Annotated in this window: 45 protein-coding genes and 1 riboswitch (2 of these 46 running past the window's edge); of the genes, 21 read left to right on the top strand and 24 right to left on the bottom strand. The window is 67.6% G+C overall.

Going from position 1 to position 57671, the window contains the following annotated elements:
* From AC30PD_RS20130 to AC30PD_RS20095, 8 genes are all read right to left on the bottom strand, one after another.
* Positions 1 to 1316: the 5' portion of an ATP-binding cassette domain-containing protein gene (locus AC30PD_RS20130; protein WP_489537466.1), read on the bottom strand. It extends 583 nt beyond the left edge of the window; only the first 1316 of its 1899 coding nucleotides appear in the window; its start codon is at positions 1314 to 1316; the stop codon falls past the left edge of the window.
* An 82-nt stretch (positions 1317 to 1398) separates the two neighbouring features.
* Positions 1399 to 2346: a glutathione synthase gene (gene gshB, locus AC30PD_RS20125; protein WP_489537465.1), complete on the bottom strand. Its 948-nt coding sequence runs from the start codon at positions 2344 to 2346 to the stop codon at positions 1399 to 1401.
* Between the two features lie 21 nt (positions 2347 to 2367).
* Complete coding sequence (locus tag AC30PD_RS20120; RefSeq protein ID WP_489537464.1) at positions 2368 to 3558, bottom strand: benzoate/H(+) symporter BenE family transporter; 1191 nt, start codon at positions 3556 to 3558, stop codon at positions 2368 to 2370.
* A gap of 40 nt (positions 3559 to 3598) precedes the next feature.
* Positions 3599 to 5479 carry a potassium transporter Kup gene (locus AC30PD_RS20115; protein ID WP_489537463.1) on the bottom strand — a complete coding sequence of 627 codons (1881 nt, stop codon included), beginning with the start codon at positions 5477 to 5479 and terminating at the stop codon, positions 3599 to 3601.
* A gap of 206 nt (positions 5480 to 5685) precedes the next feature.
* Positions 5686 to 6981 carry a glutamate--cysteine ligase gene (gene gshA, locus AC30PD_RS20110; protein WP_489537462.1) on the bottom strand — a complete coding sequence of 432 codons (1296 nt, stop codon included), beginning with the start codon at positions 6979 to 6981 and terminating at the stop codon, positions 5686 to 5688.
* Positions 6982 to 7170: 189 nt separating this feature from the next.
* On the bottom strand, positions 7171 to 8697 hold the full coding sequence (locus AC30PD_RS20105) for an ammonium transporter (RefSeq protein ID WP_489537461.1): 1527 nt from the start codon (positions 8695 to 8697) through the stop codon (positions 7171 to 7173).
* Positions 8698 to 8720: 23 nt separating this feature from the next.
* On the bottom strand, positions 8721 to 9059 hold the full coding sequence (locus tag AC30PD_RS20100) for a P-II family nitrogen regulator (RefSeq protein ID WP_489537460.1): 339 nt from the start codon (positions 9057 to 9059) through the stop codon (positions 8721 to 8723).
* Between the two features lie 22 nt (positions 9060 to 9081).
* Positions 9082 to 9822, bottom strand: coding sequence for a TorF family putative porin (locus AC30PD_RS20095; protein WP_489537459.1), 741 nt, complete (start codon positions 9820 to 9822; stop codon positions 9082 to 9084).
* A gap of 271 nt (positions 9823 to 10093) precedes the next feature.
* On the opposite strand from AC30PD_RS20095, the gene AC30PD_RS20090 reads away from it, so the two are divergent.
* Positions 10094 to 11620, top strand: a complete 1527-nt coding sequence (locus AC30PD_RS20090) for a YifB family Mg chelatase-like AAA ATPase (protein ID WP_489537458.1) — start codon at positions 10094 to 10096, stop codon at positions 11618 to 11620.
* Positions 11621 to 11637: 17 nt separating this feature from the next.
* Here AC30PD_RS20090 and AC30PD_RS20085 read toward each other — a convergent pair whose 3' ends face one another.
* The 3 genes from AC30PD_RS20085 to metH form a co-directional block, all read right to left on the bottom strand.
* Positions 11638 to 13188, bottom strand: a complete 1551-nt coding sequence (locus tag AC30PD_RS20085) for a DUF1501 domain-containing protein (protein ID WP_489537457.1) — start codon at positions 13186 to 13188, stop codon at positions 11638 to 11640.
* Between the two features lie 27 nt (positions 13189 to 13215).
* Positions 13216 to 15006: a DUF1800 domain-containing protein gene (locus AC30PD_RS20080; RefSeq protein ID WP_489537456.1), complete on the bottom strand. Its 1791-nt coding sequence runs from the start codon at positions 15004 to 15006 to the stop codon at positions 13216 to 13218.
* Between the two features lie 238 nt (positions 15007 to 15244).
* Positions 15245 to 17950, bottom strand: coding sequence for a methionine synthase (metH, locus tag AC30PD_RS20075; protein ID WP_489537455.1), 2706 nt, complete (start codon positions 17948 to 17950; stop codon positions 15245 to 15247).
* A 77-nt stretch (positions 17951 to 18027) separates the two neighbouring features.
* A riboswitch (S-adenosyl-L-homocysteine riboswitch) is annotated at positions 18028 to 18136 on the bottom strand.
* Positions 18137 to 18282: 146 nt separating this feature from the next.
* Between metH and AC30PD_RS20070 the strand changes: the two genes are divergently transcribed.
* A complete protein-coding gene (locus AC30PD_RS20070; RefSeq protein WP_489537454.1) occupies positions 18283 to 19491 on the top strand; it encodes an HD-GYP domain-containing protein in 1209 nt (402 codons plus the stop codon).
* 17 nt (positions 19492 to 19508) lie between these two features.
* On the opposite strand, the gene AC30PD_RS20065 is transcribed toward AC30PD_RS20070, so the two are convergent.
* From AC30PD_RS20065 to AC30PD_RS20045, 5 genes are all read right to left on the bottom strand, one after another.
* The gene (locus tag AC30PD_RS20065; protein WP_489537453.1) at positions 19509 to 20561 is read right to left on the bottom strand and encodes a homocysteine S-methyltransferase family protein; all 1053 of its coding nucleotides are present in this window, start codon (positions 20559 to 20561) and stop codon (positions 19509 to 19511) included.
* Positions 20562 to 20649: 88 nt separating this feature from the next.
* Positions 20650 to 22767 carry a putative bifunctional diguanylate cyclase/phosphodiesterase gene (locus AC30PD_RS20060; protein WP_489537452.1) on the bottom strand — a complete coding sequence of 706 codons (2118 nt, stop codon included), beginning with the start codon at positions 22765 to 22767 and terminating at the stop codon, positions 20650 to 20652.
* Between the two features lie 79 nt (positions 22768 to 22846).
* Entirely contained in the window at positions 22847 to 25144 is a 2298-nt protein-coding gene (locus AC30PD_RS20055) for an ATP-binding protein (RefSeq protein ID WP_489537451.1), read from the bottom strand.
* Positions 25145 to 25291: 147 nt separating this feature from the next.
* Complete coding sequence (locus AC30PD_RS20050) at positions 25292 to 25582, bottom strand: BTH_I0359 family protein (protein ID WP_489537450.1); 291 nt, start codon at positions 25580 to 25582, stop codon at positions 25292 to 25294.
* Between the two features lie 82 nt (positions 25583 to 25664).
* Entirely contained in the window at positions 25665 to 26729 is a 1065-nt protein-coding gene (locus AC30PD_RS20045) for a DUF3108 domain-containing protein (protein ID WP_489537449.1), read from the bottom strand.
* A gap of 43 nt (positions 26730 to 26772) precedes the next feature.
* On the opposite strand from AC30PD_RS20045, the gene AC30PD_RS20040 reads away from it, so the two are divergent.
* The 12 genes from AC30PD_RS20040 (at position 26773) to AC30PD_RS19985 (ending at position 39574) form a co-directional block, all read left to right on the top strand.
* Positions 26773 to 27759 (top strand): fumarylacetoacetate hydrolase family protein, encoded by a 987-nt coding sequence (locus AC30PD_RS20040; protein WP_489537448.1) that lies wholly within the window; start codon positions 26773 to 26775, stop codon positions 27757 to 27759.
* Positions 27756 to 28247, top strand: coding sequence for a retropepsin-like aspartic protease family protein (locus AC30PD_RS20035; protein WP_489537447.1), 492 nt, complete (start codon positions 27756 to 27758; stop codon positions 28245 to 28247). Before AC30PD_RS20040 ends, AC30PD_RS20035 begins: the two co-directional genes overlap by 4 nt.
* Positions 28248 to 28281: 34 nt before the next feature.
* Positions 28282 to 29265 carry a TraB/GumN family protein gene (locus tag AC30PD_RS20030; RefSeq protein ID WP_489537446.1) on the top strand — a complete coding sequence of 328 codons (984 nt, stop codon included), beginning with the start codon at positions 28282 to 28284 and terminating at the stop codon, positions 29263 to 29265.
* A 102-nt stretch (positions 29266 to 29367) separates the two neighbouring features.
* Complete coding sequence (locus tag AC30PD_RS20025; protein ID WP_489537445.1) at positions 29368 to 29982, top strand: PhaM family polyhydroxyalkanoate granule multifunctional regulatory protein; 615 nt, start codon at positions 29368 to 29370, stop codon at positions 29980 to 29982.
* Positions 29983 to 29986: 4 nt separating this feature from the next.
* Positions 29987 to 31249 carry an FIST signal transduction protein gene (locus AC30PD_RS20020; RefSeq protein ID WP_489537444.1) on the top strand — a complete coding sequence of 421 codons (1263 nt, stop codon included), beginning with the start codon at positions 29987 to 29989 and terminating at the stop codon, positions 31247 to 31249.
* Between the two features lie 65 nt (positions 31250 to 31314).
* Positions 31315 to 32829: an FAD-linked oxidase C-terminal domain-containing protein gene (locus AC30PD_RS20015; RefSeq protein ID WP_489537443.1), complete on the top strand. Its 1515-nt coding sequence runs from the start codon at positions 31315 to 31317 to the stop codon at positions 32827 to 32829.
* Positions 32830 to 32842: 13 nt separating this feature from the next.
* Positions 32843 to 33961: a glycolate oxidase subunit GlcE gene (glcE, locus tag AC30PD_RS20010; protein WP_489537442.1), complete on the top strand. Its 1119-nt coding sequence runs from the start codon at positions 32843 to 32845 to the stop codon at positions 33959 to 33961.
* A 12-nt stretch (positions 33962 to 33973) separates the two neighbouring features.
* Positions 33974 to 35212, top strand: coding sequence for a glycolate oxidase subunit GlcF (gene glcF / locus AC30PD_RS20005; protein ID WP_489537441.1), 1239 nt, complete (start codon positions 33974 to 33976; stop codon positions 35210 to 35212).
* A gap of 110 nt (positions 35213 to 35322) precedes the next feature.
* The gene (locus tag AC30PD_RS20000) at positions 35323 to 35811 is read left to right on the top strand and encodes a Cache 3/Cache 2 fusion domain-containing protein (RefSeq protein WP_489537440.1); all 489 of its coding nucleotides are present in this window, start codon (positions 35323 to 35325) and stop codon (positions 35809 to 35811) included.
* Between the two features lie 84 nt (positions 35812 to 35895).
* On the top strand, positions 35896 to 37665 hold the full coding sequence (locus AC30PD_RS19995) for a methyl-accepting chemotaxis protein (protein ID WP_489537439.1): 1770 nt from the start codon (positions 35896 to 35898) through the stop codon (positions 37663 to 37665).
* Positions 37666 to 37779: 114 nt separating this feature from the next.
* Positions 37780 to 38727 (top strand): ABC transporter permease, encoded by a 948-nt coding sequence (locus AC30PD_RS19990; protein WP_489537560.1) that lies wholly within the window; start codon positions 37780 to 37782, stop codon positions 38725 to 38727.
* Positions 38728 to 38740: 13 nt separating this feature from the next.
* A complete protein-coding gene (locus AC30PD_RS19985) occupies positions 38741 to 39574 on the top strand; it encodes an ABC transporter permease (RefSeq protein ID WP_489537438.1) in 834 nt (277 codons plus the stop codon).
* Positions 39575 to 39590: 16 nt separating this feature from the next.
* On the opposite strand, the gene AC30PD_RS19980 is transcribed toward AC30PD_RS19985, so the two are convergent.
* Entirely contained in the window at positions 39591 to 40868 is a 1278-nt protein-coding gene (locus tag AC30PD_RS19980) for a GGDEF domain-containing protein (protein ID WP_489537437.1), read from the bottom strand.
* A 65-nt stretch (positions 40869 to 40933) separates the two neighbouring features.
* On the opposite strand from AC30PD_RS19980, the gene AC30PD_RS19975 reads away from it, so the two are divergent.
* From AC30PD_RS19975 to AC30PD_RS19965, 3 genes are read left to right on the top strand one after another with little or no spacing between them, the layout of a single operon-like run.
* The gene (locus AC30PD_RS19975) at positions 40934 to 41953 is read left to right on the top strand and encodes an ABC transporter ATP-binding protein (RefSeq protein WP_489537436.1); all 1020 of its coding nucleotides are present in this window, start codon (positions 40934 to 40936) and stop codon (positions 41951 to 41953) included.
* Entirely contained in the window at positions 41950 to 42777 is an 828-nt protein-coding gene (locus AC30PD_RS19970) for an ATP-binding cassette domain-containing protein (RefSeq protein ID WP_489537435.1), read from the top strand. The genes AC30PD_RS19975 and AC30PD_RS19970 overlap by 4 nt, the downstream gene beginning before the upstream one ends.
* Positions 42778 to 42811: 34 nt before the next feature.
* Positions 42812 to 44317 (top strand): ABC transporter substrate-binding protein, encoded by a 1506-nt coding sequence (locus AC30PD_RS19965; RefSeq protein ID WP_489537434.1) that lies wholly within the window; start codon positions 42812 to 42814, stop codon positions 44315 to 44317.
* A 160-nt stretch (positions 44318 to 44477) separates the two neighbouring features.
* On the opposite strand, the gene AC30PD_RS19960 is transcribed toward AC30PD_RS19965, so the two are convergent.
* Positions 44478 to 45116, bottom strand: a complete 639-nt coding sequence (locus AC30PD_RS19960) for a DUF4304 domain-containing protein (protein ID WP_489537433.1) — start codon at positions 45114 to 45116, stop codon at positions 44478 to 44480.
* Positions 45113 to 49957, bottom strand: a complete 4845-nt coding sequence (locus tag AC30PD_RS19955; RefSeq protein WP_489537432.1) for an RHS repeat domain-containing protein — start codon at positions 49955 to 49957, stop codon at positions 45113 to 45115. The genes AC30PD_RS19960 and AC30PD_RS19955 overlap by 4 nt, the downstream gene beginning before the upstream one ends.
* A gap of 180 nt (positions 49958 to 50137) precedes the next feature.
* Between AC30PD_RS19955 and AC30PD_RS19950 the strand changes: the two genes are divergently transcribed.
* From AC30PD_RS19950 to AC30PD_RS19940, 3 genes are read left to right on the top strand one after another with little or no spacing between them, the layout of a single operon-like run.
* Positions 50138 to 51544, top strand: a complete 1407-nt coding sequence (locus AC30PD_RS19950; RefSeq protein WP_489537431.1) for an amidase — start codon at positions 50138 to 50140, stop codon at positions 51542 to 51544.
* Positions 51545 to 51568: 24 nt separating this feature from the next.
* Positions 51569 to 52876, top strand: a complete 1308-nt coding sequence (locus tag AC30PD_RS19945; protein WP_489537430.1) for a tetratricopeptide repeat protein — start codon at positions 51569 to 51571, stop codon at positions 52874 to 52876.
* A gap of 29 nt (positions 52877 to 52905) precedes the next feature.
* On the top strand, positions 52906 to 53238 hold the full coding sequence (locus AC30PD_RS19940; protein WP_489537429.1) for a DnaJ family domain-containing protein: 333 nt from the start codon (positions 52906 to 52908) through the stop codon (positions 53236 to 53238).
* 28 nt (positions 53239 to 53266) lie between these two features.
* Here the strand turns inward: AC30PD_RS19940 and AC30PD_RS19935 are convergent, their stop codons facing one another.
* The gene (locus AC30PD_RS19935; RefSeq protein ID WP_489537428.1) at positions 53267 to 53908 is read right to left on the bottom strand and encodes a glutathione S-transferase family protein; all 642 of its coding nucleotides are present in this window, start codon (positions 53906 to 53908) and stop codon (positions 53267 to 53269) included.
* Between the two features lie 208 nt (positions 53909 to 54116).
* On the opposite strand from AC30PD_RS19935, the gene AC30PD_RS19930 reads away from it, so the two are divergent.
* On the top strand, positions 54117 to 54686 hold the full coding sequence (locus AC30PD_RS19930) for a hypothetical protein (RefSeq protein WP_489537427.1): 570 nt from the start codon (positions 54117 to 54119) through the stop codon (positions 54684 to 54686).
* A gap of 160 nt (positions 54687 to 54846) precedes the next feature.
* Here AC30PD_RS19930 and AC30PD_RS19925 read toward each other — a convergent pair whose 3' ends face one another.
* The 4 genes from AC30PD_RS19925 to AC30PD_RS19910 form a co-directional block, all read right to left on the bottom strand.
* Positions 54847 to 55557 (bottom strand): helix-turn-helix transcriptional regulator, encoded by a 711-nt coding sequence (locus tag AC30PD_RS19925; RefSeq protein WP_489537426.1) that lies wholly within the window; start codon positions 55555 to 55557, stop codon positions 54847 to 54849.
* A 58-nt stretch (positions 55558 to 55615) separates the two neighbouring features.
* A complete protein-coding gene (locus AC30PD_RS19920; RefSeq protein WP_489537425.1) occupies positions 55616 to 55999 on the bottom strand; it encodes a VOC family protein in 384 nt (127 codons plus the stop codon).
* A gap of 85 nt (positions 56000 to 56084) precedes the next feature.
* A complete protein-coding gene (glpK, locus tag AC30PD_RS19915) occupies positions 56085 to 57590 on the bottom strand; it encodes a glycerol kinase GlpK (RefSeq protein WP_489537424.1) in 1506 nt (501 codons plus the stop codon).
* On the bottom strand, positions 57587 to 57671 hold the end of the coding sequence (locus AC30PD_RS19910) for a DeoR/GlpR family DNA-binding transcription regulator (RefSeq protein ID WP_489537423.1). The gene runs 695 nt beyond the window's last position; only the last 85 of its 780 coding nucleotides appear in the window; its start codon lies beyond the right edge, outside the window; its stop codon occupies positions 57587 to 57589. The genes glpK and AC30PD_RS19910 overlap by 4 nt, the downstream gene beginning before the upstream one ends.

Raw genomic sequence — 57671 nt, 5'->3', positions numbered from 1 at the left:
ACACGGTTGCGCTCGCCACCGCTGAGCGTGCGCACCGGCGAATTAGCACGCTCGGGCGAGAACAAGAAGTCGTTCAGGTAGCTCATCACGTGCTTGCGCTGGCCGGCAAACTCGACCCATTCGCTGCCCGGGCTGATGGTGTCGGCCAGCGTCGCGTCGAGGTTGAGCGTGCTGCGCATCTGGTCGAAGTAGGCGACCTCGATCTTGCTGCCCTGGCGCACCGCGCCGCGCGTGGGCTGCAGTTCACCGAGGATGAGCTTGAGCAGCGTCGTCTTGCCGGCCCCGTTCGGGCCGATCAGGCCGACCTTGTCGCCGCGCAGGATGGTCGCGCTGAAGTTCTTCACGATGACCTTCTCGCCGAAGTTCAACGACACCTCTTTCAGCTCGCCGACGATCTTGCCGCTGGGCGCACCCGAGTCGATCTCGAGCCGCACCTGGCCGAGCGAGTCGCGCCGCTTCTGGCGTTGGTCGCGCAGCACCTCGAGGCGCTGGATGCGCGCCACGCTGCGGGTGCGGCGCGCTTCCACGCCCTTGCGGATCCACACCTCTTCCTGCGCCAGCAGCTTGTCGGCCCGGGCGTTGGCGAGCGCGTCGGACGCGAGCTGCTCTTCTTTCATGCGCTCGTAGGCGCTGAAGTTGCCGGGGTAGCTGCGGATCGTGCCGCGGTCGAGCTCGATGATGCGGGTGGCCACACCGTCGAGAAAAGCGCGGTCGTGGGTGATCAGCATCACGCTGCCCTTGAAGCCGCGCAGCAGTTCTTCGAGCCAGGCGATCGAGTCGAGGTCGAGGTGGTTGGTGGGCTCGTCGAGCAACAGCACGTCGGGCACGGCCACCAGCGCCTGCGCCAGCGCCACGCGCTTCTTCATGCCACCCGAAAGCTGCCCGATGTCACGCGAGCCGTCGAGGTGCAGTTGCGCGAGCGTGGTCTCGACACGCTGCTCCCAGTTCCAGGCGTCGAGGGCTTCGATGCGCGTTTGCAGCGCGTCGAGGTCGACGCCGTCGGCGTGTTCTTCATAAGCTTGCCGCACCGCGCGCGCTTCGGCCACGCCTTCGCTCACCGCTTCGAACACGCTGTGGCCGGGCTCGAACACCGGCTCCTGCGGCACGTAGCAGATGCGCACGCCCTGCGTCATCTGCAGCAGGCCGTCGTCGAGTTTTTCGAGGCCGGCGATGATCTTCAGCATCGACGACTTGCCAGCGCCGTTGCGGCCGATCAGGCCGAGCCGCTCACCGGCTTCGAGCGAAAACGCCGCTTCGTCGAGCAGGGCCACGTGGCCGTAGGCCAGGTGGGCGTTGGAAAGGGAAAGGACAGCCATGGAGTCTCACGCGGCAGCCCGCGTCACGCGGGCTGCTTTCAGGGAAAACGCGGATTATCCCAGTGCGCGCGTCGGCGCGTGTTCAGCGCGCGACCGCTGCCTCCAGCGCATCGACGAACATCTTCGCCACGTCGAAGCCGCTTTGCTGCGTGATTTCCTGGAAGCCCGTCGGGCTGGTCACGTTGATCTCGGTCAGGCAGTCGCCGATCACGTCGAGCCCGACCAGCAGCAGCCCGCGCGCGGCGAGCACCGGGCCCAGGGTTTCGGCGATCTCGCGGTCACGGGTGCTCAGCGGCTGGGCCACGCCCTTGCCCCCGACCGCCAGGTTGCCGCGGATCTCGCTGCCTTGCGGAATGCGCGCGAGCGAATGCGGCACCGGCTTGCCGTCGATCACGAGGACGCGTTTGTCGCCCTTGGTGATCTCGGTCAGGTAACGCTGCACCATCACCGTCTCGGCGCCGCCCTTGTTCAGCGTCTCGACGATGCTGCCCAGGTTCAGCCCGTCGGGACCGACGCGGAAGATGCCCATGCCGCCCATGCCGTCGAGCGGCTTCAGGATGATGTCCTTGTGCTGGGTGTGAAAGCGCTTGATGTCGTCTTCGCTGCGGGTCACGAGCGTCGGCGAGATGAACTGCGGGAACTCGAGGATCGCGAGCTTCTCGGGGTGGTCGCGCAGGGCGCGCGGGCTGTTGAAGACCTTCGCCCCTTCGCGTTCGGCCTGGCCGAGCAGGTGCGTCGCGTAGAAAAATTCGCTGTCGAACGGCGGGTCCTTGCGCATCACCACGGCGTGCACGTCGGCGAGCGCGACCACGGCCTCGGGCTGCGCCTTGAACCAGACCTGGCTGTGGCCGGTGAGCGTGAAGCTGCGCATCGGCGCGCTGACACGCCCGCCCTGCTGCCACATCAGGTCCTTCGGTTCGCAGGCGTGCAGCGCGTGGCCGCGCGCCGAAGCCTCGCGCATCATCGCGAAGGTCGAGTCCTTGTAGGTCTTGAAACTTTCCAGCGGGTCGGCGACGAACAGCAGGTTCATGGTGGTGTGTCTTCTCGGGAATCAGGGGCGCGCGGTCGCGCCGGGCCGCCACTGTTGCACAAACAGCGCCAGCGCGCCGGCGACCACGCCCCAGAAGGCCGAGCCGATGCCGGCGAGGCTCACGCCGCTGAGGGTGACGAGAAAGGTGATCAAGGCCGCTTCGCGGTGCGCCTCTTCTTTCAGCGCGAGCGCGAGGCCGCCGCCGATGCTGCCGAGCAGCGCGAGGCCGGCGATCGCGACGACCAGCTCGCGCGGGAACGCCGTGAGCACGCCGGTGACCGCCGCGCCGAACAGGCCGACGATGCAGTAGATCAGGCCGCAGGCCGCGGCCGCCATGTAGCGCTTCTCGGGGTCGGGGTGGGCTTCGCGGCCCATGCAGATCGCGGCCGTGATGGCCGAGAGGTTGAGCGCAAAAGCACCGAAGGGTGCGAGCACGAGCGTCGCCAGCCCGGTCAGCGTGACGATCTTCGAGATCGGCATGTCGTAGTGCGCGGCGCGGATCGCGGCCACGCCGGGCAGGTTCTGCGACGCCATCGTCACGACGAAGAGCGGCAGCGCCAGGCTCACGGTGGCGCGCCAGCTGAAGTCAGGCGCGGTGAATACCGGAACCGTCAGGCCCCAGTGCACCCCTTCGAGATGCAGCTGGCCGTTGAAGGCTGCGAACGCGACGCCCGCCGCAAGCACACCCGGCACCGCGTAGCGCGGCCACAGGCGCCGGCCGACGAGGTAGGCCGCGAGCATCAGCAGCACCAGTGCAAAGGCCGACTTGAGCGCCACGAACGCGTCGAGCCCGAAGCGCGTGAGCACACCGGCGAGCAAGGCGCTGGCGATCGGCATCGGGATGCGCGAGAGCAGTTTCTCGAACCAGCCGGTCACGCCGAACAACATGATCAGCGCGGCGCAGACGATGAAAGCGCCGGTCGCCTCGGCCATGCCGAAGCCGCCCGCGATGCCGGCGGTCGCGAGCACGGCCGCGCCGGGCGTGCTCCAGGCCACCATCACCGGCTGGCGCAACCACAGCGACGGCAACAAGGTGCACAGGCCCATGCCCAGGCCGAGCGCCCACATCCACGAGCTGATCTGCGCCGGCGTGGCGCCGAGCGACGTGGCCGCCTGGAACACGATCGCCACCGAGCTGGTGAAACCGACCAATACGGCGACGAAGCCGGCGGTGGCGGCGGAGAGCGACAGGTCGGAGAGGCGGGCTCGCATGCAGCGAGGATAACGGCGGGGCATCGCCCGCTCGTCAGGCCTAGATTTCGAGCTTGGAGCCGAGTTCGACGACGCGGTTGGCCGGCAGGCTCAGGAAGTCTGCCGCCGCGGCCGCGTTGCGGTGCATGCCGACGAAGAGCTTCTCGCGCCAGTCGGCCATGCCACCGCCGGTGGTCGGGATCACGATGTCGCGCGACAGGAAGTAAGAAGTGTCCATGTCGTCGATGACGCAGCCGCGGTTCTGCAGCAAGGCCAGCGCTTCGGGCACGTCGGGTTCGTTCTTGAAGCCGAAATTAAGCGTGACCTGCCAGCAGTCGTGGCCGAGCGGCTCCATCTCGCAGCGTTTGTCGAAGCCGATCCACGGCACCTCGTGGTGCTTCACGGTGACGAACAGGTTGGTCTCGTGCAGCACCTTGTTGTGCTTCAGGTTGTGCAGCAGCGCGTTCGGCGTGAGGCCCTGGTCGCTGACGAGAAAGACCGCCGTGCCCTGCACGCGCGTGGGCGGGCTCACGAACACGGCTTCGAGAAAACTCTTCAGGTCGATGGCGTCTTCGCGCAGCCGGGCCGACATGAGCCGGCGGCCCTGCTTCCAGGTCATCATCAGCGTGAACATCACCGCGCCGATGGCAACCGGGAACCAGCCGCCGTCGAACACCTTGACCACGTTCGCACCGAAGTAGATGAAATCGACGACGAAGAAGAACACGGTGGCCGCGAAGCTGAGCGACCAGGGGTACTTCCAGCCGTAGCGGATCACGAAGAAGGTCATCGTGGTCGTGATCAGCATGTCGATCGTCACGGCGATGCCGTAGGCGGCCGCGAGCTTGGTGGTCGACTGGAAGATCACCACCGCGACCACGATGCAGATGTACAGGCTCCAGTTGATGAAGGGGATGTAGATCTGGCCGGTCTCTTTCACCGACGTGTGCAGTACCCGCAGGCGCGGCAGGTAACCGAGCTGCATCGCCTGCTTGGTGACCGAGAACGCCGCCGTGATCAGCGCCTGCGAGGCGATCACGGTGGCGCAGGTGGCCAGCCCGATCAGCGGGTACAGGGCCCAGGTTGGCGCCATCTCGAAGAACGGGTTCCCGACCTTGCTCGGGTGTTCGAGCAGCATCGCGCCCTGGCCGAAGTAGTTGAGCACCAGCGCCGGCATCGCCAGGCCGAACCAGGCCAGGCGGATCGGCTTCTTGCCGAAGTGCCCCATGTCGGCATAGAGCGCCTCGGCGCCGGTGACACACAGCACCACCGAGCCGAGCGCGATGAAGGCCACACCCGGGTTGCCGACCAGGAACACGAGCGCGTAGTGCGGGCTCAGCGCCCACAGGATGGTCGGGTTCTCGGCGATGTGTTGCAGCCCCAGCACCGCGAGCACGCAGAACCAGATCACCATCACCGGCCCGAACAAGCGCCCCACGCTGGCGGTGCCACGGCGTTGCATCATGAAGAGCGCGGTCAGCACCACCAGGGTCAGCGGCACCACGTAGCGGTGCAGCGCCGGCGCCGCGACCTCGAGGCCTTCGATCGCCGAGAGCACCGAGATCGCCGGCGTGATGACGCCGTCGCCAAAGAAGATCGCGGTGCCGAAGATGCCGAGCAACAGCAGGCGCTTGCGCAATACCGGCCGGTCTTTCACCGCCTGCGAGGCGAGCGCGAGCATCGCGATCAGGCCGCCTTCGCCGTTGTTGTCGGCGCGCAGGATCAGCACCACGTACTTGACCGACACCACGACGGTCAGCGTCCAGAACACCAGCGACAGAACGCCGTAGATGTTCTCGGCGGTGAGCCGCACGTGGCCGTGGGCGAACACTTCCTTCAGCGCGTACAGCGGGCTGGTGCCGATGTCGCCGTAGACGATGCCGATGGCACCGAGGGTGAGGCCGGCGAGGGCCGACTTGCTGGGCGTGGAAGTGGAGCTCACTCGGGGCGAACGCTGTTCAGGACCGGGGTCGGTTCAGGATTCATTGTGCACTCGGGCCACGCTGCAGAGACACCCGGAGTCGGGGCCCAACATCGGCACGGAGCGAGATTCTGCGCCCGGGCGCAGCGCGCGCCAGCCCCGGCTCGCCCCATGTTGCGGCGCAGCAACCGTGCGCCGCAGACGATTGCCAAGCCCGCAGCGACAGGCTATTCGTAGACTTCGGCGTCGGGGTCGGTGGCTTCGAGCTCGTAGCTTGCAGCCACCATGGCCAGGCGCGCGACCACGCCGTACATATAGAAGCGGTTGGGCGCGCTGGCGCCGGGTTTGGCGCCCGGCTTGGGCAGCTGGTTGTGCTCGGCGAAGGCCAGCGGCACGAAGCTGGCGCCGGGCGCGTTCAGGTTCTCGTCGATGCCACGCCCGGCGTTGACGCGGTAGAAACCGCCCACGACATAGCGGTCGATCATGTAGACGACCGGCTCGGCCACGGCATCGTTGACACGTTCGAAGGTCGGCACGCCTTCCTGCAGGATCACTTCGCTGCGCTCCTGGGCGCCCTCGGTTGCGCCCACCTTGCTGCGCGCCTGGCGGTACACCTCCGACAGTTCCTTCGGGTCGCGCACCGTCATGACGCCCATGCCGTGGGTGCCGGCGTCGGCCTTCACCACGATGAAGGGCTTTTCCTGGATGCCGTATTCCTTGTATTTGCGCCGCACCTTGCCGAGCAGGGTTTCGGCATTGCTCATCAGGCACTCTTCACCGCTGCCGTCGGCAAAGTTCACCTCGCCGCAGCGCGCGAACATCGGGTTGATGAGCCACGGGTCCATGCCCAGCAGCTTGGCAAACTTCTTCGCCACTTCTTCGTAGGCCGCGAAGTGTTTGGTCTTGCGCCGCAAGGCCCAGCCCGCGTGCAAGGGCGGCAGCAGGTACTGCTCGTGCAGGTTCTCGAGCACCTTCGGGATGCCGGCCGACAGGTCGTTGTTGAGCAGGATCGTGCAGGGGTCGAAACCCTTCAGCCCGAGGCGCCCGCGGGTGCGCACCAAGGGCTCGAGCGTGAGCGTGCTGCCGTCGGGCAGCGCCATCTCGGTCGGCTTGGTGATGCTGTCGTCGAGCGTGCCCAGGCGCACGTTCAGGCCGGCCATGTGGAAGATCTGCATCAGGCGCTGCACGTTGGCCAGGTAGAACGTGTTGCGGCTGTGCTTTTCGGGGATCAGCAGCAGGTTCTTGGCTTCGGGGCAGATCTTCTCGATGGCCGCCATCGCCGCCTGCACTGCCAGCGGCAGCATCTCGACCGTCAGGTTGTTGAAGCCGCCGGGGAACAGCTTGGTGTCGACCGGTGCGAGCTTGAAGCCGGCGTTGCGCACGTCGACCGAGGTGTAGAACGGCGGCGTGTGTTCCATCCACTCGAGCCGGAACCAGCGTTCGATGGCCGGCAGCGACTCGAGAATGCGCTGTTCGAGTTCGTTGATCGGGCCGGTGAGTGCGGTGATGAGATGAGGAACCATGGCGGAGCCCGGGAAGATGCTGCCGCGAAGATGCGCGGGAGAGAGATTCTAGGCATCTGGGGTTGCGGGCGGCGAGCGCAAGGGCCGACGCCAATGCCGGCGGGCGCAAAAGAAAAGGGCCGCGATCGCGGCCCTTTCCACCTTGAAGGGGTCGCCAGGGGCGACCCCGCTATCGTCTTCAGCGAAGCGTTAGTTGTGGTACGCCGTTTCGCCGTGGGCACTGATGTCCAGGCCTTCGCGCTCGTCTTCTTCGTTGACACGCAGGCCGACGACCTTGTCCACGATGAAGTAAGCCACGAACGAGACCACGCCCGACCACACGATGGTGAGAAGCACCGCCTTCAGCTGGATCCAGACCTGCGCGCCGATGCCGTTGGAGATCACACCCGCCGTGACCCAGTCACCCACCAGGCCGGGGCCACCGAGCGATTGGGTGTTGAACACGCCGGTGAGCAGCGCGCCGACGATGCCGCCGACACCGTGCACGCCGAACACGTCGAGCGAGTCGTCGGCACCGAGCATCTTCTTCAGCCCGGTCACACCCCACAGGCAGGCGAAGCCGGCGATGAACCCGATGACGATCGCGCCCATCAGGCCGACGTTGCCGCAGGCCGGGGTGATCGCCACCAGGCCCGCCACGGCGCCCGACGCGGCACCCAGCATCGAGGCCTTGCCCTTCATCAGCATTTCGCCGATGCACCAGGCCAGCACGGCCGCCGAGGTGGCGCTGAAGGTGTTCATGAAGGCGAGCACGGCGCTGTTGCCGGCTTCGAGCGCCGAGCCGGCGTTGAAGCCGAACCAGCCCACCCACAGCAGCGCTGCACCGACCATCGTCAGCGTCAGCGAATGCGGCGTGAAGGCTTCCTTGCCGTAGCCGACGCGCTTGCCGATCATGTAGGCACCCACCAGCCCCGCCACGGCAGCGTTGATGTGCACCACGGTGCCGCCTGCGAAGTCGAGCGCCCCCATCTGCCACAGGTAACCGGCCTTGGCGTTCATCGCATCGACCACTTCCTTGGTGGCGTACGCGTCCGGGCCCATCCAGAACCAGACCATGTGCGCGATCGGCGCATAGCTGAAGGTGAACCACAGCGCCATGAACAGCAGCACCGCCGAGAACTTGGCGCGCTCTGCGAAGGCACCCACGATCAGGCAGCAGGTGATGCCGGCGAAGGTGGCCTGGAACGCGGTGAACAGCATCTCAGGGATGTAGACGCCCTTGCTGAAGGTCGCGCCCATCGCGAAGGTGCCGGTCGCTGGATCGAACAGGCCTTTCAGGAACAGCCGGTCGAAGCCGCCGATGAACGCGTTGCCTTCGGTGAACGCCAGGCTGTAGCCGTACACGCACCACAGCACCACGATCATCGAGAACGTGACCATCACCTGCATCAGCACCGACAGCATGTTCTTGCTGCGCACGAGGCCGCCGTAGAACAACGCCAGGCCGGGCACGGTCATCATGATCACGAGCAGCGTGGCCACGATCATCCAGGCCACGTCGCCCTTGTTGGCCACGGGCGCCGGAGCGGCAGAGGCCGCAGCGGAAGCGGCTTCGGCCGACGCTGCGGGTGCAGGCGCGGCGGCAGAAGCCATCGCCGCGGCCGGAGCCGCCGCCGAAGCGGGTGCCGAAGCAGCGTCTTGCGCAAAGGCGGTGCCGGTCAGGCCCGCCAAGCCCAGGGCGAGCCCCAGGGTGAGGGAAGCAAAGAGTTTTCTCATGGTTGTCTTCTTGTTCCTGTGCGTCAGAGCGCGTCTTTGCCGGTTTCGCCGGTTCGAATGCGCACGACCTGCTCGAGGGTCGACACGAACACCTTGCCGTCGCCGATCTTGCCGGTGCGGGCCGCGCTTTCGATCGCTTCGATCACACGGTCGACGATCGCGTCGTCGACCGCCGCTTCGATCTTCACTTTCGGCAGGAAGTCGACCACGTACTCCGCACCGCGGTACAGCTCGGTGTGGCCTTTCTGGCGGCCGAAGCCTTTCACTTCCGTCACCGTGATGCCCTGAACGCCGATGGCGCTGAGTGCTTCACGAACTTCGTCGAGCTTGAAAGGCTTGACGATCGCAGTCACCATCTTCATGGCAGTTCTCCCGGGTTGAGATTCAGAACGTCTTCTTGACGCCGACGACCAGGCCGGCCTTGCCGAGGTCCTTGCCGTTGGCGGGCGAGGCGTAGGCCTTGGTGCCGCCGATCGACTTGGTGCTGGCGCCGACCACGCCCGCGCTGAACACGAAGCCCTGGTAGTCGTAGCTGGCGGTGAGCGAGTAGTCGGTGTACGAGAAGTCGCCGTTGTGCGCCACACGCTGATAGCCCACGTGCGGGGCGAGCATCACGCCGCTGCCCACGTCGAACGAAGCGCTGGCGTCGATGTAGCCGCTGTTCTTGCTGTCGGTGAAACCGAACAGGTCGGTCACGCTGTGCGAATACTTCAGGGTGGCCGGGCCGAAGCTCACGGCGCCATAGACTTCCGTGGTGTTGGCGCTGGTGGCGAGCTTGTTCTTCGGGTACTGATAGCGCAGCACGCCGACGTCGAAGGTGACGTCCTTGGCGATCTCGCCCTTGTAGCCACCGTACAGGTCGACCTCGACGTTGGCGTCGCCGCCGGCATCTTTGATCCACTTGATGTTGGTGGCCCAGGCGCCGACGTAGAAGCCGGCCGGCAGGGCGTAGTCGACACCGGCCTGGACGGCGGGCTTCAGGCGGGTCTGCGAAATGCCGCGATAGCGGTAGTCGCTGACGAGCGCCACGTTGAACGACAGCGGGCTGGCTTCTTCGGCGTGCACGATCGTCGGCAGGGCCGAGATGGCCAGGGTGGCAGCAAGCGCGAGAACGGTCTTGTTCATGTCGGAAATCTCCAGAGGCGGGTGTTGGACGGGCAAAGTGGCTCCGGACACGTTTTGCAGCTTTTGTGCCAAGCCCCGTGCACGGCCATTTGCCCCATGACAGGCCATCGATGATTCAAACCAGGTCGCCACCGCACTTCATTGGTGCCATCTTTTTGGGTGACTCCTTTTGGTGCACCCGTCGGCCGCCGTTCCGTGCATTCACGGCGGGCACAATCGGCCGACGAACCGCAGAGCCGGCAGGCGTGCCGGCTTCGCACCAGGGAGAGCCATGTCGCTTGCCGTCATCCACAGCCGGGCGCTGCACGCCTTGCAGGCCGCCGAAGTCACGGTCGAGGTGCACCTGGCCAACGGGCTGCCGAGCTTCACACTGGTCGGCCTCGCCGACACCGAAGTGAAAGAGGCGCGCGAACGCGTGCGCGCCGCGCTGCAGAACAGCGGGCTGGAATTCCCGGCCAACAAGCGCATCACCGTCAACCTCGCCCCTGCTGACCTGCCGAAAGAATCGGGCCGCTTCGACCTGCCGATCGCGCTCGGCATCCTTGCCGCCAGCGGCCAGGTCGACGCCGCGCGCCTGGACGCTTTCGAGTTCGCCGGCGAGTTGTCGCTGGCGGGCGACCTGCGGCCGGTGCGCGGCGCGCTGGCCATGGCGCTCGCGCTGCGGCGGCGTGGCGCCGGCAGGCAGCGCGCGCTCGTGCTGCCGCTGGCCAGCGCGCAAGAAGCGGCGCTGGTCGACGGCCTGGCGATCCACGGCGCGGCGCACTTGCTCGACGTGATCCGCGCGATGTTGCCGGGCGATGCCGAGTTGTCCGCGCCCTTGCCGCTGACCACCGCGTCGGCGCCGTCGATACCGGCCACGTTGCCCGATCTGCGCGAGGTGAAAGGCCAGTCTGCGGCGAAGCGCGCACTCGAGATCGCCGCCGCCGGTGGCCACAGCGTGTTGATGGTGGGCCCGCCGGGCACCGGCAAGTCGATGCTGGCGCAACGCTTTGCCAGCCTGCTGCCCCCGCTCGCGCCCGACGACGCGCTCGAGTCGGCCGCGGTGCTCAGCCTGACCGGCGGTTTTGCGCCCGAGCGCTGGGGCCAGCGGGTGCTGCGCTCGCCGCACCACACGGCCTCGTCGGTCGCGCTGGTCGGCGGCGGTTCACCGCCGCGTCCGGGCGAGATCTCGCTGGCGCACCACGGCGTGTTGTTCCTCGACGAGTTCCCGGAATTCCAGCGCGCGGCGCTCGAAGCGCTGCGTGAACCGCTGGAGACGGGGCGCATCGTGATCTCGCGCGCCGCGCGGCAGGCCGAGTTCCCGGCGCGTTTTCAACTGATCGCCGCGATGAACCCTTGCCCCTGCGGCCACCTCGGCAGCCCATTGCGGGCCTGCCGCTGCACGCCCGACGTGGTGGCGCGCTACCAGGGGCGGATCAGCGGGCCCTTGCTCGACCGCATCGACGTGCAGGTCGAGGTGCCTGCGGTTCCGGCCGAGGCGCTGGCCGCGGCGCCCGACGGTGAAGCCAGCACGGTCATCGCACAGCGGGTGGGGGCAGCGCGCGATCGTGCGCTGGCGCGTCAGGCCGGGTTGAACTCGATGCTGGCCGGCGACGCACTCGATCTGCATTGCGCGCTCGACGCGCCCGAGTCGAAGTTTCTGCAGGCCGCGGCCGCCCGCCTGGGCTGGTCGGCGCGCGGCTTCCACCGTGTGCTGCGGGTCGCTCGAACGATCGCCGATCTGGGCGGGGCCCGCCACATCACCACGGCGCACCTGGCCGAAGCGATCCAGTACCGGCGCGTGTTGACCGTGCAGTGACGCGCCGGCGCCGCGGCTCAGGCGGCCTTCATGAAGCCGAGGTCGCGGGTGCTGAAGTTCGTGAGGTTCGGGAACACCGTCAGCGCATTGGTGTCGCTCACGCCGAACCACTTGGCCAGCGTTGCGCCGAGCTGGTCGACCGAGGTTTCCGGCAGCAGGCTGCCGTTGCCGATCTGGTTCGGGCTGCTGTCGAAGTTGTTGTTGTTCGTGTTCTTCGCGCCCAGCACCGGGAAGTTGCCGTAGATGTCGCCGCCGTTGACGGCGCCGCCCATCACGAAGTGGTGGGCGCCCCAGCCGTGGTCGGTGCCGTCGCCGTTGCTGGTGAAGGTGCGGCCGAAGTCGCTCGCGGTGAACGCGGTCACCTTGTTCTGAGCGCCCATCGCCACCAGTGCCGTGTCGAAGTAGCGCATGGCGTGCGCGAGGCGGGCCATCAGGTCGGCGTTGTTGCGGTTCTCGTTGTCGTGTGAATCGAAGCCGCCGATGCTGACGAAGAAGACCTGGCGTTTGGCGCCGATGCCAGTGGCGGCGCTGGCGTCGATCATGCGCGCAACCACTTGCAGCTGCTGTGCCAACCCGTTGAAGGCCTTGGCGCCGGTCAGCGGGTTGTCGTACTGCAGTTTCGGGTCGGTGTTGGCGTTGTAGGCGCCGCTCGCCGGCGCGGTGCCGAACAAGGCGTCGCTCGGCGCTTTCAAGGCGGTGCGCAGCGTGAGTTCGGCGTCGATCGAGCGTTGCGAGACCGCGGCGAGGTCGGTCTCGAAGACGTGACCGCCGCGCGTGCCGCTGACGATGCGCTGCATGGCCGCCGCCACGTTGGTGGAACCGTAGATCCTGCCGTTGGCGTCGGAGCCCATGCGGATCGCGCCGTTGGTGCCGACCTGATACTGCTGCACCGACTCGCCCGACAACCACACGGCGTTGCCCGAAGCCGAGATCGACGTGAACACCGCGCGGCTGTTCTGCGCCGCGAACAAGTCGCCGAGCTTGCCGCCCCAACCCACGGTGGCGCCTTCGGGCTTGAAGCTCTGCCAGGTGTTCTGCTGGTCGTTGTGAGAGAACAGGCTGGCCGGCTTGGGGAACGAAGACTGACCGTACTGCGCCTTCGTAGTCGGCGCGATCAACGGGCCGACGTTGGCGACGATCGCGAGCCGCTTGTCGGTGTCGAACATCGTCTGCAGCGTGCCCATCAGAGGGTGCAGCGCAAAAGTGCGGCCCTGCGCGCGCGCGGGCGCGATCGGCAACACGCCGCCCAACCGCGCCGGCGAACCGGCCGCCGCGCCGCCCACCGGCGCCGTTCCGGGCGCGAGCAGGGCGATCGAGTCGGGCGCCTGGTTGCGCACCGCGGTGTAGTTGGCCCACGAGGCCGAGTCGGTCGGCAGGATCATGTTGAGCGAGTCGTTGCCGCCGAACATGAAGATGCACACCAGGGCCTTGTAGTCGCTGGCCGACTGTGCAGCCGCCGAACCGACGGCCGCCATGTTCAGTGCCAGTGGGGCGGCGGCCGCGCCGGCGGCGCTCAGCACCCCGGCGTTGCGCATGAAGAGGCGGCGTGAAGCGTTGTGGTGGTTCATGGTGAGTTGCCCTGCGTCACGTCTGCTTTATTTCTGGACCTGGTACTCGGGCGAGACCAGGGTGAGGAAGATCGCCGCGTTGACGCGGTTGCGCTTGGCGGTGTCGATCTGGGCCTGGTTCGTGCCGCCGGTGTTGAGCGCGGGGATCGCGATCGAGTCGACCGCGCCCTGGATCTCGGTCTTGAGCGCCGCCGGCATCGACCCGTACATGAGCTTGGCGCTCATCCGGTCGACGAGCTCGAGGCTCTTGTCGGCGAGGGCCAGTTCGGCCGTGAAGTCGGGCCGCAGGTCACGCCGGTTCAGCACCACGCCGTTGACGGTGCCGTTGGTCGAGCCCACGCCGCCGCTGACGTTGTCGCGCATGAAGTTGACGTAGCCGGCGGCCGTGGTTTCCTGAGCGAGCTGCATCTCCGGCGCTTCGAGGTTGGCACGCGCGGCCTCGGTGCCCGGCGGCACGTAGCCGGGGCGGAAGAAGTTGAAGACCGAGGGCGAACGCATCGGGGTCTGCCCGAGCTGGGTGCCGACGTTGTCGGTGTTGCCGACCCGGTAGTAGCCGGTGTCCGAGCTGAACGGGAAGGCGCGCAGGAAAGCCGACAGGCGCAGCACCGGCTCGCGCAGCTTGCCGGAGGTGGCCGAGACGGTGCGCGCTTCGGGGTTCATCAACACCGCCTTGACGACGGCCTTCAGGTCACCGCGCACACCCGCGCCGTTGTTGGCGAACACCGCGCTGACGGCGCTCACGTATTGCGGGCTCGGGTTGCTCGTGACCAGCCGCTGGATCAGTTGCCGGCCGATGAAGGGGCCGACGTTGGCATGCGCCGTCAGGGTGTCGAGCGCGGTCTTGAGGCTCGCGTCGGGGTCGGCGCGGGTCTGCGCCGGGATGGTCACGCCGAGGAAGGACTTCTCGTCGGTGCTGTGGTACTGCGGGTAGCCCAGCATCGAGACGAAGGTGCGGTCGGGGTTGGCGCTGCCGTTGGCCGAGCCGTTGAAGAAACAGGTGTTGTCGGGCCAGTCGGGGCAGTTCCAGCTCCACCCGGTGAACACCTTGGACATGCCGCTGATGTCGGCCGGCGAATAGGTGTCGATCGTCTTGCCGGCGGCGAGTTGCCGGGTGCCGTCGGCGTTGAGCTGGTGCAGGCCGATCGACATCAGCTGCATCACTTCGCGCCCGTAGTTCTCGTCGGGCACGCGCCCGGTGCGTGGGTCGGCTTTCTGGTTCCTGATCGACGTGAGATAGGCCCCCATCATCGGGTGCAGCGACACCGACTGCAGCAGGTCACGGTAGTTGCCGAAGGCACGCTCGCCCAGCATGTCGAGGTAGGCCGCGACCGCGCGCGGGTTGTCGCCGACCGTGCCGTCCTGCATCGAGATCACGAAGATCTGCGAGAGCGCGAAGGCCACACGCTGGCGCAGCTGGTCGTCACCGGTGATGGCACCTTGCCAGAAGGCGTTGATCGTGCCGTCCTGGCCGACGGTGCTGCTCGCATTGACGAGCTTGGCCGCGGCATCGGCCGCTTCCCAGATCGCGCGCTTCGAGGCCTGCGGTTTGGCGAACTGCTCGTCGATCCACGCGGCGTAGCCGATGGCCATCACACGGTCGATGTCGGCGTCGGTCGGGCCGAACGTGGCCTGCGTCAGGAAGCGCGCCGCTTCGCTGCGCGAGGCCGGCGTCTCGGGCGCGGTGCTGCCGGTGTCGGTGCTGCCGGAGCCGCTGCCGCCGCCGCAGCTGGCGAGAAACACGCTCATCGCGACCGCCGCCGCGATGCCTGTCAAACGGGCAACGCCGCCCCGCGACCCGAGCGCTTGTACTTTTTCCACGTGGACTCCCTGAGATCGTCGAGGTTTTGCGTTGGCACGACGCAGAGTGCGTGCCAGCGGGCCCGGGCGATTCTTGGGGGGCTTTGTGCGAAAAAGGCGTCAATACTTGGCAGGCGACACCGCCCTTACGGCTGGTCGCAATTGCCGCACCGACCAGTTTTGGCAATCCTGAAACGACTGCTTACGCGCCCACACACGTCGAGGCAGGCCGCGGACGGCACGCCGTCGCAAGCCGCGTTCAGAGCAACAAGGCTGCGAGCGAACGCCGCACCTTCGCTTCGTCTTGCGCGCCGCGCCTTGCCAGGTCCTGCAACTGGTCTTCGCCGATCTTGCCGACGTTGAAATAGGCCGCTTCGGGGTGGGCCAGGTAGAAGCCGCTGACGCTGGCGGCCGGCGTGATCGCCATGCTTTCGGTGAGGCCCATGCCGATCTCGGCGCACTGCAGGGTGTCGAACACCGCGGTCATCACGGTGTGGTCGGGGCAGGCCGGGTAACCCGGCGCGGGGCGGATGCCCGAATACTTCTCGTCGATCAGTTCGGCGGTGCTCAGCGTTTCGTCGGCCGCGTAACCCCAGAACTCCTTGCGCACGCGCTGGTGCAGGCGCTCGGCAAAAGCTTCGGCGAGGCGGTCGGCCAGCGCCTTCATCATGATCGAGCTGTAGTCGTCCAGGTCGTCCATGAACTGCTTGTCTTTTTTCTCGGCACCGATGCCGGCGGTCACCGCGAACAGGCCGATGTGGTCGGCCACACCCGAACCCTTGGGGGCGATGAAGTCGGCGAGGCACCGGTTCGGGCGCATCACGCCATCGACGACCGGCCTGGCGCTCTGCATGCGCAGGCCGCGCCAGGTCATCAGCACCTCGCTGCGCGATTCGTCGGTGTAGATCTCGATGTCGTCGTCATTCACGGTGTTGGCGGGGTACAGGCCGATCACGCCGTTGGCGGTGAGCCAGCGCCCTTCGATCAGGCGGCGCAGCATGCGCTGGCCGTCCGAGAGCACGCGCCGCGCCGATTCGCCGACGATGTCGTCGGTCAGGATCGCCGGGTACGGGCCGGCCAGGTCCCAGGTCTGGAAGAACGGGCCCCAGTCGATGACGGCTGCGATCTCTGCCAGGTCCTGGTTGCGGAACACGCGCCGGCCGGTGAACTTGGGCGCCACCGGCGTGAAGGTAGCCCAGTCGATCGGCGTCTTGTTGGCACGCGCCTGCTCGAGCGTGACGAGCGGCGTGGCCTTCTTGCCGGCGTGCTGCTCGCGCACCCGCACGTAGTCGGCGTTGAGCTCGTCGATGTAGGCCGCGGCGCGGTCGTCGCTCAGCAGGTCGCTGCACACGCTCACCGAGCGGCTCGCGTCGGGCACATAGACGACCGGGCCTTCGTAGTGCGGCGAGATCTTCACGGCCGTGTGCACGCGGCTGGTGGTGGCGCCGCCGATCAGCAGCGGGATCTTCCTGATGCGGAAGTAGTCATCACGCTGCATCTCGCCGGCCACGTATTGCATCTCTTCCAGGCTCGGCGTGATCAGGCCCGACAGGCCGATGATGTCGGCGCCCTCGACCTTGGCGCGCGCCAGGATGTCCTGGCACGCGACCATCACGCCCATGTTCACCACTTCGAAGTTGTTGCACTGGAGCACGACGGTCACGATGTTCTTGCCGATGTCGTGCACGTCGCCCTTCACAGTCGCGATCACGATCTTGCCTTTGGCCTTGGCTTCGCCACCGGCGGCGATCATCGCGAGTTTTTCGGCCTCGATGTAGGGCAGCAGGTGGGCCACCGCCTGCTTCATCACGCGCGCGCTCTTCACCACCTGCGGCAGGAACATCTTGCCCTGGCCGAACAGGTCGCCAACGATGTTCATGCCGTCCATCAGCGGGCCTTCGATCACGTGAAGCGGGCGCCCGCCGGTCGCCAGAATGCGCTGGTAGACCTCTTCGGTGTCGTCGGTGATGAAGTCGTTGATGCCGTGCACCAGCGCGTGGCTCAGGCGCTCGTCGACCGGCTTGTTGCGCCAGGCCAGTCGTGCGGTGTCGTCCTTGGCCAGGCCCTTGGCACTTTCGGCGATCTCGATCAGGCGCTCGCCGGAATCTTCGCGCCGGTTCAGCACCACGTCTTCGACGCGCGTGCGCAGCTCGGGCTCGAGGTCGTCGTACACGCCGACCATGCCAGCGTTGACGATGCCCATGTCCATGCCCGCCTTGATCGCGTGGTACAGGAACACGGTATGGATCGCCTCGCGCACCGGGTCGTTGCCACGGAAGCTGAAGCTCACGTTGCTCACGCCACCGCTGACCTTCGCGCCCGGCAGGTTCTGCTTGATCCAGCGCGTGGCGTTGATGAAGTCGACGGCGTAGTTGTTGTGCTCTTCGATGCCGGTCGCGATCGCGAAGATGTTCGGGTCGAAGATGATGTCTTCGGGCGGGAAACCGACCTCGTCGACCAGCATGCGATACGCGCGCTCGCAGATCTCGATCTTGCGCTGGTAGGTGTCGGCCTGGCCCTTTTCGTCGAAGGCCATCACCACCGCCGCCGCGCCGTAGCGCCGCACGAGCTTGGCCTGGTGCTTGAACTGCGCCTCGCCTTCTTTCAGCGAGATCGAGTTGACGATGCCCTTGCCCTGGATGCACTTCAGGCCGGCTTCGATCACGTCCCACTTCGAGCTGTCGACCATGATCGGCACGCGCGCGATCTCGGGTTCGCCGGCGATCAGGTTCAGGAAGCGCACCATCGCGGCCTTGCTGTCGAGCATGGCCTCGTCCATATTGATGTCGATCACCTGTGCGCCGTTCTCGACCTGCTGGCGCGCCACGCTCAGGGCCTGCTCGAACTCGCCGTTCAGGATCATCCGCGCGAAGGCCTTCGAGCCGGTCACGTTGGTGCGCTCGCCAACGTTGACGAAGAGCGTGCCTTCGCCGATCGATACCGGTTCGAGGCCGGAAAGTTTCATCGGGGAGACGGGCGTGTTTTCAGTGGTCATCGCAGGCATCCGTGCGGGCCCGCGCTGCTCACCGCGGACCAGTCAAGGTCGGGTGAGCGCCGTTGAAACGGCCGGGATCATGCTGATGCCCGGCCGGGCCCAAGCCTGGCAGCCGGGGACGGTTCGGTCCGGGCTGTCGCAGCGCTCCTTGGGCGAGCAGGAATTGTACGGTCGGTGCCGGCCGGCCCGCGCGGTAATGCTGCACGACTCAAGTCCGGCGCCGGCCTGACGATAAAACGTGCACAACCGGACCGGGTGGCTTGCCACCCCCGCCACGCCCGCCGCCCATTCCGCTTTGCCCGATGCCCGTTTTTCAACTCCCCTCTGACGTGCTTCGTGTCGGCGAACCGACACCCTTCGCCCTGCGCGACAAGACCGGCCGCCTGCTGATCCCGCGGGGCACGATGGTGGCGTCGGAAGCCCAGCGCCTGCAGCTCGCGGCGCGCGAGCTGTACGTGGACGAACAGGACGGCGAAGCGCTCAAGCGGGCGATGGCCGGCAAGCTCGACTCGATGGTGCGGCAGAACGCGCTGATCGGCCAGATTGCCAAGGCCCGCCCCGACCCGCTCGACGTGGTCGGCGGCAAGGCCACGGCGCAACGGATGACCGACCCGCTGGGTGCATGGTCGAGCCTTCAGTTGCGCATCAGCGCAGTGCTTCACAACCCCGGCCAGCCCGACTTCGAGGCACGATTGATGCGTGTGCAGGCGAGCCTGCTCGAGCTGCTGGTGAGCGACAGCGACACCGCGCTGCTGCTGCTCGTGCATGGCGCCACGCAGGAATACCACGACTACAGCGTGCGACACGCGATGCTGGTGGCGGTGGTCTGCGAGCTGGTGTCCCGCCACATACCGACCTGGAACGCCGAGTTGAGGCCCTCGCTGCGTTGCGCCGCGCTCACCATGAACGTGTCGATGACGCAATTGCAGAACACACTCGCCACGCAAGACACGCCGATCACCCCGCCGCAGCTCGCGCAGATCGAGCAGCACGGCAAGAAAGGCGCGGCGCTGATGCGCGCCGCCGGTGTGACCGACGAGCTCTGGCTCGGCGCCGTGGAGCAGCACCACGACATGCCACCCGGCCCGCTGGCCAACCTCCAGGTGGTGCAGCAACTGGCGCGCCTGATCCAGCGCGCCGACATCTTTGCGGCGCGGCTCAGCCCGCGCAAGAGGCGCCAGGCCATGTCGGCCACCGCGGCGGCGAAGGCCGTCTACCTCGACGAGTTCCAGAAACCCGACGAAGCCGGCTCGGCGATCCTGAAAGCGCTCGGCCTGTACCCGCCGGGCTGCCTGGTGCGCCTGAAGAACGGCGAGGTGGCCGTGGTGCTGCGCCAGGGCAAACGTGCCAACGAACCGGTCGTGGCGAGCATCGTCAACCCGCAGGGCATCGCGATCGCCGAGCCGGCACTGCGCCAGACCTGGCTGCCCGCGCACGCGGTGGTGGGCGGCGTGGCCGCCCACGAAGTCAAGGTGCGCCTCAACCTCGACCGGCTGCTCAAGCTGACCTGAGCCGCCGGCCCCCGGGCTCAGACTGTTTCGGTTTCGCGCGCCAGCGCCATCGGCCCGCAGCAGCGCGGCTGGTAGCGCCCGACACGCTGCGCGATCGCGGCGATGTGCGCCGGCGTGGTGCCGCAGCAGCCGCCGGCGATGTTCAGGAAACCCGCCTTCGCGAACTCTTCGAGCAGGCTGCCGGTGATCTCGGGCGTTTCGTCGAAACCGGTCTCGCTCATCGGGTTGGGCAGGCCGGCGTTCGGGTAGCAGCTCACGAAGGTGTCGCCGGCCACGCGCGACAACTCTTCGATGTAGGGCCGCATCAGCGTGGCGCCGAGTGCGCAATTCAGGCCGATCGCCAGCGGCCGCGCGTGGCGCACGCTGTGCCAGAACGCGCTGACGGTCTGCCCCGAGAGAATGCGGCCCGACGCGTCGGTCACGGTGCCCGAGATGATCACGGGCAGGCGTTCGCCGGTTTCTTCCATCAGCTCGTCGAGCGCGAAGATCGCGGCCTTGGCGTTGAGCGTGTCGAAGATCGTCTCGACCAGGAACAGGTCGCAGCCGCCTTCGAGCAGGCCGCTGGCCTGCTCGTGGTACGCTGCTTTGAGCTCGTCGAACGTGACGTTGCGCGCCGCCGGGTCGTTCACGTCGGGGCTGATGCTGGCGGTCTTGGGCGTCGGCCCGAGCGCGCCGGCCACGAAGCGCGGCTTGTCGGCGGTGCTGAACTTGTCGCAGGCGGCGCGTGCAAGCTTCGCGGCGGCCACGTTCATTTCACGTGCGAAGGCGCCCAGGCCGTAGTCGTCCTGCGCCACGCTGGTGGCGCCGAAAGTGTTGGTCTCGAGAATGTCGGCACCGGCCGCGAGGTACTGCTCGTGGATCTCGGCGATCACCTCGGGCTTGCTGAGCTGCAACATGTCGTTGTTGCCCTTCAGGTCTTTCGGGTGGTCTTTGAAACGCTCGCCACGGTAGTCGCTCTCGACCAGCTTGTAGCGCTGGATCATGGTGCCCATGGCGCCGTCGAGGATGGCGATGCGCTGGCCGAGGATCTGCGCGAGTGCCGCGCCGCGGGTGTAGTGAGGGGCGTTCATGCCGCCATTGTAGAAAACGTGTCAAGCCCGCGGCACGCGGCGGGTCAGCGCACCATGCCGCTTCTCATGCCGCATTGCACGGCCGCGCTCAGGCCATCTCGACCGGCGCCGTCTGCGCGAACAGCGAATCGCGGAACGTGAGTGCGCTCGGCCCCAGGTCGGCCATGGCCCAGAGCGCGAGCGCCTTGGCCGACATCGGCTTGGCGAACAGGTAACCCTGCAGTTCGTCGCAGCCGAGCGAACGCAAGATCTGGTTCTGCGCCTCGGTCTCCACGCCTTCGGCCACCACCTTCAGGCCGAGCGCCTGTGCGAGCTTGACGACGGCGTCGACCACCGCGCGCGCATCGGCGCTGGTTTCCAGGTCGAGCACGAAGCTGCGGTCGATCTTGAGCTCCCTCGCCGGCAGCTTGCGCAGGTAAGACAAGCTCGAATAGCCGGTGCCGAAGTCGTCGATCGAGATGTGCACGCCCACCGCGGCCAGGCGTTCGAAGATCTTCATCGTGGCCGCCGGGTCTTCCATCGCCACCGACTCGGTGATTTCGCAAGTCAGCAGCATCGGGTTGATCTGGTGCCGCGCCAGTGCATCGGCGATGCGCTCGGGCAGGTCGGGGTGGCGCAACTGGTGCACCGACAGGTTGATGGCCACGCGCATGCGCAGGCCTTCGTCGCGCCACACACGCGCCTGGCGGCAGGCTTCGTCGATGACCCAGTTGCCCAGCGCCGCGATCAGGCCGTAGCGCTCGGCGATCGGTATGAACACCGCCGGGCTGACCATGCCCCGCTGCGGGTGGTGCCAGCGCATCAAGGCTTCTGCGCCGGTGATTTCGCCGCTGGGCGCATGGATCTTGGGCTGGTAGTAGAGCTCGAGCTGGTTTCTGGCCAGGGCCATGCGCAGATCACGCAGCAGGTCGAGCTGCTCGCCCACGCCGGTGAGCATGTGCTGCTCGAAGAACGCGTAGGTCGCGCCACCGCTGCGCTTCACGGCGCGGGCTGCGGCGTCGGCGTGCAGCATCGCGGTGGTGTGGCCGCCGTGCTGCGGGTAGAGCACGACGCCGATCGAGCACGAGAGCACGGCCTGGCGGCCTTCCAGTTCGCAGGGCTCGGCCACCGTGGCGAGCAGTCGCTGCGCCATCTTCGCGGCACCGTCGCGGTCGGCATCACGGTGCAGCAGCAGGGCGAATTCGTCACCGCCCACGCGGGCCACCGTGTCGCCGGAGCGCGCCACCGACGCCAGGCGTTGTGCGATTTCCTGCAGCGCCAGATCGCCCACGCGTCGGCCGAAAGAATCATTGATCGGCTTGAACCCGTCGAGCGCCACGAACAGCAAAGCCAGCGGCTGCCCTTTGCGGTCGGCCTGCACCGCCGCGGTTTCGAGCAGTTGATCGAACGACCCGCGGTTCGGCAGCGAGGTCAGCGTGTCGGTGCGCGCCGCTTCGTCGATGCGGCCGATGGCTCGGCGCAAGGCACGCGTCATGCGCGCTTCGATGACCGAGAGCAGCAGCAACACCAGCAGCAACACCGCCGAACCCACCGAGGCGAGCAAGGCCAGCGTGCCATGGCTGGCCGCGCTGAAATGGTTCAGCGAGACCGCGTCGAAAGGCACGCGCGCGGCGAAGGTGCTCATCACGTGCGAGCCGCTCAGTGCCAGGCCCAGCAGACACGACGCCGACAGCTCGCGCGGCACACCGCCAGCGTGTTTCTTCGCGCGCAGCGTGAGCACCAGCGCCACCATCGCGCCGGCGGCGGCGCTGAGCGGCACGCCGGCCGCCCACAACGGGTGCCAGGACAGAGACGGCGCCATCCGCATGCCCGCGAAGCAGAGCGCGAAGGTGGCGAACACGACAGCGCCGAGCAGCACGGCGGCGGCCAGCAGCCGCGCCCAGCCCGGTGCGCGCACCATGCCGAGCTTCAATGCCAGCGCGCTGCCGAGCACGGCCACGACCCAGGCCGCGAACGTGACCCGGCCGCCGTAACCGATGCCGAACGGCAACACGTCGCCCGAGAGACCGACGAAGTGGGTCGACCACAAGCCGGTGCCCAGCGCGAGCGCGCCGCCGGCCAGCCAGGCCTGGCCCGCAAGGCCGGGGTTCGTGACCACGCGGCGCGCCATGCCGAGCGCCACGTGGCTGGCCAGCCACGCCATCGCGAGCACGGCAAGCCAGAGGCCGGGCGCGGTGGCCCAGGGGATGAATTCGTCAGAGGTCATGTCGCTCCGTTGGCGCCGAATGCCCGTTTGTTCAGGGGCTTATCGACAGGAACGGCGCACGACTTGAGCCGAAGACTCCTCAGTGCAGGAAGCCGATGCCGCGCTGCTGCCGCACTTCGGGCTTGACGCGGTGCTCGGCCTCGAGCTGCGACAGGAATTCGTCGGCCTCGAAACTTTCGCCCAGCACGTCGCACTGGCGCTTGACCGAAGCGAAGTCTCCGGGGGCCAGCGATGCAAGCTGGGCCAGCCGACCGGCCTGCTCGGTGGTCAGGCGCGACGCATCACCGCCCAGCGCCTCGACCACGAACATGCGCTCGCGCTGCTCGGGCTTGAGCGGCTTGAACTGGATCTTGAAGGTGAAGCGCCGCAGCGCCGCTTCGTCCAGTTCCTGGAACAGGTTGGTCGTGCAGATGAACACGCCCGAGAAGCGCTCCATGCCCTGCAGCATCTCGTTGACTTCGCTGATCTCGTAGTTGCGTTCGGCCATGCGCCGGCTGCGCAGAAAACTGTCGGCTTCGTCGAGCAGCAGCACGGCGTTCTCGGTCTGCGCTTCATCGAACATCTTCGCCATGTTCTGTTCGGTCTCGCCGACGAACTTGCTCATGATGTCGCTGGCCTGGCGGATCATCAGCGGGCGCTGCAGCTCGTGCGCGATGTGCTCGGCCAGCGCCGTCTTGCCGGTGCCTGGCGGGCCGTAGAAACACAGCGTGCCGTAGCTCTTGCGGCGCAGCGCCTCCACGATCTTGGGCACCTCGAAGCGTGATTCGGTGTTCACGAGGCCGAGGTCGTAGCTCGTCACCACACGCCGCGCACCCCGCTCGGTGCTGGTGTTGCCGAGCGCCTTGTCGGCGTTGCCGAGCTGGCGCTCGATCAATGCTTCGAGGCCGCTGCCGTCGCCGGCGAGCCTGGCGAACTTGACCGCGGTGCGGATCTGCGCCGGCGTCAGGCCTTTGCGCTCGGCCAGGCGTTTGGCAAAACCTTCACCCACGTCCACACCGGCCAGCGCGCGACCGACCAGGCTTTCGCGCGCGCCGGGCGGCGGGCTCTTGAGTTCGAGGTGGTACTGGAAGCGGCGGCGGAACGCCGGGTCGATCTGCTCGATGCGGTTGGTGACCCAGATCACCGGCACCGGGTTGGTCTCGAGAATCTGGTTCACCCAGGCCTTGCCGCTCACGCTGCCGCTGAGCGCGCCGTCGCCAGTGTCCAGGCGCGCCATCAGTTGCGCCGCGTCGGTGGAGATGGGCGGGAACACGTCTTCGACTTCGTCGAACAGCAGCGCGACACTCGGGCTGCCTTTCAGGAACACCTGGCTGATCTGCAAGGACCGATAACGGTCGCGGCCGCTGAGCGAATTGCCGTCGCGGTCGGCGTATTCGACTTCATAGAGTTCGAGCCCGGCCGATTGCGCCGCCACCTTGGCGAGCTCGGTCTTGCCGGTGCCGGGCGGGCCGTAAAGCAGCACGTTGACACCCGGCTCCTTGCGCGCAATGGCGTTCTTGAGCAGCGACGTGAGCATCTGCTGATCGACACCGACGAAGTCGAAATCGGCTTCGGTCAATTCGCTGCGCCTGGCGGGGCGCGTGAACACCGCCATCAGGTCGGACGGGCCGTCGTACTTGCGCATCAACACCGGCGGCAACTGCTCGCTGACCTTCATCAGGTCGGCCAGGTCGGTGATGTTGTGTTCGGAGATCAGGTTCTCGACCATGCCGATGCGCTCGAGGCGCGAGCCGGCGCGCAGCGCTTCGGCCACGTCGGTTTCGCTCACACCGGCCACGCTGGCGATCGCGGCATACGCTTCCTGCGCGTTCGAGACCTTGAACTCGACCAGCAAGCCGCGCAGGTCGCGCTGGTAACGCGCGAGCGTGCCATAGAGCAGCAACGCGCGTTCGGCGGGGTTGAGCTGCAGCAGGCCGGCCAGCGCGTCGATGTTCTTTTCGACCAGAGTCGATTCCTTCTTCAGGCTGCGCCCCAGCCAGTCGGCGGTGGCGCCGAGCACGGCGAGCAGGTCTTTCGGCGCGTCCTTGATGTATTCGTCGACGTAGAAGAACAGCGTGCCTTCTTCGTACGGTCCGCGCCAGCCGCCGTGGCGCGCCATGAACGCGTCATCGCTCAGGGCCTCGTGGCCACGCCAGTGTTCGTTGCCCTTGCAGCGGGTGTTGAGAAATTCGCGCAGACGCCCGAGCACCGAGCTCGGCCACACGAGGTGGCGGCCGGTGAGCGAGAGCAGGCTGTTCCAGTCGCGCCGCAGGTTGAAGCGGCCGGCGTTGCGCGTGGTGAGCGTCAGCACGAACTGCGAGCACATGCGGTCGAGCACCGGCGCTTCTTTCAAGCCGGGTGACAGCAGCAAGCGTCCTTCGCTGTAGCTCTTGACCATGCAACCTCCTGTGAACCATCTTGGCGCAGAGTGCACCTGACGGCAAGCCCTGTGTGAACAGGGCTTGCAAACGACCTTAACGCAGGTGGAGGTCGCAGGACGACAGAAGGTTTTGTTCACGTGCCGCAGATCACGGCCGCGGGCCGGTCAATGCAGGATGACGGGTTGTTGCATCAGCGACGCAAAGCGCTCGATGTAGTCGTCGATCTCTTCTTCGGACGGGCTGGTTTCGATCAGCGCCTCGACGCCGACCTTGAAGCTTTCGGCCAGCACGCCCTGGATGAAGATTTCCTTGCGTGCGAACTTGTCGACGATCTCGTAGCCGCCATGGCTCAGCGAGGCGCCGTCGAGCGCGGCGCCGCCTGGCACGGTGCCGGTGTCGGTGGCCACGTCGAACAGCACCACCGCGTAACTTTCCGAGTTGTAGAGCATTTGCATGAACGACTCTCCTGCTCGACCACGTGAGTCCATCAACGCAAATATCAAGCCAGCGGCCGACACGGGCCCCCGCGAACCGGGGTCAGGGCGGCGTGTCCATGTCTTGCAGGTGCAGTTCGATCCCTTCGTCGTTCGGGCCGGCACGCCAGGCGGCGCGCACCGGCAGGTGGTGGCGCTTCGGGTCGAGCCAGACCTCGACCGTGGTGTCGTACGGCCCGCGCGGCTCACGCCGGAACCGGAGCGCGGCCACGCTGCCGGCGCGCGACTCCACCGCATCGGCGCCGATGCAACGGAAAGACCACACACCCGCATCGCCGTGCGCACCGGTGACGAACATCAGCACCTTCGCGCCGGGCAGCGCCAGTGCCGGCTCGGCAGCGACGATGGCACCGAGCTCGATCATCCAGCTGAGCCGGTCCTGGGCACCGGCCTGCAGCGGGTAGACCACTTGAGGACCCGAGTAGGTGATCTTGCCGGCATCACGCTGAAAGTTGGCAGCGGAAAGCTGGCGCCGCACGCGCCGGTCGGTGAAGCGCAGCGGCGCGATGCCGGCGTCGTCGAAACCGCCCTGGCTGACCTGCGTGAGCACGGCCAGGCCGGCGACGCGGCCTTCGAGCCGAAGCTCGTAACGCTCGGCGGCCGGCCGCCACTGCAGCTCGCCGTTGCCACGCAACGCGCCCCGCTGCAGGTCGTAGCGCAAGGTCACCGGTGGGGGCAGGCGCGTGCGGTAGTGCGGAATGGTCTCTTCAGCGGGCGACGCCGCCGCTTCCGCTTCCGCTTCCGCAGCCGCCGGCCCGGGCGCGGGATCCGGCGGGGCGGGTGGTGGTGCGGCCGCCACCACGGCCTTCGCGGCCGGCGCCGCCACGGCGGCCACCCGCAGCGACACGGGCCTCGGGGCCGCGGGCATCGGTTCCACGGCGATCGGCATCGGCGCAGGACTTGCCGCCACCGCGGCCGGCGGCGCTTCGGCCACGGCCCGCACCTGCATCGGATCGGCGGACCGCGGGGTGGCCACTTGTCGCGGCCAGGCCCAGTCGATGCCGCTCAGCGCACCGGCGTGCAGCAGCAGGGCCAGCGCAGCGAGCAGCGCCAGCACCTTCCAGCGGCGGCCCGCCGCGGTACCGGAATCGGCCTGTGCCCCGTGCATCGACAATACGGCTCCTTTCCTGCTCCACGGCCCTGCACCACCCATGAAGCTTGCGACCTACAAAGACGGCTCACGCGACGGCCAGCTCGTCGTCGTCTCGCGTGACCTTTCCACGGCCCACTATGCCAGCGGCATCGCCACACGGCTGCAACAGCTGCTCGACGACTGGGGCTTCATCTCGCCGCAACTCGAAGAGCTGTCGCAGACGCTCAACCACGGCAAGGCGCGCCACGCCTTCGCGTTCGAACCCGAGAAGTGCATGGCGCCGCTGCCACGAGCCTACCAGTGGGCCGACGGCTCGGCGTTCATCAACCACGTGGAGCTGGTGCGCAAGGCGCGCAACGCCGAAGTGCCGGAGAGTTTCTACACCGACCCGCTGATGTACCAGGGCGGCAGCGACGATTTCATCGGCGCACGCGACGACATCGTCTGCGCCAGCACCGACTTCGGCATCGACTTCGAGGCCGAGGTCGCCGTGATCACTGGCGACGTGGACATGGGCACGGCACCCGACGCCGCGATCGACGCCGTTCGCCTGGTGATGCTGGCCAACGACGTGAGCCTGCGCAACCTGATCCCGGCCGAGCTGGCCAAGGGTTTCGGCTTTCTGCAGAGCAAGCCCGCCACCGCCTTCAGCCCGGTCGCCGTGACGCCCGACGAGCTCGGCGACAGCTGGCGCGGCGGGCGCCTGCACCTGAACCTGGAAAGCGTGTGGAACGGCAAACGCGTCGGCCTGTGCGACGCCGGCCCGGAAATGACCTTCCACTTCGGCCAGCTGATCGCGCACATCTGCAAGACACGCAACGTGCGCGCCGGCAGCATCGTGGGCAGCGGCACGGTGAGCAACAAGGACTGGTCGCGCGGTTATTCGTGCATCGCCGAGAAGCGCGCAATCGAAACCATCGAAGGCGGCGCACCGAAGACCGACTTCATGCAGTACGGCGACACGATCCGCATCGACATGAAAGGCGCCGACGGCGCGAGCCTGTTCGGCGCGATCGAGCAGCGGGTGGCGGCGAGCCCGGCGTGAGCAACGAACTCCCGCGCACCTTCAAGCTTGTCACCGTCTGGCTGCTGCTCGGCGTTCTGGTCTTCCTGGGCATCCAGTGGTGGATGTACCGGGCACGGCAGACGCAGTTCCAGGTGAGCGGCGGCGTGGTCGAGTTGCGCCGTGGTGGCGACGGCCACTACCACTGGCCGGGCCGCATCAACGGGCGCGAGGTCGACTTCCTGGTCGACACCGGCGCCACCGGCACCGCGATCTCGGCGAATCTGGCGCGTGAGCTGAACCTCGAATCGATCGGCACGGTGCAGTCCAGCACGGCCGGTGGTGTGGTCACCGGCCAGGTCGTCACGGCCGACGTGAGCCTGCAGGGGGGTGTCGAGGCGCAGCGCCTGCGCGTGGTGGCGCTGCCGGGCCTGAGCGACCGGCCGCTGCTGGGCATGGACGTGCTCGGGCGCCTGAAGTGGCAACAAGGCGACGGCGTGTTGCGCTTCGAGCTGAAGCCGGCACGCTGACGCAGCGACCGCAGGCTGCGGCTAAGCTGCGGGCATGAAGACACTTCTCGACAGGCGCGCGGTCTGGCGCTGGCTCGCTGCAGCGCTGCTGGCCTGCGGCGCCGCAGCGCAAGCGCAAGCCCAGGCCCAGACGCCCGCCACTTGCCCACCGGTGGCCACGCCGCTCACGCAGGACGAAATGCAGGCCGGCCTGCGCAGCGCGCGCGACCGCGGCTTCCTGTGGCGCGTCAGCCGCGACGGGCGCGACTCGTGGCTCTACGGCACGGTGCACGCGGCCCGGCGCGAGTGGATGTTCCCCGGCCCCAAAGTGTCTCAGGCGCTCCGGGCCAGCGACACCATTGCCCTCGAACTCGACATGCAAGACCCCGAGATCGGCCGCCGACTCGGTGCCGGCATGGCGGCGCAGCGCAACGCGCCGCTGCCCGACGCGCTGCGTCAGCGCCTGTTGCGCCTGGCCGAGGCCGAATGCATCCCGGCCCAGATGCTCGCGCCGCTGAGCCCGGAGATGCAGGTGGCGACACTCTCGGTGCTGGTCGGGCGGCGCGACGGCATCGACCCGTCGTACGGCATCGACGCCGTGCTCGGCGGCTTCGGGCGCGCCACCGGCAAGCCGGTGCTGTCGCTCGAAACGCCGGAACAGCAACTGCGCGTGCTGCAGATGCCGAGCACACGCGAAACGCTGAGCTTCGTCGAGAGCGGCATCCACGACCTGGAAAGCGGTCGCGCGCGACCGCTGGTGTTGCGGCTGACGCAGGTCTGGGCCGACGCCGACCTCGACACGCTCTCGTCCTACGAGTCGTGGTGCGACTGCCTGAAGACCGAGGCCGACCGCGCCCAGCAGGCGCGCCTGCTCGACGCCCGCAACCCGCCGCTGGCCGATGCGATCGCGGCACTGCACAACGCCGGCAAGAACGTGTTCGCGGCCGTCGGCAGCCTGCACATGATCGGGCCGCTCGGCCTGCCCGATTTGCTGGCGCAGCGTGGTTTCTCGGTCGAACGGGTGCGCTTTTCGCCCTGAAAATGGGGCTCGGGCGCGGTGCGCTCGTGGCTGTTCTGAATGCACAATGAATCGCGCCGCGAACCCGCAGAGCGCGGCCCACGCACCCGCCGAGGAGACTCCATGACCGACCCATCCGCCTTCACGAAACTCGTGCCGGGTTTCGACTTTCTGCAGAACCTGGTGAAAGGCGCAGGCGTGGCGCTGCCCGGCATCGGCCAATGGGTCGCGCCGACCATCGACCCGGAAGAGATCGACAAGCGCATCAAGGAACTGCGCACCGTGCAGTACTGGCTGGAGCAGAACGCGCGCATGCTCGACGCGACCATCCAGGCGCTCGAGGTGCAGCGCATGACCTTGTCGACGCTGAAGACGATGAACGTGCAGATGGACGACCTGCGCGAGTCGATGAAGATCAAGGTGCCGCCCGCGGCGGCGGCGCCGGAACCCGAGCCCGAGCCCGAACCTGCGCCCGCCGCGGCCACCGAGGCGCCTGCGGCGCCCGGCGTCGTCGACCCGATGCAGTGGTGGGGCGCCCTCACCAAGCAGTTCACCGAACTTGCCACCACCGCGATGAAAGACACCGGCGCCGACGCCGCCAAGACGCTGGCCGGCGCCATGCTCAAACAGTCGATCGACGCCACCGGCCAGGTGGCCCCGAAAGTGAAGCGGCCGGCCGCGAAGGCTGCCGCGAAGAAGAAGCCCGCCGCGCGCAAGAAGGCGGCAGTGACCCGCTGAACCCATGAAGCCGTTCCTGCACGCCCACGCCACGCACCCCGATTGGCGCATGGCGCTCGCGCTGGCCGCGGCGCAGATCGACGCGCAGCGCAGCGAGCCGGGCGCGGCCGCTCCGTCGCTCGGCTGGGTCTACTTCAGCGACCAGTACGCTGCTCACGCCGTCGCGCTGCTGGCCGAGCTGCACCTGCGCTGGCCGGGCGTGCAGTGGGTCGGTGCCAGCGGTGTGGGTGTGGCCGCGAGCGGCGTCGAATACTTCGACGAGCCGGCGCTGGTGCTGATGCTGGCCGAGATCCCGCGCGAGCGCTTTCGGGTCTTTTCGGGCGCTCGCCCGCTCGGCGGCTTCAAAGCGCACACCGCCAACGTGCACGCCGACCCGGCCGGCAATGACCCCGACGAGTTGCTGCGCGACATGAGCGCGCGCACCACCACCGGCTACCTGTTCGGCGGCCTGGCCTCGTCTCGAAGCCAGGCCGTGCACATCGCCGAAGACGTGCTCAGCGGCGGCCTCTCGGGCGTGGCTTTCGACGCCCGCGTGGCGCTGGTCTCGCGGGTGACGCAGGGCTGCCAGCCGATCGGCAGCACACGCACCATCACCGCCGCCGACCGCAACGTGCTGACCACGCTCGACGGCGAAGCGGCACTCGACTGCCTGCTGCGCGACCTGAAGTTCGAAGGCAGCGACCCGCGCGGCGCGCTGCCGGCCTTGCGCCAGACGCTGGTCGGCCTCAGCGACGCCGCACCGGACGTGAGCGCACAAGCGCTCGACGACAGCACGGCCTTGCGCGGCCGCTTCGACCACATCGCACGGCGCGGCGCGTTCGGCCCCGACACCCGCGTGCGCCACCTCGTCGGCCTCGACCCCGGCCGGCGTGGCATCGCCATCGGCGACATCGCCGAGGTCGGCAGCCAGATCGCTTTCTGTACCCGCAACACCGAGGCCGCGCGCCGCGACCTGATGCGCATCTGCGCCGAGGTGCGTGACGAGGTCGAGCCCGAAAGCTTGCCGATCGAAGCGGCGCTCGCACTGAAGGGCGGCCCGGCAGGCCAGGCCACGGCACCCTCGGCCCACGGTATCGCCGGGGCGATCTACGTCAGCTGCGCCGGGCGCGGCGGGGCGCATTTCGGCGCGCCATCGGCCGAACTCGCGATCGTCAAACACGCGCTCGGCGACGTGCCGCTGGTCGGCTTCTTCGCCTCGGGCGAGATCGCACGCGGGCAGCTGTATGGCTACACCGGCGTGTTGACCGTGTTCAGAAGCGCCGGGTAAACAAGGAAGGTCTTGCCGTTGCGGCTACATTGGCGCTCCATGCCAGCCGACCGAGAGCCCCCGCCATGAATGCAGCCCTGCCCGGCAATGTGGCTGCCGCAGCCGCCGATGCGGCGCAGCGCAAGGTGCGCCAGGTCGAAGTGGTGGCCGCGCTGTCGGCACTGCTGCCGGCGCACGCCTTGCTCTGGCACGCCGAAGACACCGTGCCATACGAATGCGACGGCCTCACCGCCTACCGCGAGCAGCCGCTCGTGGTGGCGCTGCCCGAAACCGAAGCCCAGGTGGCCGCCGTGCTGCGCGAATGCCACCGCCTCAACGTGCCGGTGGTCGCGCGCGGCGCCGGCACCGGCTTGTCGGGCGGCGCCTTGCCGAACCGGCTGGGCGTGACGCTGAGCCTCGCCAAGTTCAACAAGATCACGAAGCTCGACCCGGTTTCGCGCACCGCCGTCGTTCAATGCGGCGTGCGCAACCTCGCGATCAGCGAAGCGGCTGCGCCTTACGGCCTGTACTACGCGCCCGACCCCAGCAGCCAGATCGCCTGCACCATCGGCGGCAACGTGGCCGAAAACTCCGGCGGCGTGCACTGCCTCAAATACGGCCTGACGCTGCACAACGTGCTGCGGGTGCGCGGTTTCACGGTCGGCGGCGAGCCGGTCGACTTCGGTTCCGACGCGCTCGACTGCGCCGGCCTCGACCTGATGACGATCCTGGTCGGCAGCGAGGGCATGCTCGCGGTCACGCTCGAAGTGACCGTGAAGCTCGTGCCCAAGCCGCAGCTCGCGCGCTGCATCATGGCCAGCTTCGACGACATCCGCAAAGCCGGCGACGCGGTCGCCAACGTGATCGCCGCCGGCATCATCCCGGCCGGGCTCGAGATGATGGACAAGCCGATGACGGCCGCGGTCGAAGACTACGTGCACGCCGGCTACGACCTGAACGCCGCTGCGATTCTCTTGTGCGAGAGCGACGGCACGCCCGAAGAAGTGGCCGAAGAAATCAGCCGCATGGAAGCGGTGCTCGGCGCCAGCGGTGCCACACGCATCGAAGTGAGCCAGAACGAAGCGCAGCGCCTGAAGTTCTGGAGCGGCCGCAAGAACGCGTTCCCCGCCACCGGCCGCATGAGCCCCGACTACATGTGCATGGACTCGACGATCCCGCGCAGCCGGCTCGCCGACATCCTGCTCGCCATCGGCGAGATGGAAAAGAAATACGGCCTGCGCTGTGCCAACGTCTTCCACGCCGGCGACGGCAACCTGCACCCGCTGATCATGTTCGACGCGAACGACGCCGACCAGCTGCACCGCTGCGAGCTCTTCGGTGCCGAGATCCTGGAGCGCAGCGTCGAGATGGGCGGCACGGTCTCGGGCGAACACGGCGTGGGCATCGAAAAACTCTCGGCGATGTGCGTGCAGTTCTCGCCGCCGGAGCGCGAGCAGATGCTGTCGCTCAAGCGTGCCTTCGATCCGAAGGAACTGCTCAACCCCGGCAAGGCCGTGCCGTCGCTGGCGCGCTGCGCCGAGTACGGAAAGATGCACGTGCGGCGAGGGCTGCTGCCGTTCGCCGATATTTCCCGCTTCTGAAGACTCCCCCCGCATGAGCCCCACGGACCCCGCGCTGCAGGTACTGATCGACCGCATCCACAGCGCCCGCTCCGCCGGCGCGCAGCTCTGCATCCGCGGCGGCGGCAGCAAAGACTTCTATGGCGAAGCGCCGCAGGGCGAAGTGCTCGACACCCGCATCCTCGAAGGCACCTCGAGCTACGAGCCGACCGAACTCGTCGTCACCACACGCTGCGGCACCTCGCTCGCCGACCTGGAAGCGCTGCTCGCCACCAAGGGCCAGTGCCTGCCGTTCGAGCCGCCGCACTTCGGCGACCTGGAACTGAGCGCGTCGTCGCGCGGTGCCACCGTCGGCGGCATGGTCGCGGCCGGCCTGTCGGGCCCGTCGCGGGCTGCCACCGGCTCGGTGCGTGATTACGTGCTCGGCGCCACCATCCTGAACGGCAACGGCGAGGTGCTGAGCTTCGGCGGGCAGGTGATGAAGAACGTGGCCGGCTACGACGTGTCGCGGCTCATGGCGGGCTCGATGGGCACCCTCGGCGTGATCCTCGAGGTGTCGTTGAAAGTCTTGCCGGTCGCACCGGCCACGCTCACGCTGCGCATGGAGATGGACCAGGCCACGGCCATCGCCCAGCTCAACACCTGGGGGGGCCTGCCACTGCCGCTGAACGCCAGCGCGTGGTGGGACGGCAACCTGATCCTGCGCCTGCGCGGCGCACTGGCCGCGGTGCAGGCCGCGCGTGCGCGCTTTGGTGGCCAGGTCGTGAGCCCCGAACACGCGCTGCCGTTCTGGGACGGGCTGCGCAACCACGACGACGAATTTTTCGTGAAGGCGCGCGAAGCCGTGAAGACAGGCGCCACGCTGTGGCGCATCTCGGTGCCGCAGACCGCGCCACCGCTGGCACTCTCGGGCGAGATGATGATCGAGTGGGGCGGCGCGCAGCGCTGGCTGTGCAGCGCGATGCCGGCCTCGAACGTGCGCGACGTGGTCGCACGCGCCGGCGGCCACGCCACCTTGTTCGCGGCGCAAGACAAGGGCGCCGGCGTGTTCGCGCCGCTGCAGTCGCCGCTCGACCGCATTCACCGCGAGCTGAAGAAGTCGTTCGACCCTTCCGGCATCTTCAACCCCGGCCGCCTGTATCCCGGGCTCTGAGCACCTGCACGCATGCAAACCAATCTGGCCCCCGAATTCAAAGGCACGCCGGCAGGCACCGAGGCCGAGGCGATCCTGCGCAAGTGTGTGCATTGCGGCTTCTGCACCGCCACCTGCCCCACCTATCAGTTGCTCGGCGACGAACTCGACGGGCCGCGCGGCCGCATCTACCTGATGAAGCAGATGCTCGAAGGCGCACCCGTCACCCGCAGCACGCAGCAGCACCTCGACCGCTGCCTGACCTGCCGCAACTGCGAAAGCACCTGCCCCTCGGGTGTGCAGTACGGCAACCTGGTCGAGATCGGCCGGCGCCTCGTCGAAGAGCGTGTGCCGCGCCCGAACGGCGAGAAGGCGGTTCGCTGGTTGCTGAAGGAGGGATTGACGTCGCCGCTGTTCTCGCCCGCAATGAAGCTCGGCCAGATGGTTCGCCCGCTGCTGCCCGATTCACTGAAGAACAAGGTGCCGGCCAAGGCGCCGGCGCGCGCCCACCAGTGGCCGACCCGCGAGCACAAGCGCAAGGTGCTGATGCTGATGGGCTGCGTGCAGCCGGCGATGATGCCCAACATCAACAGCGCCACCGCACGCGTGCTCGACGCTGCCGGCATCCAGACCGTGGTGGCCGACGAGGCCGGCTGCTGCGGCGCGATCCGCACGCATCTGAACGACCACGAAGGCGGCCTGGCCGACATGCGCCGCAACATCGACGCCTGGTGGCCGCTGGTGTCGAACGGCGGTGCCTTCGAGGCGATCGTGATGAACGCCTCGGGCTGTGGCGTCACCGTGAAGGAATACGGCCACGCGCTGGCCGGCGACCCGGCCTATGCCGACAAGGCCAGGCGCATCAGTGAACTCACGCGCGACCTGAGCGAGCTGCTGCCCGACCTGGTCGCTGCGCTCAAGCCGAAGCTGCGCATGCGCAACCTCGCCACGCAGCTCGCCTTTCACCCGCCCTGCACGCTGCAGCACGGCCAGCAACTGCGGGGTGGTGTCGAAACGCATCTGAACGCGCTCGGCTTCACCGTGCAATTGGCCACGAACGAGAGCCACCTGTGCTGCGGCTCGGCAGGCACCTATTCGGTGCTTCAGCCCGAGCTCGCCTACCAGCTGCGCGACCGCAAGCTCGCCAACCTGGCGCCGCTGGAAGCGCAGACCATCGTCTCGGCCAACATCGGCTGCATCCAGCACCTGCAGACCGGCACCACCACGCCGGTACGGCACTGGGTCGAAGTGCTCGACGAAGCACTGTCTTAGTGCGCGAGGGCCAGGCTCAAGGTTCCAGAAGGCTTGCCGATACACAGGGCGTCCCCATGCCCGGCGACCGGATTCGGTCGCATCGTCAACTCTTCAAGACTGGATCCACCATGAAACGCTCTGCCCTCACCGCCGCCGTCGTGATGTTCGCCGCCTTCGGCGCCGCCCACGCCGAAGACCCGAAAGCCACCATCGCCGACCTCGACGCGCGCCTCGCCAAGATCGGCGCCGCCAAAGTCGAGGGCACCGAGAAGGTCGGCGACAAGACCGTGCCGGCGCTGTACTTCGGCGAACGCAAGATCAACAACAACTACGACGTGGTCGACGCCGTGCGCAAGGCGCACAACGCCACCGCCACCGTGTTCGTGAAAGACGGCGACGAGTTCGTGCGCGTCAGCACCAACGTGCTCACGCCCGAAGGCAAGCGCGGTGTCGGCACCCAGCTGGCCCGCAACAAGGCCTACGAAGCAGTGATCAAGGGCACGCAGTACTGTGGCCCGATCGACGTGCTCGGCACCGCCTTCGACGCCTGCTACAACCCGATCAAGGACGCTTCGGGCAAGCTGGTCGGCGTGAGCTACATCGGCCACAAGAAGTAAGCACGCCTCTTCTCGCGTGACCCCGGCCGCCGCCCGCAACGGGCGGCGGCCGGGCATCAACCTGAAGCCTCCCGGAAGCTTGCCATGAAGAAGAATCTTTCCCGCCTGCGCGACACCTTCGGCCGCATGGCCGTGCGTCAACAGCTGACTGCCGCGTTCTCGACCATCCTGCTGCTCACCGCGCTGGTGGGTGGTGTGGCCTACAACGGCCTGTCGCGCGTCAACGCGCAGGCCGATTCCCTGGCCACGAAATGGCTGCAAGGCGTGGGACTTCTGGCCGAGCTGCGTGTCGGCCTGGTCGATGCGCGCGAGTACGAGATCAAGCACAGCCGCACCGCCGATTCGAGCTACCACTCGGAATACGAAGAGAAGATCGGCCTGGCCACGAAAGCCGCTACCGCGGCGATCGCTTCCTACGAAGCGCTGGTGTCGAGCGACGCCGAACGCGAGCTGTTCACCAAGTTCAGCAAGGGCTGGGCAAGTTACCAGAAGGCCGAGCAGCGCGTGGTGGCGCTCGGCCGCGAGAAGAAGACGCAAGACGCGACCGACATCAGCGACGGCATGGCCAGCATGGCTTTCGACGAGGCGCTCGGCGCCCTCAATGCGTTGACAAAATATGGCTTCGAGGGCGGCAAGGCCGCGGCCGCGCAAGCCACCACGATCTACGCCCAGGTGAAGGTCGCGATGCTCGGCCTGCTGGCCGCAGCGCTGCTGCTCGGCTTCGGCCTGGCCTGGGCCATCACGCGCCAGCTGATCGGCCAGCTGGGTGGCGAACCGGGCACCGCGGCCGACGTGGCCAAGGCCGTGGCCGAAGGTGACCTCACGACGAAGATCCACCTGAAGGCCGGCGACACGAGCAGCCTGATGGCCCGCCTGCAGTCCATGCAGGAAGCACTCACCGCCGCCGTGACCAACGTGCGCCAGGGTTCGGAAAACGTGGCCACGGCCAGCGCCGAGATCGCCCAGGGCAACCAGGACCTCTCGAACCGCACCGAACAACAGGCCAGCGCGCTCGAAGAGACCGCCGCGACCATGGACCAGCTCGGTTCGACGGTGCGCAACAACGCCGACAACGCCAAGCAAGCGAACCAGCTCGCGCTCGGCGCCTCCGAAGTGGCGCTCAAGGGCGGCACCGTGGTCGGCCAGGTGGTCGAGACCATGAAGGGCATCAACGACAGCAGCCGCAAGATCGCCGACATCACTTCGGTGATCGACGGCATCGCGTTCCAGACCAACATCCTCGCGCTCAATGCGGCGGTGGAAGCGGCACGCGCCGGCGAACAAGGCCGCGGTTTCGCGGTGGTGGCCGGTGAAGTGCGCAGCCTCGCGCAGCGCAGTGCCGAAGCCGCCAAGGAGATCAAGGGCCTGATCGGCGCCAGCGTGGAACGTGTGGAACACGGCACGGCGCTGGTCGACCAGGCCGGCAAGACCATGGGCGAAATCGTCGGCGCGATCAAGCGTGTGACCGACATCGTCGGGGAGATCAGCTCGGCCAGCGCCGAGCAGAGCGCCGGCGTGGCGCAGGTGGGCCAGGCGGTCACGCAGATGGACCAGGCCACGCAGCAGAACGCCGCGCTGGTCGAAGAAAGTGCGGCCGCGGCCGAGAGCATGAAGCAGCAGGCCCGGCAACTGGTCGAAGCGGTGGCGGTGTTCAAGCTGATGCACGGCGAGCGCACGCCGATGGTCGCACCCGCGCCGGCCCCGGTGCGCGTCCCCGACACGGCGAAACCGGTCGAGCGCCGCGGGCCGAACCGCGCCACCAACGTGGCCCGCCTTCCGGCGGCCAGCAATCCGGCGAAGGCCGAGCCGGCGACAGCCGCGGCGAACGGCACCGACGACTGGGAAACCTTCTGAGCCGCTGAGCCGGCCAGAAGGTCGGCGACAAGGCCGGCGGCGAGGCGGGGCAAATCCACGGCATGATGAGGGCATGGGCGCAGCGCGCCCACCCGCACCGCCGCCGAGCCCGCCATCAGCCTCTTCCTCATCAAGCGCTTCGCGACCTTTCTGGCGACCCTGCTGGTCGCGTCGATGGTCGTGTTCGTCGTTCTCGACGTGTTGCCCGGCAGCGCCGCCGACGTGGTGCTCGGCGAATCGGCGACACCCGAAGCCCGTGACGCCCTGAACGCCAAGCTCGGCCTCGACCGGCCGCCGCTGCAGCGTTACACCGACTGGATGCTCGGCCTGGCGCGTGGCGAACTGGGCGAGAGCCTGTCGTACTCGGTGCCGGTGACGCAGCTCGTCGGCGAGCGGCTGCAGGTGACCGCACCGCTGGCGCTGATGGCGATGCTGCTCACGGCGGGCCTGGCGCTCACGCTCGGCATCTATGCCGCTTCGCGCCACAACAAACTGGGCGACGTGGGCGTGATGGGCCTGAGCCAGCTCGGCATCGCGATCCCGAACTTCTGGTTCGCGATCATCCTGATCTTCGTCTTCGCGGTGAAGCTGCGCTGGTTCTCGGCCGGTGGCTTCCCGGGCTGGGAAGACGGCTTCTTCGACGCCTTCAAGGCCTTGATCCTGCCGGCCGTGGCGCTGGCCGTGGTGCAGGCGGCGATCCTGGCGCGCATCACCCGCTCGGCCGTGCTCGACGTGCTGCGTGAAGACTTCGTGCGCACCGCACGCGCCAAGGGCCTGAGCCGGCGCGCCGTGCTGTGGCGCCACGTGCTGCGCAACGCCTTCGTGCCGGTGCTCACGGTGATGGGCCTGCAGTTCGCCAACCTGCTCACCGGCACCATCGTGGTCGAGAACGTGTTCTCGCTGCCGGGCCTCGGGCGGCTGATCTTCCAGGCCATCGCCAACCGCGACGTGGTGGTCGTGCGCAACGTGGTGATGCTGCTGGCGGCGGCCGTGATCGTGATCAACTTCATCGTCGACGTGCTGTACGCGGTGATCGACCCGCGCTTGAAGGTGCCCTCTTGAACGTGGACCCTGCATGAGCTTCTGGCAACGCGCGCTGCGCCACAAGAGCTTCGCGATCGGCGGTGTGCTGGTGCTGCTGCTGATCGCGACCGCCATCGGCTCGTACGTCTGGACGCCCTACCCGGCCGCCGACATCGACATCCCGAACAAGCTCCAGCTGCCTTCGGCGGCGCACTGGCTCGGCACCGACAGCCTGGGCCGCGACATCGTTTCGCTGCTGATCGTGGGCGCGCGCAATTCGATCGCGGTCGGCGTGATCGCGGTCGGCATCGGCATCGCGTTCGGCGTGGCGCTCGGCCTCTGGGCGGCGGCCAGGCGCGGCTGGGTCGAAGAAGCGGTGATGCGTTTCGCCGACTTCAGCTTCGCGTTCCCGGCGCTGCTCTCGGCGATCATGCTCACCGCGATCTACGGCCCCGGCCTCGTGACCTCGATCGTGGCGATCGGCATCTTCAACGTGCCGGTGTTCGTGCGCATCACGCGCGCCGCGGCCAACGCGGTCTGGTCGCGCGAATTCGTGCTGGCGGCGCGCGCCTGCGGCAAGGGGCCGCTGCGCATCACGATCGAACACGTGCTGCCGAACATCGCTTCGATCCTGATCGTGCAGGCGACGATCCAGTTCGCGCTGGCGATCCTGGCCGAAGCCGCGCTCAGCTACCTGGGCCTGGGCACGCAGCCGCCTCAGCCGAGCTGGGGCCGCATGCTGAACGAGGCGCAGCAGATGCTGTTCTCGGCACCGCAACTCGCGCTGTACCCGGGTGCGGCGATCGCGCTCTCGGTGCTGGGCCTCAACCTGATGGGCGACGGCCTGCGCGACCTGCTCGACCCGCGGCTGGCGCGCCAGCGCTGAGCGCTCGCAACCAGCCTCAAGCGAGCGCACCCGGCGCCGTCGAGTCGGGCGACTCGGTGAGCAGGCGGCCCTGGTCGGCAGAGTGCACTTCGACCCGGTCGCGACCGCTCTGTTTCGCGTCGTAGAGCGCGCGGTCGGCACGCTGCACCACATCGTCGAAGCTTTCGTCGGCCGCCCATTGCGCCACACCCAGCGAGACCGTGACCGGCACGGCGCCGGCGTGCGTGACGATGCGCGCGTGGGCCACGTTGTGGCGCAGCGCCTCGGCCACGCGCTTGCCGCGGGCCACGTTGCAGCGGCGCAGGATGACGAGAAACTCCTCGCCGCCATAACGGGCGAGGCAGTCGCCGTCGCGCAACCGGGTTCCGAGCAGCCCGGCGACGATGCGCAGCACCTGGTCGCCCACTGGGTGGCCGTGCGAGTCGTTGACACGCTTGAAGCGGTCGACGTCGACCATGCACACCGTCACCTCTTCGCGTTTGCCGTGCACCAGCTCGGCCAGCGGGTAGACCACCGAGACCAGGTGGCGGCGGTTGAACAAACCCGTGAGCGGGTCGTGCGTGGCGGCGTGGCTGGCGTCGCGCAGCGAAGTGCCGAGCGAGGCGTTCTCGGTCTCGAGCGCACGCCGGTAACTCTGCAACTCTTCGACCAGCAGCGCGTTCTCGCGCTCGGCCGCGAGCGCCTGAAGCAGCGTGGTGTGGGCGACCTTGAGGCGCGCCACCAGCACGAAGCCGCACATGATGGTGGCCACGGCCATCACGATGAACTCGCGCGTGCCCTGCAGGAACATGAAGAGGATCAGCGGCGACACGCTCACCAGCACGAACAGCACGCTCGCGGGGTAGGCTGAGAGGTAACTCACCGAGAGCACGGCGAGCGCGATGAAGGCGCCGTAGATCACGGCGTAGAGGTTGAACGGCCCGATCACGCCTTCGAGTGCGTACGGTGCCAGGCCCCAGCAGAACGAGGCAGCGATCACCAGAAGATCGTGCAGCGGGTCGGAGCGTGGGTCCGACAAGTCCATGCGCGCCAGCAGCCGGCGCGACAACCAGCCCCGAACCAGCAGAATGGCCCACAGCGTGAACAGCGCCACCAGCCGCGGGCCGAGCGGCGCTTCGTAGGCCACGCCGAACAGCATCAGCGCGAACGAGAGCACGCCGAGCCGGCCGTTGCGCAAGGACATGTCGACGTAACGCTGCAGCAGCCGGTAGCGGATGTCGGCCGGCACGTCGAGCACCACCGGCGAGGCCTGGCGCCAGGCGGCCCACACGGAGCGGAGGTCGTGCTGCTTCATCGGTCGGGTGCGTTCGGCGGGGTCCGGGCCATCGTACCCGCCGGCGCCGCGGGCACAATGCAGGCGTGCCCTCCCCCGACGCCCGATCGCCGACCGCGCCGTTGCTCGAAGTCTCCGGGCTGCGGGTCACGCTCCAGACACCGCGCGGCCCGGCCGCGGCGCTGCGTGGCATCGACCTGCAGATGCAGGGCGGCGACACGCTCGGCCTGATCGGCGAGAGCGGCTGCGGCAAGTCGATGACGGCGCTGGCGCTGATGGGCCTGCTGCCCGAAGGTGCGCTGGTCGAGGGCAGCATCCGCCTGAACGGCCGCGAGCTCGTGGGCCTGCCCGACGATCAGATGTGCTCGTTGCGCGGCAACCGCATCGGCATGGTGTTCCAGGAGCCGATGACGGCGCTGAACCCGCTGCACACGGTGGGCGACCAGATCGCCGAGCCGCTGCGCCTGCACCGCCGGATGGACCGTGCACCGGCCCGCGCCGAAGCCTTGCGCCTGCTCGAACGGGTGCAGTTGCCGCAGGCCGCGCAGCGGCTCGACGCTTACCCGCACCAGCTTTCCGGTGGCCAGCGCCAGCGGGTGACGATCGCGATGGCGCTGGCCTGCGGGCCCGACCTGCTGATCGCCGACGAGCCGACCACGGCGCTCGACGTCACGATCCAGGGCGAGATCCTCGAGCTCATCAGCGAGCTCGTCACCGAGAGCGGCATGGCCTTGCTGCTGATCAGCCACGACCTTGGCGTGATGGCGCGCACCGTGGCGCGCCTGCTCGTGATGTACGGCGGCACGGTGGTCGAAGCCGGGCCCACGGCCGAGGTGTTCGCGCACTTGTCTCACCCTTACACACGCGGGTTGTTCGGCGCCCGGCCGCAGCTCGGCACGCCGCGCGTGAACGGCCGCAAGCCGGCACTGGCGACGATTCCAGGGCGTGTGCCCGAGCTGGTCGACATGCCCGCCGGCTGCCCCTTCGCCGACCGCTGCGCGTGGGTGGTCGACGCCTGCCGCGCCGCGCCGCCGCCCGTGGTGACGGTCGGGCCGCAGCACAGTGTGCGCTGCCTGCGTGTCGACGCGGTGAAGGCGGCCACATGACCGAACTGCTAGCAGTCGACAACGTCGTCAAGCACTACCGCTTGCCGCGCGAAAGCCTGCTCAAACCCGCGCCCGTGGTCGAAGCCTTGCGCGGCGTGAGCTTCACCATGCGCGCCGGCACCAGCCTGGGCATCGTGGGCGAATCGGGCTCGGGCAAGTCGACGCTGGCGCGGCTCGTGATGGCGCTCGAAGCGCCGACCTCGGGCCAGGTGCGCCTGCTGGGCCAAGACCTGAACGCCTTGTCACCAGCGGCACTCATGACAGCGCGGCGCGACTTCCAGATGGTGTTCCAGGACCCTTACGGTTCGCTCGACCCGCGCCAGCGCGTGCAGACCATCGTGGCCGAGCCGCTGTTCGCAGCGAGCGCGGCCGAAGCGAAAGACCGCGTCGCCGAGTCGCTCGACGCCGTGGGCCTGCGGGCCAGCGACGCCGCCAAGTACCCGCACGAATTTTCCGGCGGCCAGCGCCAGCGCATCGCGATCGCGCGCGCGCTGATCACGCGGCCCCAGCTGATCGTGGCCGACGAGCCGGTGAGCGCGCTCGACGTGTCGGTGCAGGCCCAGGTGCTCAACCTGCTGGCCGACCTGCAGCAACGCTTCGGCGTGACCTACCTCTTCATCAGCCACGACCTGGCCGTGGTCGACCACGTGTGCGACGAAGTGGCGGTGATGTTCGCCGGCCAGATCGTCGAACACGGGCCCACCGAGCAGGTGCTGCAGCGGCCGGCGCACGCCTACACACGTGCGCTGCTCGACGCCATGCCGCGCACGCTGCCCCGTTCCGCTAGAGTCGATTCTGCGGCGCCGGCCAGCGGTGCGAACTGAACCCGAACCCTTTCCCAGACCGAGGAGTGACCCGATGACATCGAAACACCGCCCCGCCACGACCGCCCTGCTGGCCCTTGCGGCCGCCGCCGTCTTCATGGCCCCGGCCGCGCAGGCGCAATCGCGCAAAGACAGCGTCGTGCTCGGCATGCCACTCGAGCCTTCGCCGGGCCTCGACCCGACCATGGCCTCGGCCGCCGCGATCGGCGAGATCGTGCACTACAACGTGCTCGAAGGGCTGACCAAGATCAACATGGACGGCAGCATCGTGCCCTTGCTGGCCGAGAGCTGGGCGGTCGACCCCGACGGCAAGAGCTACACCTTCAAGCTGCGCAAGGGCGTGAAGTTCCACGACGGCGAAGCCTTCGACGCCAGCGACGTGAAGTTCAGCTTCGAGCGCGCCAAGGCCGAGGGCTCGACCAACAAGGCCAAGAAGGCGGTGTTCGACAACATCAGCCGCATCGAGGCCGTCGACCCCTACACCGTGATCGTGGTGCTGAACCAGGCCGACGGCAACTTCCTGTTCCGCATGGGCGAGAACACCGCCGTGATCCTCGACCCGAAGAGCGCGGCCACCACCGCCACCAAGCCGGTCGGCACCGGGCCGTTCAAGTTCGAGGCCTGGGCCAAGGGCTCCTCGGTGACCCTGGTCAAGAATGACGCCTACCGCGGCGCCGCGGCCGTGAAGATGAAGAAGGTGACGTTCCGCTTCGTCAGCGACGTGGCGGCGCAGGTTGCGGCCCTGCTGGCCGGTGACCTCGACGGCATTCCGCGCGGCCTGCTGCCGCAGGACGCCAAGCAGTTCAAGGCCGATGCGCGGTTCACCGTGACGCAAGGCGGCACCGAAGGCAAGACCATCGTCAGCATCAACAACAAGAAGAAGCCCTTCGACGACGTGCGCGTGCGCCGCGCCATTGCCGCGGCGATCGACCGCAAGGCCGTCATCGACGGTTCGCAGGACGGCGAAGCCACGCCGATCGGCAGCCACATGGTGCCCAGCGACGCGGGCTACATCGACCTGACCGGCGTGAACCCCTACAACCCCGAGAAGGCCAAGGCGCTGCTGAAGGAAGCCGGCGTCACCACGCCGCTGAACGTGACGCTCACCTTGCCGCCGCCGCCCTACGCACGCAAGGGCGGCGAGATCGTGGCGGCGCAGCTCGCCAAGGTGGGCATCATCGCGAAGATCGAGAACATGGAATGGGCGCAGTGGCTCGCCGGCCCGTTCAAGGGCAACTTCGACCTGACCATGATCAGCCACGTCGAGCCGCTCGACTTCGACCGCTACGCCGACCCGAAGTACTACTGGGGCTACGACTCCAAGGCCTACAACGACCTGCTCGCCAAGTACAACAGCAGCGCCGACACGAAGACGCGGATGAAGTACCTGGGCGACATCCAGCGCCAGCTCGCCACCGACTCGGTCAACGCGTACCTGTACCAGCTGCCGCAGTTCGCGGTGGGCAACAAGAAGCTGAAGGGGCTGTGGAGCAGCTCGCCGATTTTTGCGAATGATTTGAGTGCGTTGGCTTGGCAGTGAGGTGGACCGCATTATCGCGCTCGCTGATATCAAGGAAGCCCTCAGACGCAATCGACTTGATGAACTCTTCGATGTCCAGCGCGAACCGATGACGCAACCCGATCTGCCCAAACGGCCTATCTGGTTCGTCGTGCTCGCCCAGAGGAAAGGTAAGAACTGATCACGAGAGCTGCTTTCGTAGCTCTTGCACCTCGAAGGCGGCCGACACCGCCCAAGATTTCCCTAGTGACGCAGCCTCCAGGGCCTGCACAGCACTTTGTGCCTCTTCTTTGCGGCCCAACGCAACCAGCAACCTAGCAAGGTTGATTCGTCGTTCGTACTCGGTCAGTCCCTGTCCACGGCCTTCCTGCCACGAGCGCGCCAGCGCTTCCGACGAGGCTATCAACTCTACCTGCGGCAAGGCAATATCGATTAGCCCCGCAGCAATCTCGTCGCAGACCGCCCGCGCAGTTTGTTCGTCGCGTATAGACCACCATACATCGCTTTGCGCGGGGAGGAGGTGCCCGAGTCGCTGGCGCCAGTGACACTTCTCCGGTGGCGGAACGCCCTCAGAAGACGGTCCACTTCTAGCAGAGACAACATCGCGCAGTGCATTGACCGAGATGCCCACATTGACAGTAAATCGGAACTCATCCTCTGTGCTGTATTTGCGGTCCTTCTGAACCTCAAGCACAACAACCGTGTCGAGTACCTTGCGCCACACGAGGTCACCTGTACCAACGAATCCACTAGGCGCAAGCCTTTTGGCAAGGCAAGCCTTCAGGTGTTTAAAGACCTCTACAGGTTTCATCATGTTCATGGCTTCCGCACAACATCTACGGGGTAGCCGTTCTGACGCAGCCACTCGTCCTTTGAGCGTTGGCCTGGTCGATAGCGACTGTTGCCCGACTTAACCTCGACTCCACCCAAGACGTTTCCGTCCTTGCCTTTGACTTCAATATCAATCACACGGGGTCCAAAGGGCGTGTCTTTGCGGACTTGACGATCTATGTCACGGCCAGCACTTTCAAGGTCAGCTGCAACCTCATCTTCGGCCTTCTGACCCTTGGCCCCATTGTCGCGAACGTTGGAGCCTGAACTATTTGCCTCCGCACTACTGGAGACCAGTCCCTGCATCCAATCGAACAAGTCAAACGACTTGTCAACAACGAGCGCGCCTGCCGCGAAGCCCACGGCAAACACGGTTGGTCCTCCTAAAGCGCAGGCGCCACTCGAACCAATTGTGCAGCCTGCAGTTAAGAGCGTGCCCGTCAGAACGCCGCCAGCAACTGTTGCTTTTGCACGACCAGAGTTCGAGCCTCGGTGACCACAGTCAGTACCTGTCGCAGATCGACAAGATTCGAGATTCGACACGAAGTTTGGGTCGCGTCCATCCGGGTCGACGAACCCGTACGGATTGTTGTTCGAGTAGTGATATCGCCCGAAGCTCTTCCCTGTTTCGGCATCTGTTGTCACCGGATCAACACTGAGGAACCGTGCGGCGATCGGGTCGTAATACCGCTGCTGCATGTAAACCAGCCCGGTATCCACATCATTCACATGCCCCGTGAACCCGATCCCGTTCGGCACCGTTCCCGCCGCCGTATTCCCATACGGCTCATAGCGCGTGCGAGTGAGCAAGCCCCCGCTGCTGTTCGTCCTTGCAACCGGGCTGCCCAGCGCGTCGGTATGGAGGTACTCCGTTCCTGTTGAAGTACCAGTCTCTGCGATCAACTTGCCGCCCAGGTAGATGTGGCGAGTGTTGCGCACCGTCATGCCTTGGTGGAAGGTGGAATACAACATCTGCCCCGCCGAGCTGTAGACAAACGTGCGGTAGAAGCTCTGGTCAGCCGCCAGCGTGATCACGCGCCGGCCCAGACCGTCATAGCCGTACCACACCGTCTGCGCACCTGTCGAAGCTCCTATCCGGTTGCCTTGGTCGAAGTAGTAACCCTGCGTGCCTCGCCCGGCGATGTTGCCCAGGCTGTCGTACGCGTAGCCGGTGTACACACCATTGGTGTTGATCGAGGTGAGCCGATTGCTGCCGTCGTAGTTGTGGATGGAATTGCGGCCTCCCACGACGCTGGTGCGCACGTTGTCCAGCGCGTCGTAGGCATAGCTCGCGCTGCCCCACACCCCGGGTGAGTTGGCCGCCGCGAGCCGGTCCAGCCCGTCGTAGCCCAGACTGCGGCTGCTCACGCCTTCCTGCTGGTCGGTGATGCTGCTGACGTTGCCGTTCGTGTCGAAGCCATACTGGTCTTGGATCACCCCGGCATCGCGGTTCTGCAGCGGCAGACCTCGGGTGTTCTGTGTCAGGGTGTGAACAACGCCGTTGCCCAGCGTGTAGCCGGCAATCGCGCCGTTGGGGTGAAAGCTGACGTTGCTCGCGTAGGGTGCAGCCTGGGTGGGCTCGCCCAACGCGTTGGGCGCGTAGCTGACCGACGTTCCGTCCGGGTAGACAAGACTGGCGAGGTTGCCGTTGGCGTCGTAGCCGCGGCCGATGGCGTAGCTCGCGTCGTAGGCCAGGGTCTCTTGCACCAGGAGGCGGCGCTTGTTGTAGCCGTAGGTCCAGGCCCTGTCCACGGAAACAACGGTGAGCGGCAAACCATCCGGCGTGTAGGTGCGCGTGATGCCAGGGCTGCCGTCAGCGTAGCTGGTACTGGCCAAGCGGTTGCGGGTGTCATAGCCGAAGCTGACCTTGTTGGCTGCCGGCACGCTGGCCGGGTCGCAAACGAGGCTTGTCAAGGTGAGCCCGCTCGCGCGCCAAGCGGTGTTGTTCGCCGCGTCATACGCCTGGATGGTCGCCCCGATCTCCGGCTCCACGGTCTTGCACAGGCGGTGGTTGGGGTCGTACACGTAGCTCCGCGTGGCACTCACGGCCCAAGGGCTCGTGCCGCTTCGGGTGATGCTGGTGGGCTTGCCGAACACGTCGCGGGCGATGCTCACGCTCAATGTCTCGGGGGCTGCGATGCTGGCGAGGGCCGACTCGCTTGGCTCGTCGAACACCTGGTAGCCGGAGGTCGTCGCGAAGCCGCGCGGGTTGGTCACGCGCTTCTGGAAGTTGGCGAGGTACTGAGTCGTCGTCGTCAACAAGCCGAGTTCGCTGTCTGCAAAGGTGTTGATCGGCCGGCCCAAGCCGTCGAAGGCGGTCGACGTGCCCACCGGCGTGGCATTGACGGAACCGATCGTGCGCGCCGGGTACGACTCGAACACCTTGCGGTTGTCGGCGTCGAAGTTGCGCAAAACGGTCTTGGCGGTGCTGGCCTCGTTGGCGGTATCGAAGGTGCGGGTCAGCCTTGGGCGCCACAAAGCGTCGAAGTAATTGATGGTGCGCGCATTGCCGGTCGAGATGGTTTGACGCCAGTGGCCTGCAGGCAGGCCGTACTCGTCAGCGGCCACCGGCTCGAAGGCGAGCGTCGTGTCGTTCCAAGGCACCGTGTCGCCCGTCGGCCTTGCAATTCGAATCAGCCGCCCGATCAGGTCGTAGCCGTAGTTGGTGGTGAAGTTGTTGGCGTCGGTCACCGAGGTGATGAGCCCGCGGTTGTCGATCGTGGCGCTCTCGGTGGTGCCATCGGCATAGCTGGCGTTGCGCGCCAGGCCCCGCCAGTAGTTGGCGAAGGTCGTGGTCTGGTTCAAGCCGTCCTTGCGCGTCCACAAGGTGCCATCGGGGTAGTACGTGAAGCTCTGGTCGAGGCGGCCGAACTTCGTGGTGCTCGTCAACGTGGCGGTGCTCGGGTCGTAGGCGTTGGCGACCATCACCGCGCCGGTGCTGGCTTCGGTCACGCTGCCAACCTGGCCCAGCACCCACTTGGCGGTGTGGTCGTAGAAGACGGTGGTTTCCGTGCGGCTGCTGCCCAGGCTGCTGGAGCGGGCAATCACCGTGGGCCGTGCCTTGCTGTCGAAGCCACTGGCGCTCCAGGTGAAGTTCACACCCTGCTGCGTGATCACACGCTGGTCTTCCGGGTTGTGGCGGCTGGCCATGTAGCCGTTGCCTCGCGACAGCAGGCTGAACCCGGCACGGTCGGGGTAGGGCCCTGCCGCGGGGTCCCGGAACCGGGTGGTGGTGGTGCGCAGGGCGGTGCTGCCGTTCCAGCCGACGTCCACTCTTTGCAGTTGCCCCTCGGTGACGCTGTGGCGGTTGCCGAAGGTGTAGCGCGTGACGTAACCCCGCGGGTCGGTCACGCTGACGGTCTTGGTGTCGGGGCAAGCGCCGGTGCAGGTGCTCCAGCTCGCGCTGTTGGCCGCCGGGCTGTAGGCGTAGTTCCAGGCCATGCTAGGCAAACCCGGGCCGGTGATGGTCTTGTTGGTGAGCGACTTGTGGGCGAAGTAGCGCGGGTAGTAGGCAGAGACTTCGGCGCCCTGGTCGACCCTGCATTGGCGCTGCACGAACGATTTGCTGTGCGAGGTGGCCACGAGCGTGAAGCTGCCTTGCGCACCCGAGGGGTGGGTCATGGTGCCGGTGGCGGGGGTGGGGTCTACACCACCTTCTTCTTCGCATCCGGGCGGGCCGAGGTAGAGCGCCGGCCCGGCGCTCAGCTTGTCGGCGTTGAACTGCCAGAAAGAGTTGTCGGGCAGTGTGACGCGGTCGAGCATCATGCCGACGACGTTGCTGTGGTAGCTGTAGCTCCAGGTGCGGGTGCCGTCAAAGATAGAAGAGATGCGCTGGGTGCCGGCCAAGTAGTTGAAGGTGATGCTGCGCCCATCGCTGGCCACGATCGACTGCACCTGCCAGGGTTGGGCCGCGTTGTAGGTGTAGTCCACGGTATTGCCATGGCGGTCGGTCACGCGGCTGGGCAGGATCCACACTTCGACCCGGTTGAGCAGCCCGCCGACCACGATGTTGGACGTGCCGTCAGGGCCTACCACAACCCGGCTCGATGTCTGGGCGGAGTCGAGTGAGCCCGCGAGACGACCGGGCGTCGCTCCGGTCGTTGGCGGCGTACCGAGCTCGGGCAAGCGGCTCGATTTGCTGGCCGGCTGATAGGCCCGCGAGACCATCCAGTCGAACTGGTACTGGGTGCCGTCGGGTGAGATGGCGATGAAGCCTTCGCCAGCGCCGCGCTTCATGGTGCCCAGGCAACCGATCGCCCACAGGTTCTTGGTGACCAGCGGCCAACTTCTGCTGTCGTTCGGGTAGCTGGTGTTGTTGGAGGCACGCGTGAGCAGCTCTTGCGAACCCGCGCCGGGCACGTACATGAAGTGCCCGTGCCAATACTCGTCGCCCGCCCAGGTGGAGGGGCCTGAGGTTCCGTTGACTGCGGGCGGTACGCTGAAACCGCTGCAGCGCAGGTTGCCACTCTGTGTTTGCCAACCCGTGCTGGCGGCGTACACGCCATGCATGTGGGGAATCTCGAGTTCCCAATCACCGAAGGCGCGGTCGCCACGGTTCAAGATGGACTCGCCGCCCGTGACCAACCGCCGGCCCACCGACACGGGCAGGTTGTTGTTGCCGGGCAGGCTCACGTCGCTCTGGATGAACTCGACGGTGCCTGTGTAGAGGTTGACCTTGTCGCCGAACAGGTCGGCGCCCAGCGTGCCCACCGCCTCGCCTGCACGGATGAGCTTGCCTTGTTCGGTGTAGATGCTGTCGACGGCGGCGCGCACTTGAACCGCGAAGCCGAGCGTCAGAGCAACTGCGGCGATGGTGACTTGTGGCTTCATGGGTCTCCCTCAAGTTGTTCGTGCGCCGCTGTCTGGCGACTTCCGGACGATTCCACAGTGCCTTGGCGGCGCACACAACTGGCAGGTCTTACAGGTTTGCGATCGCGTGTTCGGGATTGACAGCGCTCTCACGTTCGCGATGTACGATGGCCAATCAACGTACCGACACGAGGCGAACCTTTGACCGCGCTGCACGACCTGCCCGCCACCGAGCTGCTCGCCGCCTACCGCAGCAAGGCCCTGTCGCCGGTCGAGGTGACGCGCTCGGTGCTGGCCCACATGCACAAGTGGGAACCGCACCTGCACGCGACCTGGGCGCTCGAAGGCGACGAAGCGCTGGCGCAGGCCGAAGCCTCGCAGGCGCGCTGGCTCAAGGGCGCGCCGCAGGGCGCGCTCGACGGCGTGCCGGTCACGATCAAGGAGAACATCGCGACCAAGGGGGTGCCGGTGCCGGTGGGCACGGCCGCCACCGAGCTCGTGCCGGCCGCGGCCGACGCGCCGCCGGCCGCGCGCCTGCGCGAAGCCGGTGCAGTGATCCTGTGCAAGACCACGATGCCCGACTACGGCATGTTGTCGTCGGGCCTGTCGAGCTTTCACCAACTCGCGCGCAACCCTTGGGACTTGAGCAAGAACCCCGGCGGCAGCAGCGCCGGCGCCGCGGCCGCTGCAGCGGCGGGTTACGGCCCGCTGCACGTGGGCACCGACATCGGCGGCTCGGTGCGCCTGCCGGCCGGCTGGTGCGGAATCTTCACGCTCAAACCAAGTCTGGGCCGCATTCCTATCTTCCCGCCCTACGCCGGCCGCGTGGCCGGGCCCATGACCCGCAGCGTGGCCGACTCGGCGCTGCTGATGGCCACGCTGAGCCTGCCCGACGACCGCGACACGATGAGCCTGCCGTACCAGGCGATCGAATGGCAGCGGCTCGAGCGCGACATCAAGGGCCTGCTGAATGGACTCAAGATAGGCCTGCTGATGGACGCCGGCTGGGGCATCGCCGTCGAGCCCGAAGTGCGCTCGGCGGTGGAAGCAGCGGCGCGCAGCTTCGAAGCGGCGGGAGCGATCGTCACGCCCATCAAGCCCTTCATGACACGCGCGATGATCGACGGCATGGACGACTTCTGGCGCACCCGTTCGTGGATGGACATGAGCGCGCTGCCCGAAGCGCGCCGCGCCAAGGTGCTGCCCTACATCACCGAGTGGGCGCGCGGTGGCGCCGGCCTCTCGGGCGAACAGGTGTTTCGCGGCTACAGCCAGATGGGCGCGATGCGCGACGCGGCCGTGGCCGCCACCCGCCCGTTCGACGTGTTGCTCTCGCCCACCGCGCCGATGCCGGCCTTCGCCGCCGAATGGGCCGGGCCGACCAACGACCCCGCCAAGCCGTTCGAGCACATCGCGTTCACGCTGCCCTTCAACATGAGCGAGCAGCCGGCCTCGAGCATCAACTGCGGCTACACCACGAGCGGCCTGCCGATCGGGTTGCAGATCGTGGGCCATCGTTTCGACGACCTCGGCGTGCTGCAGGTATCGCGCGCCTACGAGCAGATTCGGCCGGCACAGCGGCCCTGGCCCACACCGCCCGCGCGCTGAAGCAGCACGGGCCTGGAGACGTTGATGAACGATCTTCGCGGTGTGCCCTCGGGGAGTTCTTCAGCCCACGCGCGCGACGCCCACGAGCGCGCGCTGTGGCACCTGGTCTCGTTCTACGGCGACCCGATGGCGGCTTTCGACGCCACCATCGCCGCCGACCCCGGCTGGGGCCTGGCGCGGGTCATCAAGGCGGTGTTCATCCTCACGCTCACCGAGCCCGGCATGGTGCCGCAGGCGCGTCAGCTGCTCGCCGAAGCCAAGCCGCTGATGGCCGGCGCACCCGCGCACGAGCAGGGCCACTTCGCCGCGGCGCAAGCGGCCACCGGCGGCCGCTGGCACGAAGCCTGTGCGCGCTGGGATGCGCTGCTGCTCGACCAGCCGCGCGACCTGCTCGCGCTGACCGCGGCACACCTGTTCGACTTCTACCGCGGCGACGCACGCAACCTGCGTGCACGGGTCGCGCGCGTCTTGCCCGAATGGCGCGTCGACGACCCGCTGCAGCCTTTCGTGCAGGGCATGCACGCCTTCGGCCTCGAAGAATGCAACCTCTACCCGCAGGCCGAAGCGGCCGGGCGCGAAGCACTGGCGCGTGACCCGCGCGGGCCCTGGGCGATCCACGCGGTCGCGCACGTGATGGAAATGCAGGGCCGCCACGAAGAAGGCGTGCGCTGGCTCGGTGAGGGCAGCGCCGGCTGGGCCGAGAACGGCCTGGCCGTGCACCTGTGGTGGCACCTCGCGCTGTTCCGGCTCGAAACGCTGGACACGGCCGCAGCGCTGGCCCTGTTCGACGCGCGCATCGCCGGCGGCGCTTCGACCGTCAACCTGCAGTGGCTCGACGGTGCGGCACTGCTGTGGCGCCTGCAGTTGCTCGGCGTCGACGTGGGCACACGCTGGCAGGCGCTCGCCGCCGAATGGGCCGAGCCGGTCGCGCTCGCGGGCCACTACGCCTTCAACGACGTGCACGCGCTGCTGGCCTTCATCGGCAGCGGTGATACGAGCCGCGCACAAGCGCTGCTGGCCGCCAGCAGCGCGCAGGCGAGCGCCGACAACATCGGCATGGCGCGCGAGGTCGGCCTGCCCTTGATGCAGGGGCTGATGGCGTTTGCGAACGGCGACGCCGACGCCGCCTGCAACACGCTCTACCCGCTTCGCGGCGTGGCCCACCACTTCGGCGGCAGCCACGCGCAGCGCGACCTGATCGACCAGACGCTGCTCGCCGCGGCCGCGCGCTCGAGCCACAAGGCGGCCGGCCGTGCGCTGCTGAACGAGCGCCGCCTGGCCAAGCCGAACACACCGCTCACCAGCCACTGGGCGGCGCGGCTCGGCGCCTGAGACCGGTCCATCGTTCACGGAGGCTTTCCATGCCCACCATCGACGAACAGATCGCGCAGAGCCTGCGCGAATCGCAAGCCAGCGGCGAATTGCAATCGGCCAAAAGCTGGGGCAAGCCGCTCGATCTGGAAGACGGCTACGCACAAACGCCCGAAGAGCTGCGCATGGCGTTCAAGGCGCTGAAAGACGCCGGCTTCGTGCCGCCCGAGGTCGAACTGATGAAGCAGGTGGCGGCGCTGCGCGAATGCATCAACGCCGCGCCCGACGCACCCGAAGCCGAGGCAATGCGCAAACGCGCCAGCGAACTGCAGCAGCACATCGCACTGCGGCTCGAGAAGCTGCGCACGAGCGGCAGCCTGTAGCGGCCCACAGCGGGCTTGAGACTGCGCCTCAGACCAGCGGCGCCACCAAGCCTTCCTGTTCGAAGACCCGCTGCACCGCGGGTCGCGCGAGCAGCCGCTGCAGGTAAGGACCGACGCGTGGCAGGCTGCGCGCGGGCCGTTCGAGGCCACGGGTCCAGCGGCACAACATCAGCGCATAGAGATCAAGTGCGCTGAACGTCTCGCCCAGAATGTACGGGCCGCCGTGGCGCACGAGTTCGGCTTCGATCTGGTCGAGCAGCGCGCCGACCTTGGCCTCGGCGTGCGCCCGCACCTGACCCGCACCCTCGGCGTTGTCGGCCCAGCGCTCGGGGTAGAAATACAGGATCAAGGTGGCCTGCAAGCTGTTGGTCATCCACACCAGCCACTTGTAGAAATGGGCGCGCGCCGGGGTGCCGAGCGCGGGTGCCAGGCCGGCCTGCGGGTGCGAGTCGAGCAGGTGCAGGCAGATCGCCGCGGTTTCGTAGAGCACCAGGTCACCATCGACCAGCACGGGGATCAGGCCGTTCGGGTTGAGCTTCAGGTAGGCGGCCGACTTGTGGGCCTGCTGGGTGCGATCCACGAGTTTCAGCTCGTAGGGCACACCCAGTTCCTCGAGCAACAGGTGCGGCGCCATGCTGGCGTTGCCCGGGTAGAAATGAAGCTGCAGCATGGCGGTGGTGCGAGTGGCGGGAGCCGCATTCTCGCGCGCAAAGCCGTGACGTCCGGGCCGTTAGTTTTGGCACGCGCGGTGCCGGCGCTTCGGGCCTGTTTCCGGCTTCCTTCGGGGCTTGCGAAATATTCACACCCGCAGGTGGAGGTAGGCAAGTACAACCCTCACAGCAACAATTGGCATCAATTAGTTACGGGTAGCCAGCACCATGAAGCAAGCACTGAAATCGCAGACCGGAAGCTCGCTGTTCCACTCCGTCGGCGCTTTCCTGAAGCGGCCCTTGAACCTGCAGAACGGCGAGATCCGTCTCGGTGTGGCGCGCAGCACGCTGATCGAGCAGGCCCGCGCCACCGAACGCAAACACGTGCGTCGCATGCGCGCCGACTTGTTCTTCATGCTGGAGCAGCACCCGGCCTCGCGCGATCTGGTGCGCGCCCTCGCATTGGTCGAGCGCACCATGCAGCGCAGCGGCTTCGAAGGCGTCGACAAGCTGCCCCAGAAAGTGCTCGCACGCGCCCTCGTCGAACTCGAACGCCTGGTGCGCGACTGGTCGCCCGTCGGCCTGGCCGAGCTGCGCTCGCGCCTGGCGGTGCTGGTGAAGACGAAGCCTGTCGAACCCGAACGTGAGTCACAAGACATGCACGAAGGGCCGGCCTCGAAGATCAGCGTGTTCGCCGGGCTCGACTCGGCCGGGCCCGCCGACGTGAGCGAGGTCGACCACGAGCTCTTCGAAGAAATGGAACGCAGCTGGGTCGGCCAGATCCCGAAGGCGGCCTGAGGCCTCAGCAGACGCGGAGCCGCCTCAAGGCGGCTGAGCGCACCCTTGGGGGGGTGAGCCCGCACCGAGCGAGCACCAGCGCGCTCGCGAGTGGCTGGCGAACGCCATGCGGCCTGCAAGCCGCATGGCAGGAGCGAAGCGACATGGGGGCTTCGTCATTTCAGGCGTCGGTGCTGCTGTCGCGTTCGGCCATCTGAGACTCGACCTGGCGGAACAGGTCGGCCAGCGTCTTGCCCGGTTCATCGCGAAAGCGTTCCTCGAGCACTTGCAACGCGGCGATGCGGTCGACGCGGAAGCTGCGGAACGCTTCGCGCGTTTCGCACCACGCAGACAGCGTCCACACCGAACTCCAGCAGATGCAGCCGAGCGGGCGCACGACACGTTCGCTCGTGCCGCCCTGCAGATCGGTGTATGACAAGCGCAGCTTCTGCCGCGCTTCGGCGGCCAGGCGCAGCGTTTCAAGGCGGGCGCGGGTGGCGTCGTCGGTGCCGAGCGGCGGCGCGTAGATCGCCAGGCTTTCGGCCGCGGCCCGCGCGGCGGCAGGCAACACCGCCAGCACTTTCGACAGCGCCGATTCGGCGTGCCGGCCGAGCGCCATGTCGAGCCGCGTCTGCGCGATGCGCACGGAGGCGACCAGCGCCTGGGCTTCGTCTCGGGTGAACATGAGCGGTGGCAGGTCGAAACCCGTTCGCATGCGGTAGCCGACGCCGGCCTCGCCTTCGATCGGCACACCCTGGGCCATCAGGTCGGCCACATCGCGGTACACGGTGCGGTCTGAAACCTCCAGGCGCTGGGCCAGAAACGCGGCCGTGCTGAGGCGCCGGCCACGGATCAACTGCACGATCTGGAACAGACGCTCGGCACGGCGCATGCGGCACATCTCCGGGTTGGCCCGGCGGGTGGCCGGGTCGGGGCGATGGTAGCGGCCGTCAGGCCAGTGCGTGCAGGCCGACGCGGTTGCCTTCGGTGTCGGTGATGTGGGCGAACACGCCCATGTCGCCCGGCAACTGCACCTTCGGCGTGCTGATGCGGCCGCCGGCCGCTTCGACCCGCGCCAGCACCGCGTCGAGCGAAGGCTTGGCGTTGAGGTAGATGAGCGTGCCGTTGGCGGCCGGGGCGGGCACGTCGGCGCCGGCGATCAGGCAACCACCGACGCCGGTGTCGTCGTAGCTGAACACCCCGAGCTGGCTCGCGGCGATGGTCTCGCGCCGCAGAGGGCTGGCGAGCAGGGTTTCGTAGAAGGCGGCGGCGCGGTCGAGGTCGCGCACCGGGATCTCGAACCAGTTGATGGCGTGGTTTGTGGTGTGTTCCATGAGTCGCTCCAGGTGGTGATGAACAGGCGCTCATGGTGTGGCGGGCCTGCTGACAACGTGGTGTCAGCAGGCGCAACGCTCGCTCTCAGGTGGCCACGCTCTGGCGCACGGCGCGTTCCCAGTTCGCCATCAGCTCGGCGGCCCGCTCGCGCGGCAAGGTCGGGTGAAAGCGGCGCTCCACCTGCCACTGCGCGCTCAGTTCGTCGAGGCTCTTGAACAGGCCGCACGACAGGCCCGCCAGATAGGCCGCGCCCAGCGCGGTGGTCTCGATCACTTTCGGCCGCACGACCGGAATGCCGAGCAGGTCGGCCTGGAACTGCATCAGCAGGTCGTTGACGCAGGCGCCACCATCGACGCGCAGTTCGGCCACCGGCGCCGCACCGGCGGCCACCGCATCGCGGCTCATCGCCTGCAGCAAGGCCGCGCTCTGGAACGCGATGCTTTCGAGCGCGGCACGCGCGATGTGCGCGACCGTGCTGCCGCGTGTGAGGCCGACGATCGCGCCGCGCGCATCGGCGTTCCAGTAAGGCGCGCCCAGGCCGGTGAAGGCCGGCACGAACATCACGCCGCCGCTGTCGGGCACGCTTTCGGCGAGCTGCTGCACTTCGCCGCTGGCCTTGATGGCGTGCAGGCCGTCGCGCAGCCACTGCACCACCGCGCCGCCGATGAAGACGCTGCCTTCGAGCGCGAACTCGGGGGTGCCCGTCGCCTGCGCCGCGCTCGTGGTGATCAGGCCGTTGCCGGAGGTCTGGAATTTCTCGCCGGTGTGCATCAGCATGAAACACCCGGTGCCGTAGGTGTTCTTCGCCAGGCCGGCCTTGAAGCAGGCCTGGCCGAAGAGCGCGCTCTGCTGGTCGCCGGCGACGCCACCGATCGGGATGGCGGCGCCGAAGATGTCGGCACGCGTCGCACCGAAAGCATGGCTCGACGCGTGCACGCTCGGCAGCACCTCGCGCGGAATGTCGAGCACGGCCAGCAACTCGTCGTCCCAGGCGTTGCTGCGCACGTTCAGCAGCAGCGTGCGCGAGGCGTTGCTCACGTCGGTGGCGTGCACTTCGCCGCGGGTGAGTTGCCACATCAGCCAGGCGTCGACGGTGCCGAAGGCCAGCTCGCCACGCTGTGCGGCGGCACGCGCGCCGGGCACGTTGTCGAGGATCCACTTGAGCTTGGTGCCCGAAAAGTACGCGTCGAGGATCAAGCCGGTCTTGGCACGGAAGGTGGGCTCCAGCCCCTGCTCGCGCAGCGCAGCGCAGGTGGGTTCGGCGCGCCGGTCTTGCCAGACGATCGCGTTGTAGACCGGCGCGCCGGTTTTCCTGTTCCACACCACCGTGGTCTCGCGCTGGTTGGTGATGCCGATGGCGGCCACGTCAGCGGCCTTCAACCCGGCCCTGGCAAGCGCCTCGTGGGCGGTGGCGAGCTGCGTGTCCCACAGCTCCATCGGGTCGTGCTCGACCCAACCCGGCCGCGGGTAGATCTGCCGGAACTCGCGCTGCGCCATCGCTTTGATGCGCCCCTGCGCGTCGAACACGATGCTGCGCGAGCTCGACGTGCCCTGGTCGAGCGCGAGGATGTGGGTCTTGCTTTGATTCATGCGTTCTCCTCCGACCCGCAGGTCACGCAGTTCACGCCGGCTTCGCGCAGAAGGTGCGGAAAGGGTGCCGGTGGTGGCGCG

It is taken from the genome of Rhizobacter sp., assembly GCF_032229685.1.
Taxonomy (GTDB): domain Bacteria; phylum Pseudomonadota; class Gammaproteobacteria; order Burkholderiales; family Burkholderiaceae_C; genus LMDS01.
This window is presented reverse-complemented; position numbering and strand designations above follow the sequence as displayed.

Excerpts from the sequence above, each read along its gene's own strand:
- AC30PD_RS20000 (WP_489537440.1), top strand. The coding sequence starts at position 35,323 with ATGAAACGCTCTGCCCTCACCGCCGCCGTCGTGATGTTCGCCGCCTTC.
- AC30PD_RS19965 (WP_489537434.1), top strand. The coding sequence starts at position 42,812 with ATGACATCGAAACACCGCCCCGCCACGACCGCCCTGCTGGCCCTTGCG.
- AC30PD_RS20030 (WP_489537446.1), top strand. The coding sequence starts at position 28,282 with ATGAAGACACTTCTCGACAGGCGCGCGGTCTGGCGCTGGCTCGCTGCA.
- AC30PD_RS19995 (WP_489537439.1), top strand. The coding sequence starts at position 35,896 with ATGAAGAAGAATCTTTCCCGCCTGCGCGACACCTTCGGCCGCATGGCC.
- glpK (WP_489537424.1), bottom strand. The coding sequence starts at position 57,590 with ATGAATCAAAGCAAGACCCACATCCTCGCGCTCGACCAGGGCACGTCG.
- gshA (WP_489537462.1), bottom strand. The coding sequence starts at position 6,981 with ATGGTTCCTCATCTCATCACCGCACTCACCGGCCCGATCAACGAACTC.
- glcF (WP_489537441.1), top strand. The coding sequence starts at position 33,974 with ATGCAAACCAATCTGGCCCCCGAATTCAAAGGCACGCCGGCAGGCACC.
- AC30PD_RS20020 (WP_489537444.1), top strand. The coding sequence starts at position 29,987 with ATGAAGCCGTTCCTGCACGCCCACGCCACGCACCCCGATTGGCGCATG.
- AC30PD_RS20065 (WP_489537453.1), bottom strand. The coding sequence starts at position 20,561 with ATGAACGCCCCTCACTACACCCGCGGCGCGGCACTCGCGCAGATCCTC.
- AC30PD_RS20015 (WP_489537443.1), top strand. The coding sequence starts at position 31,315 with ATGAATGCAGCCCTGCCCGGCAATGTGGCTGCCGCAGCCGCCGATGCG.
- AC30PD_RS20040 (WP_489537448.1), top strand. The coding sequence starts at position 26,773 with ATGAAGCTTGCGACCTACAAAGACGGCTCACGCGACGGCCAGCTCGTC.
- AC30PD_RS19920 (WP_489537425.1), bottom strand. The coding sequence starts at position 55,999 with ATGGAACACACCACAAACCACGCCATCAACTGGTTCGAGATCCCGGTG.
- AC30PD_RS19945 (WP_489537430.1), top strand. The coding sequence starts at position 51,569 with ATGAACGATCTTCGCGGTGTGCCCTCGGGGAGTTCTTCAGCCCACGCG.
- AC30PD_RS20085 (WP_489537457.1), bottom strand. The coding sequence starts at position 13,188 with ATGAACCACCACAACGCTTCACGCCGCCTCTTCATGCGCAACGCCGGG.
- AC30PD_RS19980 (WP_489537437.1), bottom strand. The coding sequence starts at position 40,868 with ATGAAGCAGCACGACCTCCGCTCCGTGTGGGCCGCCTGGCGCCAGGCC.
- gshB (WP_489537465.1), bottom strand. The coding sequence starts at position 2,346 with ATGAACCTGCTGTTCGTCGCCGACCCGCTGGAAAGTTTCAAGACCTAC.
- AC30PD_RS20105 (WP_489537461.1), bottom strand. The coding sequence starts at position 8,697 with ATGAGAAAACTCTTTGCTTCCCTCACCCTGGGGCTCGCCCTGGGCTTG.
- AC30PD_RS19940 (WP_489537429.1), top strand. The coding sequence starts at position 52,906 with ATGCCCACCATCGACGAACAGATCGCGCAGAGCCTGCGCGAATCGCAA.
- AC30PD_RS19925 (WP_489537426.1), bottom strand. The coding sequence starts at position 55,557 with ATGCGCCGTGCCGAGCGTCTGTTCCAGATCGTGCAGTTGATCCGTGGC.
- AC30PD_RS20120 (WP_489537464.1), bottom strand. The coding sequence starts at position 3,558 with ATGCGAGCCCGCCTCTCCGACCTGTCGCTCTCCGCCGCCACCGCCGGC.
- AC30PD_RS19960 (WP_489537433.1), bottom strand. The coding sequence starts at position 45,116 with ATGAACATGATGAAACCTGTAGAGGTCTTTAAACACCTGAAGGCTTGC.
- AC30PD_RS20060 (WP_489537452.1), bottom strand. The coding sequence starts at position 22,767 with ATGACCTCTGACGAATTCATCCCCTGGGCCACCGCGCCCGGCCTCTGG.
- AC30PD_RS20025 (WP_489537445.1), top strand. The coding sequence starts at position 29,368 with ATGACCGACCCATCCGCCTTCACGAAACTCGTGCCGGGTTTCGACTTT.
- AC30PD_RS20050 (WP_489537450.1), bottom strand. The coding sequence starts at position 25,582 with ATGCAAATGCTCTACAACTCGGAAAGTTACGCGGTGGTGCTGTTCGAC.
- AC30PD_RS20095 (WP_489537459.1), bottom strand. The coding sequence starts at position 9,822 with ATGAACAAGACCGTTCTCGCGCTTGCTGCCACCCTGGCCATCTCGGCC.
- AC30PD_RS20100 (WP_489537460.1), bottom strand. The coding sequence starts at position 9,059 with ATGAAGATGGTGACTGCGATCGTCAAGCCTTTCAAGCTCGACGAAGTT.
- AC30PD_RS19935 (WP_489537428.1), bottom strand. The coding sequence starts at position 53,908 with ATGCTGCAGCTTCATTTCTACCCGGGCAACGCCAGCATGGCGCCGCAC.
- AC30PD_RS19930 (WP_489537427.1), top strand. The coding sequence starts at position 54,117 with ATGAAGCAAGCACTGAAATCGCAGACCGGAAGCTCGCTGTTCCACTCC.
- AC30PD_RS19970 (WP_489537435.1), top strand. The coding sequence starts at position 41,950 with ATGACCGAACTGCTAGCAGTCGACAACGTCGTCAAGCACTACCGCTTG.
- AC30PD_RS19955 (WP_489537432.1), bottom strand. The coding sequence starts at position 49,957 with ATGAAGCCACAAGTCACCATCGCCGCAGTTGCTCTGACGCTCGGCTTC.
- AC30PD_RS20055 (WP_489537451.1), bottom strand. The coding sequence starts at position 25,144 with ATGGTCAAGAGCTACAGCGAAGGACGCTTGCTGCTGTCACCCGGCTTG.
- AC30PD_RS20090 (WP_489537458.1), top strand. The coding sequence starts at position 10,094 with ATGTCGCTTGCCGTCATCCACAGCCGGGCGCTGCACGCCTTGCAGGCC.
- glcE (WP_489537442.1), top strand. The coding sequence starts at position 32,843 with ATGAGCCCCACGGACCCCGCGCTGCAGGTACTGATCGACCGCATCCAC.
- metH (WP_489537455.1), bottom strand. The coding sequence starts at position 17,950 with ATGAAACTTTCCGGCCTCGAACCGGTATCGATCGGCGAAGGCACGCTC.
- AC30PD_RS20045 (WP_489537449.1), bottom strand. The coding sequence starts at position 26,729 with ATGCACGGGGCACAGGCCGATTCCGGTACCGCGGCGGGCCGCCGCTGG.
- AC30PD_RS19985 (WP_489537438.1), top strand. The coding sequence starts at position 38,741 with ATGAGCTTCTGGCAACGCGCGCTGCGCCACAAGAGCTTCGCGATCGGC.
- AC30PD_RS20070 (WP_489537454.1), top strand. The coding sequence starts at position 18,283 with ATGCCCGTTTTTCAACTCCCCTCTGACGTGCTTCGTGTCGGCGAACCG.